At 37.7% G+C, this 57,671-nt stretch carries 47 protein-coding genes and 1 riboswitch (1 of these 48 running past the window's edge); of the genes, 38 read left to right on the top strand and 9 right to left on the bottom strand.

Annotation, left to right across the window (positions count from 1 at the left end; translation table 11 throughout):
• The 8 genes from ACB089_RS20425 to ACB089_RS20390 all read left to right on the top strand — a co-directional run.
• Positions 1 to 1,368 carry the 3' portion of an aldehyde dehydrogenase gene (locus tag ACB089_RS20425; RefSeq protein WP_374967604.1) on the top strand. The gene continues 21 nt to the left of window position 1, outside the view, so the window shows 1,368 of its 1,389 coding nt (coding positions 22-1,389); the start codon falls outside the window, past its left edge; its stop codon occupies positions 1,366 to 1,368.
• Between the two features lie 335 nt (positions 1,369 to 1,703).
• Positions 1,704 to 3,170: a UDP-N-acetylmuramoyl-L-alanyl-D-glutamate--2,6-diaminopimelate ligase gene (locus tag ACB089_RS20420; protein WP_374963678.1), complete on the top strand. Its 1,467-nt coding sequence runs from the start codon at positions 1,704 to 1,706 to the stop codon at positions 3,168 to 3,170.
• Positions 3,171 to 3,419: 249 nt separating this feature from the next.
• Positions 3,420 to 4,997 (top strand): peptide chain release factor 3, encoded by a 1,578-nt coding sequence (locus ACB089_RS20415; RefSeq protein ID WP_368636927.1) that lies wholly within the window; start codon positions 3,420 to 3,422, stop codon positions 4,995 to 4,997.
• A gap of 493 nt (positions 4,998 to 5,490) precedes the next feature.
• Positions 5,491 to 5,859, top strand: coding sequence for a hypothetical protein (locus ACB089_RS20410; protein ID WP_374963677.1), 369 nt, complete (start codon positions 5,491 to 5,493; stop codon positions 5,857 to 5,859).
• A 58-nt stretch (positions 5,860 to 5,917) separates the two neighbouring features.
• Positions 5,918 to 8,971, top strand: a complete 3,054-nt coding sequence (locus ACB089_RS20405) for an efflux RND transporter permease subunit (protein WP_374963676.1) — start codon at positions 5,918 to 5,920, stop codon at positions 8,969 to 8,971.
• Between the two features lie 18 nt (positions 8,972 to 8,989).
• On the top strand, positions 8,990 to 10,075 hold the full coding sequence (locus tag ACB089_RS20400) for an SDR family oxidoreductase (protein WP_374963675.1): 1,086 nt from the start codon (positions 8,990 to 8,992) through the stop codon (positions 10,073 to 10,075).
• 464 nt (positions 10,076 to 10,539) lie between these two features.
• Positions 10,540 to 11,304 (top strand): TerC family protein, encoded by a 765-nt coding sequence (locus tag ACB089_RS20395; RefSeq protein ID WP_374963674.1) that lies wholly within the window; start codon positions 10,540 to 10,542, stop codon positions 11,302 to 11,304.
• A 231-nt stretch (positions 11,305 to 11,535) separates the two neighbouring features.
• On the top strand, positions 11,536 to 12,891 hold the full coding sequence (locus ACB089_RS20390) for a TrkH family potassium uptake protein (RefSeq protein ID WP_374963673.1): 1,356 nt from the start codon (positions 11,536 to 11,538) through the stop codon (positions 12,889 to 12,891).
• A 587-nt stretch (positions 12,892 to 13,478) separates the two neighbouring features.
• Here the strand turns inward: ACB089_RS20390 and ACB089_RS20385 are convergent.
• Complete coding sequence (locus ACB089_RS20385; RefSeq protein ID WP_374963672.1) at positions 13,479 to 15,218, bottom strand: B12-binding domain-containing radical SAM protein; 1,740 nt, start codon at positions 15,216 to 15,218, stop codon at positions 13,479 to 13,481.
• 316 nt (positions 15,219 to 15,534) lie between these two features.
• Between ACB089_RS20385 and ACB089_RS20380 the strand changes: the two genes are divergently transcribed.
• The gene (locus ACB089_RS20380; protein WP_374967603.1) at positions 15,535 to 16,896 is read left to right on the top strand and encodes an ATP-binding protein; all 1,362 of its coding nucleotides are present in this window, start codon (positions 15,535 to 15,537) and stop codon (positions 16,894 to 16,896) included.
• 120 nt (positions 16,897 to 17,016) lie between these two features.
• A complete protein-coding gene (locus ACB089_RS20375) occupies positions 17,017 to 17,463 on the top strand; it encodes a MarR family winged helix-turn-helix transcriptional regulator (RefSeq protein WP_368636921.1) in 447 nt (148 codons plus the stop codon).
• A 159-nt stretch (positions 17,464 to 17,622) separates the two neighbouring features.
• Here ACB089_RS20375 and ACB089_RS20370 read toward each other — a convergent pair whose 3' ends face one another.
• The 3 genes from ACB089_RS20370 to ACB089_RS20360 all read right to left on the bottom strand — a co-directional run bounded on the left by ACB089_RS20370 (position 17,623) and on the right by ACB089_RS20360 (position 19,266).
• A complete protein-coding gene (locus tag ACB089_RS20370; RefSeq protein ID WP_374963671.1) occupies positions 17,623 to 18,318 on the bottom strand; it encodes a hypothetical protein in 696 nt (231 codons plus the stop codon).
• 64 nt (positions 18,319 to 18,382) lie between these two features.
• Positions 18,383 to 18,997 carry a lysostaphin resistance A-like protein gene (locus ACB089_RS20365; protein ID WP_374963670.1) on the bottom strand — a complete coding sequence of 205 codons (615 nt, stop codon included), beginning with the start codon at positions 18,995 to 18,997 and terminating at the stop codon, positions 18,383 to 18,385.
• An 80-nt stretch (positions 18,998 to 19,077) separates the two neighbouring features.
• Positions 19,078 to 19,266: a DUF2187 family protein gene (locus tag ACB089_RS20360; protein WP_053483503.1), complete on the bottom strand. Its 189-nt coding sequence runs from the start codon at positions 19,264 to 19,266 to the stop codon at positions 19,078 to 19,080.
• A 123-nt stretch (positions 19,267 to 19,389) separates the two neighbouring features.
• Here ACB089_RS20360 and ACB089_RS20355 point away from each other — a divergent pair, with 123 nt between their 5' ends.
• The 3 genes from ACB089_RS20355 (at position 19,390) to ACB089_RS20345 (ending at position 21,207) form a co-directional block, all read left to right on the top strand.
• Complete coding sequence (locus ACB089_RS20355; RefSeq protein ID WP_374963669.1) at positions 19,390 to 19,578, top strand: hypothetical protein; 189 nt, start codon at positions 19,390 to 19,392, stop codon at positions 19,576 to 19,578.
• Between the two features lie 92 nt (positions 19,579 to 19,670).
• On the top strand, positions 19,671 to 19,847 hold the full coding sequence (locus ACB089_RS20350) for a Spo0E family sporulation regulatory protein-aspartic acid phosphatase (protein ID WP_374963668.1): 177 nt from the start codon (positions 19,671 to 19,673) through the stop codon (positions 19,845 to 19,847).
• 493 nt (positions 19,848 to 20,340) lie between these two features.
• Positions 20,341 to 21,207 carry an NAD(P)-dependent oxidoreductase gene (locus ACB089_RS20345; protein ID WP_374963667.1) on the top strand — a complete coding sequence of 289 codons (867 nt, stop codon included), beginning with the start codon at positions 20,341 to 20,343 and terminating at the stop codon, positions 21,205 to 21,207.
• Positions 21,208 to 21,512: 305 nt separating this feature from the next.
• Here ACB089_RS20345 and ACB089_RS20340 read toward each other — a convergent pair whose 3' ends face one another.
• On the bottom strand, positions 21,513 to 21,905 hold the full coding sequence (locus tag ACB089_RS20340; protein ID WP_374963666.1) for a DoxX family protein: 393 nt from the start codon (positions 21,903 to 21,905) through the stop codon (positions 21,513 to 21,515).
• Positions 21,906 to 22,062: 157 nt separating this feature from the next.
• Between ACB089_RS20340 and ACB089_RS20335 the strand changes: the two genes are divergently transcribed.
• The 6 genes from ACB089_RS20335 to ACB089_RS20310 all read left to right on the top strand — a co-directional run bounded on the left by ACB089_RS20335 (position 22,063) and on the right by ACB089_RS20310 (position 31,054).
• On the top strand, positions 22,063 to 22,380 hold the full coding sequence (locus ACB089_RS20335; RefSeq protein WP_374963665.1) for a winged helix-turn-helix transcriptional regulator: 318 nt from the start codon (positions 22,063 to 22,065) through the stop codon (positions 22,378 to 22,380).
• A gap of 260 nt (positions 22,381 to 22,640) precedes the next feature.
• Positions 22,641 to 23,963, top strand: a complete 1,323-nt coding sequence (locus ACB089_RS20330) for an MFS transporter (RefSeq protein WP_374963664.1) — start codon at positions 22,641 to 22,643, stop codon at positions 23,961 to 23,963.
• Between the two features lie 68 nt (positions 23,964 to 24,031).
• Entirely contained in the window at positions 24,032 to 24,934 is a 903-nt protein-coding gene (locus ACB089_RS20325) for a chemotaxis protein (RefSeq protein WP_068983357.1), read from the top strand.
• Positions 24,935 to 25,319: 385 nt separating this feature from the next.
• Positions 25,320 to 26,873, top strand: coding sequence for a Ppx/GppA family phosphatase (locus ACB089_RS20320; RefSeq protein ID WP_374963663.1), 1,554 nt, complete (start codon positions 25,320 to 25,322; stop codon positions 26,871 to 26,873).
• Positions 26,863 to 29,019, top strand: a complete 2,157-nt coding sequence (locus ACB089_RS20315) for an RNA degradosome polyphosphate kinase (RefSeq protein ID WP_374963662.1) — start codon at positions 26,863 to 26,865, stop codon at positions 29,017 to 29,019. Before ACB089_RS20320 ends, ACB089_RS20315 begins: the two co-directional genes overlap by 11 nt.
• 28 nt (positions 29,020 to 29,047) lie before the next feature.
• A complete protein-coding gene (locus tag ACB089_RS20310; RefSeq protein ID WP_374963661.1) occupies positions 29,048 to 31,054 on the top strand; it encodes an EAL domain-containing protein in 2,007 nt (668 codons plus the stop codon).
• A gap of 540 nt (positions 31,055 to 31,594) precedes the next feature.
• Here the strand turns inward: ACB089_RS20310 and ACB089_RS20305 are convergent.
• Entirely contained in the window at positions 31,595 to 32,203 is a 609-nt protein-coding gene (locus ACB089_RS20305) for a TetR/AcrR family transcriptional regulator (protein ID WP_374963660.1), read from the bottom strand.
• 534 nt (positions 32,204 to 32,737) lie between these two features.
• On the opposite strand from ACB089_RS20305, the gene ACB089_RS20300 reads away from it, so the two are divergent.
• From ACB089_RS20300 to ACB089_RS20210, 19 genes are all read left to right on the top strand, one after another.
• Complete coding sequence (locus ACB089_RS20300) at positions 32,738 to 33,631, top strand: NAD(P)-dependent oxidoreductase (RefSeq protein WP_374963659.1); 894 nt, start codon at positions 32,738 to 32,740, stop codon at positions 33,629 to 33,631.
• A 15-nt stretch (positions 33,632 to 33,646) separates the two neighbouring features.
• Complete coding sequence (locus ACB089_RS20295) at positions 33,647 to 35,167, top strand: CoA-acylating methylmalonate-semialdehyde dehydrogenase (protein WP_374963658.1); 1,521 nt, start codon at positions 33,647 to 33,649, stop codon at positions 35,165 to 35,167.
• A gap of 62 nt (positions 35,168 to 35,229) precedes the next feature.
• Positions 35,230 to 36,546, top strand: coding sequence for a GntP family permease (locus ACB089_RS20290; RefSeq protein ID WP_374963657.1), 1,317 nt, complete (start codon positions 35,230 to 35,232; stop codon positions 36,544 to 36,546).
• A gap of 12 nt (positions 36,547 to 36,558) precedes the next feature.
• Positions 36,559 to 37,320: a 3-hydroxybutyrate dehydrogenase gene (locus ACB089_RS20285; RefSeq protein ID WP_374963656.1), complete on the top strand. Its 762-nt coding sequence runs from the start codon at positions 36,559 to 36,561 to the stop codon at positions 37,318 to 37,320.
• Between the two features lie 16 nt (positions 37,321 to 37,336).
• On the top strand, positions 37,337 to 38,521 hold the full coding sequence (locus ACB089_RS20280) for an iron-containing alcohol dehydrogenase (protein WP_374963655.1): 1,185 nt from the start codon (positions 37,337 to 37,339) through the stop codon (positions 38,519 to 38,521).
• Between the two features lie 366 nt (positions 38,522 to 38,887).
• A complete protein-coding gene (gene fadH / locus ACB089_RS20275) occupies positions 38,888 to 39,655 on the top strand; it encodes a 2,4-dienoyl-CoA reductase (protein WP_068983347.1) in 768 nt (255 codons plus the stop codon).
• Positions 39,656 to 39,924: 269 nt separating this feature from the next.
• On the top strand, positions 39,925 to 40,164 hold the full coding sequence (locus ACB089_RS20270; protein WP_374963654.1) for a short-chain dehydrogenase: 240 nt from the start codon (positions 39,925 to 39,927) through the stop codon (positions 40,162 to 40,164).
• 246 nt (positions 40,165 to 40,410) lie between these two features.
• Positions 40,411 to 40,851: a cyclic-di-AMP-binding protein CbpB gene (gene cbpB, locus ACB089_RS20265; protein ID WP_068983345.1), complete on the top strand. Its 441-nt coding sequence runs from the start codon at positions 40,411 to 40,413 to the stop codon at positions 40,849 to 40,851.
• 68 nt (positions 40,852 to 40,919) lie between these two features.
• On the top strand, positions 40,920 to 41,807 hold the full coding sequence (locus tag ACB089_RS20260; protein WP_374967602.1) for a LysR family transcriptional regulator: 888 nt from the start codon (positions 40,920 to 40,922) through the stop codon (positions 41,805 to 41,807).
• A 237-nt stretch (positions 41,808 to 42,044) separates the two neighbouring features.
• The gene (locus tag ACB089_RS20255; RefSeq protein ID WP_374963653.1) at positions 42,045 to 44,438 is read left to right on the top strand and encodes a hypothetical protein; all 2,394 of its coding nucleotides are present in this window, start codon (positions 42,045 to 42,047) and stop codon (positions 44,436 to 44,438) included.
• A complete protein-coding gene (locus ACB089_RS20250; protein ID WP_068983342.1) occupies positions 44,438 to 45,373 on the top strand; it encodes an ABC transporter ATP-binding protein in 936 nt (311 codons plus the stop codon). Before ACB089_RS20255 ends, ACB089_RS20250 begins: the two co-directional genes overlap by 1 nt.
• Positions 45,370 to 46,212: an ABC transporter permease gene (locus ACB089_RS20245; RefSeq protein ID WP_374963652.1), complete on the top strand. Its 843-nt coding sequence runs from the start codon at positions 45,370 to 45,372 to the stop codon at positions 46,210 to 46,212. Before ACB089_RS20250 ends, ACB089_RS20245 begins: the two co-directional genes overlap by 4 nt.
• 12 nt (positions 46,213 to 46,224) lie before the next feature.
• Positions 46,225 to 47,634: a hypothetical protein gene (locus tag ACB089_RS20240; RefSeq protein ID WP_374963651.1), complete on the top strand. Its 1,410-nt coding sequence runs from the start codon at positions 46,225 to 46,227 to the stop codon at positions 47,632 to 47,634.
• Positions 47,635 to 47,645: 11 nt separating this feature from the next.
• Positions 47,646 to 48,641 (top strand): AAA family ATPase, encoded by a 996-nt coding sequence (locus ACB089_RS20235; RefSeq protein WP_368636900.1) that lies wholly within the window; start codon positions 47,646 to 47,648, stop codon positions 48,639 to 48,641.
• Positions 48,638 to 49,513, top strand: a complete 876-nt coding sequence (locus ACB089_RS20230) for a DUF58 domain-containing protein (protein WP_374963650.1) — start codon at positions 48,638 to 48,640, stop codon at positions 49,511 to 49,513. The genes ACB089_RS20235 and ACB089_RS20230 overlap by 4 nt, the downstream gene beginning before the upstream one ends.
• An 11-nt stretch (positions 49,514 to 49,524) precedes the next feature.
• Positions 49,525 to 51,270: a BatA and WFA domain-containing protein gene (locus ACB089_RS20225; protein WP_374963649.1), complete on the top strand. Its 1,746-nt coding sequence runs from the start codon at positions 49,525 to 49,527 to the stop codon at positions 51,268 to 51,270.
• Positions 51,254 to 53,851: a VWA domain-containing protein gene (locus tag ACB089_RS20220; protein WP_374963648.1), complete on the top strand. Its 2,598-nt coding sequence runs from the start codon at positions 51,254 to 51,256 to the stop codon at positions 53,849 to 53,851. Before ACB089_RS20225 ends, ACB089_RS20220 begins: the two co-directional genes overlap by 17 nt.
• A gap of 177 nt (positions 53,852 to 54,028) precedes the next feature.
• A complete protein-coding gene (locus ACB089_RS20215) occupies positions 54,029 to 54,457 on the top strand; it encodes a MarR family winged helix-turn-helix transcriptional regulator (protein WP_374963647.1) in 429 nt (142 codons plus the stop codon).
• A 15-nt stretch (positions 54,458 to 54,472) separates the two neighbouring features.
• On the top strand, positions 54,473 to 54,934 hold the full coding sequence (locus ACB089_RS20210; RefSeq protein WP_368636895.1) for an EVE domain-containing protein: 462 nt from the start codon (positions 54,473 to 54,475) through the stop codon (positions 54,932 to 54,934).
• A gap of 75 nt (positions 54,935 to 55,009) precedes the next feature.
• Here the strand turns inward: ACB089_RS20210 and thiW are convergent, their stop codons facing one another.
• The 3 genes from thiW to ACB089_RS20195 form a co-directional block, all read right to left on the bottom strand.
• Positions 55,010 to 55,510, bottom strand: coding sequence for an energy coupling factor transporter S component ThiW (gene thiW / locus ACB089_RS20205; protein WP_374963646.1), 501 nt, complete (start codon positions 55,508 to 55,510; stop codon positions 55,010 to 55,012).
• 108 nt (positions 55,511 to 55,618) lie between these two features.
• Positions 55,619 to 56,008, bottom strand: coding sequence for a hypothetical protein (locus tag ACB089_RS20200; RefSeq protein ID WP_374963645.1), 390 nt, complete (start codon positions 56,006 to 56,008; stop codon positions 55,619 to 55,621).
• A gap of 262 nt (positions 56,009 to 56,270) precedes the next feature.
• Positions 56,271 to 56,378: riboswitch (TPP riboswitch) on the bottom strand.
• 70 nt (positions 56,379 to 56,448) lie between these two features.
• Positions 56,449 to 57,645, bottom strand: coding sequence for an MFS transporter (locus ACB089_RS20195; RefSeq protein ID WP_374963644.1), 1,197 nt, complete (start codon positions 57,643 to 57,645; stop codon positions 56,449 to 56,451).
• Between the last annotated feature and the right edge of the window lie 26 nt (positions 57,646 to 57,671).

Raw genomic sequence — 57,671 nt, 5'->3', positions numbered from 1 at the left:
GTAGAGAATATGATTACAGAACAGCGTCAATTTTATTTTTCACGAGCGACTAAGAGTACAAAATTTCGAAAAGAGCAATTAATAAATCTGAAGAAATCAATTTTAAAATATGAAAAAGAAATTTTGAATGCTTTACATTTAGATTTACGAAAGAGTGAGTTTGAGGCATATGCAACAGAAGTTGGTATTGTTTTAGATAGTATTTCTTATATGGTAAAGCATGTTGAAGAATGGATGAAACCAGAAGTTGTAAAAACACCAATTCAATTTCAGATGGGGAAAAGCTTTATTGTTCGAGAGCCATATGGAGTGACATTAATTATTGGCCCATTCAATTATCCATTCCAGCTCGTAATGGAGCCATTAATCGGTGCAATTATTGGTGGCAATACGGCTATTGTAAAACCATCCGAAACATCTGTGCATACAGCAGTAATTGTTAAAAAAATAATTGAAGAAACGTTTAGTCCTTCCTATGTGCGTGTTGTAGAAGGAGAAAAAGAAGAAGTGACGGCACTTATTCATGCATCCTTTGACTATATATTTTTCACAGGAAGTGTGGCAGTTGGGAAGGTTGTTGCAAAGGCAGCTGCAGAACGATTAACACCGATTGCCTTAGAACTTGGTGGGAAAAGTCCGGCAATTGTCGATCAAACAGCCAATTTAGAAGTAGCAGCGAAAAGAATTGCTTGGGGTAAATTCTCAAATACCGGACAAACTTGTGTGGCACCAGATTATGTCCTTGTCCATAAAGATGTCTATGACCGATTTATGAAATTATTGAAAGAAACGCTTCGTGCCTTCTATGGTAAAAATGCATTAAAAAGCCCTGACTATGGTCGTATTGTGAATTTAAGACAATTTGATCGATTACAGCAAATAATAACGGAAGAACGTGATGCAATTACGTTTGGTGGTAGAACAGATCGAGATGATTTATATATTGAGCCTACAATTGTTGAATATGTGAAATGGTCAAATCCTTCAATGCAGGATGAACTATTTGGTCCGATTTTACCTGTGATGTTGTATGATGATTTGCCGCTTGCTATTCACCAAGTTCGTCAGTTACCAAAGCCTTTAGCGGCATATTTTTTCTCAGAGCATGAGAAAGCTATTCAGTACTTTTTAGAGGAATTACCATTCGGTGGCGGATGTATTAATGACACGATTACACATGTTGGAAATTTACATTTACCATTTGGCGGTGTTGGTTCATCAGGGGTAAAAGCGTATCACGGGAAGGCAAGTTTTGATAACTTTACTCACCCAAAATCTATATTAAAAAAATCTTCAAAGGTAGAGACGAATATTCTATTTCCTCCGTATAAACAAAAAGTTAAGCTTGTACGAACTATTATGAAATAGTCAAGAATGAGGTGTCGGGACATAAAAGGTCTTCGACACCTCACTTTTAGTAGTGACATTTAAACAAGCTCTCCAGATATATAGCTTCGAATTAAAAAATACAGTTGTCGATAAATGCCGATTTTTGATAAATTAGGTACATTTCAGTGAAATATTTAAGATATATCAAAATGATAGCGTTTTCATCGAAAAAACGTCCTAAGAGGCATTTTATTTATGGATGAATAAGTAGTAAAATAAATTCAATAGAATGTGGGGGTATTCATATTGTCATTTTTTGTCGAAAAAACAACAAATGACGAAATGAGTGTAGAGATTGATTGGAGGACTATGAAATGTATGCAGAGGAATTGTTAAGTGCATTACCTTTGAAAAAAATAATTGGAGTATTACCTGACCAAGTAAGTGATATTGTCATTGATTCACGAAGTGTGCAACCAAATAGTATGTTTGTTTGTATAAAAGGTTATACAGTGGATGGTCATGACTATGCACAGAAAGCTGTTGAAGGTGGCGCAACAATCGTTGTGACTGAACGAAAATTACCATTAGGAGAAACTATTGCACAGGTGATTGTGAAAGATACGGACCGAGCAGTTGGCCTGCTAGCTGCAAAGTTTTTTGATTATCCATCTAAGGATATGACAATGATTGGTGTAACAGGGACAAATGGAAAAACATCAGTAACTGGTATTATTCAAAACATCATGCATGGGATGGGCGAGAAATCAGCACTAACAGGAACAATCGGCTTTAATTTAAATGGTATTTTATATGAATCTGCAAATACTACGAGTGATGCATTGTCGACGCAACAAATGATTTTCCGTGCAAAAATGGAAGGCTGCCGATTAATGACTATGGAAGTATCTTCGCACGGTTTATCACTTGGACGTCTGGCTGGTGTAGATTATGATGTAGCTATTTTTACAAATCTTTCACATGATCATCTTGATTTCCATGGTACGATGGAGGAATATGGTCATGCGAAGGGCTTATTATTCTCTCAACTTGGACAAGACTTAGAAAAGAATAAATTTGTTGTGTTAAATGCTGATGATGCTTGGTCAGAGCGTTATGCGGCGATGACACCATTTCCAGTATGGACATATGGTTTAAATAATGAAACAGCTGATTTCCGTGCTATTAACTGTGAGTATCATGATTACAAGACATCTTTTGACGTTGAAATGTCAGAGGGAATATATCATGTACAAATGAATTTACTCGGGGAATTTAATATATACAATGTACTTGCTGCTATGGTTGCTTTTTATGGCCGTGGTTATTCAATGGAAACAATCATTGAACAAATTGAGCAATTACCATCAGTAAAGGGACGTATGGAAAAAGTTTGCTCAGATTTACCAGTGCAGATTTTTGTTGATTATGCACATACACCTGACGCAATTGAAAAAGCGATTTCTTCAGCTCAACCATATAAAAAAGGCAAGCTTATTTTCCTAGTTGGTACAGGTGGCAATCGTGATAAATCGAAACGTCCAGCAATGGCAGAAAAGGCATCAGCTGCTGAATACGTTATTTTGACGACAGATGACCCACGTTATGAAAACTACGATAGTATAACAGGTGATCTTGCCAAAGGGATGTTACATGAAAATTTTGCATGTATAGGAGATCGTGCTGAGGCAGTACGTCATGCGATAGAAGTTGCTGAACCAGGAGATTTGATTATTTTTGCTGGTAAAGGTCATGAAGATTATCAAATTATTGAGAATACAAAATATCCTCATAGTGATGCGGAAATTGCAATAGAAGCGGGCCGTTTAAAATTCGTATAATAGCTATTATCTGCAATTAAGCTGCTCTTAGTGCCATATGTAGAGCCTACTTGAATGTGAGACCGCCATACATGCAACAATGTGATAAATTCAAGACATTCAGAGAACCCTTTTAGTCATAACTAAAGGGTTTTCTTTTGGGTTCTATTTTAAGAAGAACCTCTTTTTTGGAGATTTCATGTAAAAAGGTTGTGCGAAAGGCGAGTCTTCTTTTATTATTATTAAGTATGAAAAAAGGAGAATGACGAGATGAATTCAAATTTAGAACAAGATATATTATCACGTCGAACTTTTGCCATTATCAGTCACCCTGATGCTGGGAAAACGACGATTACAGAAAAGCTTTTACTATTTGGTGGCGCGATTCGTGATGCCGGTACAGTAAAAGGGAAAAAAACAGGTAAGTTTGCAACTTCTGACTGGATGGAAATTGAAAAGCAACGTGGGATTTCTGTAACTTCTTCAGTTATGCAATTCGATTATAACGGATCACGTGTCAATATTTTGGACACACCTGGTCACCAAGATTTCTCGGAGGATACGTATCGTACATTAATGGCTGTAGATAGTGCTGTCATGGTTGTCGATGCCGCTAAAGGTATTGAAGCACAAACTTTAAAACTGTTCAAAGTTTGTAAAATGCGTGGTATTCCGATTTTTACTTTTATCAATAAACTAGACCGTCAAGGGAAAGAGCCACTTGAGCTGATTGAAGAGCTTGAGGAAGTACTTGGCATTAACGCATACCCAATGAACTGGCCAATTGGTATGGGTAAAGAGTTTTTAGGTATTTATGATCGTTACAATAAACGTATCGAGCAATTCCGTACGGAAGAAGAAGAACGCTTCTTGCCAATTGATGATAATGGGGAACTTGCAATCGAGCACCCAATGAAAGTGACTTCTTATTATTCACAAGCGATGGACGACATAATGTTACTCGACGAAGCAGGTAATGCGTATTCTGAAGAAAAAATTCGTCGTGGTGAATTAACACCTGTTTTCTTCGGTTCAGCTTTAACAAACTTTGGTGTGCAAACATTCCTTGAAACATATTTACAATTTGCACCAACACCACAGCCTCGTATTACTGAGGATGAACAATTTATTGATCCAGTTGAGCATGGGGAGTTTTCAGGTTTCATCTTTAAAATTCAGGCGAATATGAATCCTGCTCACCGTGACCGTATTGCCTTTGTACGTATCGTATCTGGTAAATTTGAGCGTGGCATGAACATGACTTTATCTCGTACAGGTAAATCATTCAAAGTGACACAATCTACACAATTCCTTGCTGATGACCGTGAAACTGTAGATGAAGCTGTTGCTGGTGATATTATCGGTTTATATGACACAGGTACTTATCAAATTGGTGACACAGTTGTAGGTGGTAAAAAGACATTCCAATTTGAAAAATTGCCACAGTTTACGCCAGAGCTATTCGTTCGTGTAACTGCGAAAAATGTTATGAAATCTAAGCAATTCCATAAAGGGATTTTACAATTAGTGCAAGAAGGCGCTATTCAATATTATAAAACATTGCATACAGAAGAAGTTATTCTTGGAGCAGTTGGTCAATTACAATTTGAAGTTTTTGAGCATCGTATGAAAAATGAATATAATGTTGAAGTGAGGATGGAACCAATTGGTTCAAAAATTGCACGCTGGATTGAAAATGAAGAGGATGTTAAAGAATCAATGTCTTCAGGGCGTTCAATGCTTGTTAAAGACCGTTTTGATAATCTTGTTTTCTTATTTGAAAACGAATTTGCCATGCGTTGGTTTGCTGATAAAAACGAAAACATTAAACTATATAGCCTTTTATAAGAAAAAACACGAATCGACATGTTGCGATTCGTGTTTTTTTACAAGGAAAATTGGCGCTATATGTAGAATATATATAGTATTGGGAAATTCAAATCTGATTGTTTACAAATATATAGACTCATCACTAAACGTTGGGATAGCATTTGTTAAAGCGGTTGCTACGTATATAAGTTGATTGGAGTGGAGACTGGGCGACTCCTTGGGGATTAGTGATAGAGGAACGAAGACTAAGAGCATCACATCCTGTGATAACGCCTTCGTGACCAACATCGGTGCTGTTGCTGACGCTGCGCTTTCGCACAAACAAAACCCTCTGCTGCCGCTACGTTAGCACTACGCTTTCGCGCAAAAAACATCTGTTGGCCCGAGACCCTGGAGCGAAGCGGTATGGGGAACGAAGGCTAAAAACATCACGTCCTGTGATAACGCCTTCGTGACCAACTTCCTGTCGCTGCCGCTACGTTGCACTGCGCTTTCGCACAAAAAACATCTGTTGCCCCGACGCCCCCAGGAAGCTCTGCTCTGCGCGAAAGCGAAGCGTCAGCGGCAATGTTTTATCTGTGCGAAAGCGAAGCGGCAGCAACAAATGTTTTATCTGCGCGAAAGCGAAGCGTCAGCGGCAATGTTTTATCTGTGCGAAAGCGAAGCGGCAGCAACAAATGTTTTATCTGCGCGAAAGCGAAGCGTCAGCGGCAAATGTTTTATCTGTGCGAAAGCGAAGCGGCAGCAACAAATGTTTTATCTGCGCGAAAGCGAAGCGTCAGCGGCAATGTTTTATCTGCGCGAAAGCGAAGCGTCAGCGGCAAAGCGCCCAGTCGGAACGGAAATCAACCATACGTTATGGTATTTACCAAATTTATAAAATATTATCCTTTTCGGCTATCATAGAAAGGACGAGAAAGAAAAGGAGCATGTAAAAAGTGAACATTAGTAATTTTTCTATTAAAAAGCCTGTTTTTACAATCGTTACGATGTTATTGGTCATTATTTTAGGTGGCGTGTCATTATTAAAAATACCGATTACGCTTATTCCAGAGTTAAGTCCACCAATAGGTGTCGTCGTTACCTCTTATCCTGGTGCAAGCCCTACAGAGGTTAATGAGAAAATAACGAAGCCATTAGAAACATCACTTTCAACCTTGCCAGGGATAAAAAAATTACAGTCTACCTCGCAAGAAGGATCCAATTTAATTATTCTCGAGTTTGATTGGGCAACCAATATTGAAGATGTTCAGCTCGATATATTACAACGAATCGATATGACTCCTTTACCAAATGATGCTGAGAAACCTAGTTTTTTAAAATTTGATCCATCACAATTTCCTATAATACAGCTTTCCCTACGTGCGGAAAATGACAATGTAGACGTGCGATTACTCGCAGAAGCCTTAGAAAAAGAACTTCGTCGAACAGCTGGTGTCGCAAGTGTAAATGTTTCCGGTAAGCTTATAGAAGAAGTTCAAATAACTTTAGATGAGTCGAAGCTAGTTGAGAAAGGAATAACCCAAGCGGATATTATTCAAATTATTCAATCGAATAATGTTTCTCTTCCTGGTGAACCAGTGTTAACAGCTGATGGGAAAATGTTAACTACTCGTATTGTTAGTACATTAAATTCGCCAGAAAGCATTGCTGATTTAATTATTTCAGTAAATCCAATAGATGGTAAAGCTTTAACGGTTGGAGAAGTAGCGACTGTTGAGCGTGTGGAGCAGAAATCCATAACTACAACAAGAGCAAATGAGCATCCTGCAGTTTTAATGTCTGTATTACAGGAATCGGGTGCAAATACGGCAGAAGTATCAAAAGCTTTTAAAGAAGCATTAAATGACCTATTAACGAAGAAGGAATATGAAGGAATCGTTGCGGATGTGCTAGTGGATCAAGGTAATTATGTGGATTTAGCGATTAGCAATATTGGATCTTCTTTACTTTTAGGTGGGTTATTCGCAATGTTCGTGCTATTCGTCTTTCTGCGTAGTGTGAAAAGCCCTATTATCATTGGAATTGCGATTCCATATTCAGTTATTGTTACATTTGTTTTAATGTTTTTTGCAAATTTCTCGCTCAATATTATGACATTAGGAGCGTTAGCACTTGGCATCGGTATGCTTGTTGATAATGCGATCGTTGTTATTGAAAATATTGAACGACATTTAGGTCTTGGTAAGGATCCGATAGTAGCAGCTACGGAAGGGACAAAGGAAGTGGCACTTGCGATTACTGCTTCCACTCTCACAACTATTGCAGTATTCATTCCTGTCATGTTTATTGAAGGTTTAATAGGACAAATCTTTACAGAGTTTGCATTAACTATTTCATTTAGCCTAATTGCTTCTTTAGTCGTTGCGTTAACAGTTGTCCCAATGCTGGCAAGTCGTTTTTTGAAAATGACATCTACAAATATTTACGAAAAACATAATGAGTCACTTTTCTACAAGAGCTACAAATCATCGGTTATTTGGGTACTGCGTCACCGTATGCTTGTCCTTATCTCAGCCGTTGTTTGTTTTGGACTTGCGTTGTTTGGACTTACGAAAATTGGCACAGAGTTTTTACCGCCAACCGATGAAGGATTTACATCCATTAGTGTGAATCTTGAAAAAGGTGTAGCACAATCAGAAACAGAAAAAGTTGTGGCGAAAATTGAAGAACGCTTAAAACAGGAGAAAGATGTTGACGTATATGTTAGCTTTATCGGTGGTACACAGCAGACACAAGCGCGAGGACAGACAAGTGCAAACCAAGCAGAGCTATATGTAAAGCTTGTCCCTTTAGCAGATAGGGACCGTTCAATTTTCGAGTTTGTAGAAGAGGTTGAGCGAGATTTGCGTGCGGAGCTTGGCGAACAAGCTGAAATCGCCTTCAGTGTCTCAACGTCAACTGGCTCTTCACCGAATACATTAACGTTTAGGTTAACTGACTCTGATGAGCAACGACTTCATAGCTCTGTTGATAAAGTGCAGCAGGAGCTATTAAAAGTAAATGCCGTCACAAAAGTAACTACGGATTTAGATAACGTTGTAAAAGAAATTCAAGTAGAAGTAGACCGAGAAAAGGCGAAGGACTACGGATTTGTACCCGCACAAATTGCTCAAACGGTCAATCAAATGACAAAGGGACAACTAACTGCGCAAATAATTGCAGAGGATGGTGCAGTATTACCTGTCTATACAGGCTTTGGACAAGTGTTTAATGATAGTATCGAATCCTTAAAATCGATGCAGCTTCGTTCACCTGCTGGTTTATTTGTAAAACTAGAGGATATTGCGACTGTTTCTGTAAAGGAAGGGCCTGTATCGATTAGACGTTCTGATCAGGCTGCAGCTGTTGCATTTTTTGTCGATTATGAAACGGAGGAATCCTTAGGAGGTATTTCAGCTAAAGTGGATCGAGCATTGGAAAAAGCTGATTTACCATCCGAAACTCAAGTTGTCTTTAGTGGAGATCGTGAGCTTTATGATAGTGCGATTAAAGATATGCTTTTAGCAGTCGTACTAGCAATAGTGCTTGTGTATATCGTGATGGCTGCACAATTCGAATCATTCAAATATCCATTCGTTATCATGTTTACGGTACCGTTAATGGTTATAGGCGTCGTAATTGCGATGTTTATTACGAACACGCTAATTGGTGTGACATCTATTATAGGGATTTTAATATTAGTTGGAATTGTCGTGAATAATGGGATTGTACTTGTAGATTACATTAATCAACAAAAGGCCAGTGGAATGGCAACGTACGATGCGATTTTACTTGCTACACAGGATCGAATTCGACCAATTTTAATGACTGCATTAACAACAATTTTAGGATTATTGCCACTTGCTCTTGGCATTGGAGAAGGAACAGAGATGAATCGACCTATGGGGATTGCAGTAATCGGAGGACTTGTGACATCAACTTTGCTGACATTATATATTGTACCAATTGTTTACAGCTTAATGGATAAAGAAACTAGGAAGATGCGGTAAGTTCAGGGGGAATGAGAGATGGGAGTTCATTTTTTTACAGGTTTTCCAGGGTTTATTTCGGGTCAGTTAATACGCGAATTATTTCGAAAAAATCAATCTCAGGAAGTAATTGCAATTGCTTTAGCTGGTGAATTAATAAAGGCAAATATAGAAAAAGATAATATATTAGCGGAGTTTCCTAACGGTTCTATTCGTATTGTAGAGGGAGATATTACATTACCGAATCTTGGTCTAGAAAATCAAGTTGGACAGGAAATTGTATCTCAAATTGAGGTGCTTTGGCATTTAGCTGCAATTTATGATTTAGCAGTACCACGCGATATAGCGTGGAAGGTAAATGTGCATGGTACGAATATGGTCAATGAATTTGTTCGAACGCTTCCAAACTTAAGACGCTATATGTATTTTAGTACAGCGTATGTGGCAGGTGCACGTGAAGGCGTTTTACGTGAAGACGAACTAATTCGCCCTTCTGCATTTAAAAACTATTATGAGGAAACAAAATATGAAGCTGAGCAACTAGTAGAGGATTTAAAAGCAGAATTACCACTGACAATTATTCGACCTGGCATAGTCCGAGGCCATTCTGAAACAGGAGAGACAGTTAAATTCGATGGACCTTATTTCTTTTTAAATATGGTAGATAAATTAAAGTGTCTTCCATTTATTCCGTATATTGGTCAATCGCAATCAATGATCAATGTAGTTCCAGTAGATTATATTGTAAACGCCTCGACTTATTTAGTAGATGAAAAATGTGCTGAAGGGAAAACTTTGCATCTAACGGATCCAAATCCACATCCTATGCAGGAAGTATACCGGACGATGGTAAAATTATTAACTAACCGCTATCCTAAGGGACGATTACCGTTAACACTGGCAAGAGTATCTTTACAAGTGCCACTTATTCGGAAAAATCTAGGTGTTGAGCAAGAATCTTTAGATTATTTAACTTGGAATGCGAAGTTCGATACATCAGAAGCTGTTGCGATTTTGAAAAAGGGAGGTATTATATGTCCCGATTTTATACAGACTATGCCTAGGATGATTGATTTCTATTTAGCGCATAAAGAAGATAAAATTTATCAAATTGAGATAAAGTGAAACTTCACTCAATGAAACATTGATTCATAGTTGAACCTATAGGCATTTATGGCATCCTCATTTTCATATAAAGTGGGCGTTAAACTGTCCGTTAATGGGGATACAGTGAAACTAACGAATTAATGGAGAGATAACTTTGCCAGCCTTAAATGATAGTGCTATAATAAGTTTACAGAAGAAAATCCTTCGACGTTTTGTCAAAGGGGAGTAGCTAACTGATACGAGCGATGTATCTGGATTCACATTCGTCATGACATGGTTTTTACCATCGGGTGTGATAGGCGAATAACTCTATGCTAGGGTATTTAGTTACTAGTAATAGAGAGAAGTACTGATCATGAAGTGTCAGGTATTTATTTGCTTAGCGAGACCTTTGCCTTTTTAAAAGGGCAGAGGTCTTTTCTTTTGTACTCGAATAGTAAAAACTATTATGGGTATACAGAGCTTTAGAGGGAGGCACTTGAATGGAATCAATTTTTTTACAATACGGTTGGGTGCTTATTGTACTTGTAGTATTAGAAGGGCTATTAGCAGCAGATAATGCGGTTGTAATGGCTGTGATGGTGAAGCATTTACCACAAGAGCAACAAAAAAAGGCGTTATTTTATGGATTATTCGGAGCGTTAATATTCCGATTCGCAGCACTCTTTGTTATCACAATATTAGTGAATTATTGGCAAATCCAAGCGTTGGGAGCAGCTTATTTATTATTTATGTCTGCCAAAAATATATATGATTTGCATTATAAAAAGGATTCAACAGAGGAGTCTAATGAAAAGGTTAAGAAAAAGGGCTCTGGTTTTTGGATGACAGTTCTTAAGGTGGAAGCTGCGGATATTGCATTTGCTATCGATTCTATGCTTGCTGCAGTTGCCATTGCTGTAACTTTACCTGAGGTAGGTCACTTTGAGGTTGGTGGCATCAACGGTGGTCAATTTATTGTCATGTTACTTGGTGGATTTATTGGAGTCATTATGATGCGATTTGCGGCACAATGGTTTGTAAAAATATTAAATGACTACCCATCACTTGAAACCGCTGCGTTTTTAATTGTAGGTTGGGTAGGTGTTAAGCTTGTTGTGCTAACTTTGTCACATGAGAAAGTGGGCATTTTACCTGTAGATTTCCCACATTCTACTGCATGGGAGTTAACTTTCTGGATTGTGTTATTAGCCATCGCACTAGGAGGTTATCTTGTAGGTATACGTCATAAAAATCAAGATAAATAATTAACTTATTTCAGCAAACAACATCCGCTGAAATAAAGGAACTCAGGCTAAGAACCTCACATCCTGTGAAAACGCCTGAGTGACCAACATCGTTTTGGCCTAAAGCCTCCGGCGGATGTCACGGAATAGTCGTAAGAGGGATAGTCGTATCTATTCCTCTTTATTTTTTTATGTATTTTTCCTATACTAATATCTATCGGGTTTAGCATTATGTGAGAAGGAGTTGTTAAAGTGCCCTGGGAAAAACCATCAAATAGACTTGTAACGCCTTTTCAGGTACTTGTTTCTTATTATTTTATAGCTATAGCGATTTCCTTTCTGTTACTACGGCTACCAGGCGTACATCAAGAAGGTGTGGAAGTTTCATTATTAGATAGCTTGTTTACTGCAGTAAGTGCAGTTAGTGTAACAGGTTTAACAACAATCAATATTTCTGAGAGTTATACAACATTTGGGCTAGTGATGGTCCTTGTTATTTTACAGCTTGGGGCAATTGGCATTATGTCACTTGGTACCTTTGTTTGGTTACTTGTTGGGAAAAAAATTGGTATGCGCGAGCGTCAATTAATAATGATTGACCATAACCAATACAATTTGTCAGGGGTTGTTCAATTAATTCGAGAAATATTGAAAATCTTAATTGGCATTGAAGTAGTGGGGGCGGTTATTTTAACTTTGCACTTTACCAATTATTTTGATACTTGGGAAGAAGCCTTGATTCATGGTGTCTTTGCCTCCATTTCAGCAACTACAAATGGTGGTTTTGATATTACAGGGATGAGTTTACTACCGTTTCATAACGATTACTTTGTTCAACTGGTAACGATGGTGCTCATTGTGCTTGGTGCTATAGGATTCCCTGTGCTGATAGAAGTGAAAACTTTTTTACTCCATCGCCATGAGAATTTTCGATTTAGTTTATTTACTAAAATAACAACCTCTACATATGCCATCCTATTTGTGGTAGGGGCTGTCGTTATTTTTTTGCTTGAATCATTCCATTCCTTTAAGGGAATGCCTTGGCATGAGGCGCTGTTTTCTGCGATGTTCCATTCTGTTTCAACGCGATCAGCTGGACTTACGACGTATGATGTAACAACTTTCAGTGAAGCGACAGATATTTTTATGAGCTTTTTAATGTTTATTGGTTCGTCTCCAAGTTCAGTTGGCGGTGGAATAAGAACAACAACGTTTGCGATGGCCATTCTATTCCTAATTACTTTTTCACGAGGAAAAGAGGATATTCAAGTATTCGGACGTGAAATACATTTAATTGATGTATTCCGCTCGTTTGTTGTCATTTTATTGGCATTCTTTATGGTATTAGTCGCAACAATTATTTTACTCATTACGGAGCCAAACGCGACTCTTATTCAAATAATTTTCGAAATTACGTCAGCATTCGGAACCTGTGGGATGTCTTTAGGAATCACTTCCGATTTATCAGTAATTGGTAAAATTATTATTATGATTTTAATGTTTGTTGGTCGTGTCGGTTTAATCTCCTTCCTGTACACTCTCGGTGGTGGCGGTAGAGGCAAAAAATCTAGCTATCACTATCCTAAAGAGCGTGTAATAATTGGTTAAGTACTGACACATCTCAAAAAGCCCAGGCTCAAAATTAATTGATTGAGTACCTGGGCTTCGTAATTTTTAGTTAGATGAATTTTTATAGAGTAATTCCTTTTTAATCTAACTCTTTGTGAGGCATTGTTATTCGGAATTGGTAAATCTCTTTATAGTTTGCAAGTTCGAAAGACGCTAAAGTTTATTGAAATACCATAAATGAAACTAAGGATTTTAAAGGTTATCTTAGTAGAAAATCTATTTATAAAAAGTGACTTAGATTGCTTAATTGAAAAAAAATAGCTATTGCCATACAATTGTCAAAAAATTTTAAATTGTTTTTTCCTGAGTGTAATGACTAAATAATGGGTATTATATACAAGGTTCCTACATTGGTGTACTGAGAATTTAGTTCTAAACTTTTTTAGGATAATTGTAATGCCTTCTTACACATCTGGTGACCATAAGAATGTATGGCTTTTCTTGAAAATGAGGGCATTAAAAAAGTAATTGTTAAGTTTCATTTTTAGGTTACTGAGAAATTTAAGAATTTTTTATGAATGCAAAAACGCTAGTCCAACTATTTATTAATGGACTAGCGTTTCTTATTATATAGAGTGGATTGACGCAAAGTATGGTGCTTGACCGTGACGGAAGTAAGTTAAGAGATAACCATTTTTTTGTACAATTTTGCCATTTGAGAAATTTTGGTAATCGACGTGATGAGGAATAATGAGCGTATGTTTAAACAACTCTTTTTCAGATAGATTGAAGCTGGCGAATTCCTCACCTGCAATTGCAGGGTTTTCACGTAAAGCATTATAAAGTGCTTTTTGTTGCTCCTCTGTAGGGCGTTCTTTCCACCATAATTTACGTGGTTGGAACTGCTGAGCCGTTAAATAGTCTAGTTGCATTAGGCTTTGAATGATAGTTAAATCGGCACCTTCTACAGTTTCTAAAAACATTAATAAACGACGGAATAAATCCTCGAGCTGATGACCGATACGCGACCAACCTTTTGTTTCCCAATAAGTACCGAAATTTTGGAAGAAATCAAATGGTGTTTCAAACACTTCAGTTACTAAGTATTCAATCGTATGATCCATACGGTGATCGTTCCAATATTTCTCAAGTACATCCTCTGCATGTTTAATGCGTACTATATCATCAAATGTTAAGACATTGTTTGAGAAAATCTCGTAAGGAGATTGGTCCACATACGTATAGCCGAATTTTTCAGCCTCTAGACGAAGGCCTGTACCACGCAGAAGTTTTAGGAATCCAAGCTGTAATTCCTCTGGTCGCATTGCGAAAACATCATTAAAGGTTTGACGGAAGCTTGCATAATCTTCCTCTGGTAAACCAGCGATTAAATCTAAATGCTGATCAATCTTTCCACCTTCTTTGACCATCGTCACTGTACGCGTTAATTTTTCAAAGTTTTGACGGCGCTGTACAAGAGTATTAGTTAAATCATTCGTTGACTGAACACCTATTTCAAAACGGAAAAGACCTTTTGGTGCGTTATCATTTAAAAACTGGATAACCTCAGGACGCATAATATCTGCGGTAATTTCAAATTGGAATACAACCCCTGGCTTATGTTCATCGATTAAAAACTGGAACATTTCCATGGCATAGCTACGGCTTATATTAAATGTACGGTCAACAAACTTAATAGTACGCGCACCATTGTCCATCAAGAATCGAATATCTTCTTTTATTTTTTCTCGGTTGAAATAACGAACGCCTACTTCAATAGAAGATAAACAAAATTGACAGCTAAATGGACAGCCCCGACTTGTTTCAATATATTGAATTCGTTTACTTAGATGAGGGAGATCCTCCTCAAAACGAAATGGACTTGGCAACTCACGCAAATCTATTTTTGGCGCCTGTGCGTGAATCCGTACTTTACCATCCTCTAAGTAGCAAATCCCTGGAACATCCTCCAATGGAATTTCTCCATGTAAATAGCGTAGTAATTGTTTAAAGGAAGTTTCTCCTTCGCCCATAACAATGAAATCAACCTCTTCAATTCTGCGTAACCAGTGGTGGGAATCGTAAGAAACTTCAGGACCCCCGAGCAAAATTTTAACATTTGGGCAGACAGTTTTTAACATTTTGATAACGTGAATGGTTTCTTCGATATTCCAAATGTAGCAACTAAATCCTACAATATCAGGTTTTTTTTGAAACAAATCTGATACAATATTAAAAGCAGGATCTTTAATTGTATATTCTGAAATGACTGGATTAAACTCTGGTAAAGCAGCACCTTTTAAATAACGCAAAGCTAAATTTGTGTGAATATACTTTGCGTTTAACGTAGTTAAAATAGTATTCATGCAATAATCTTCCCTTCAATTTCTTATTGTAACAGTCAAGTAGCCGTCATACAATATAATTCTTTTTACCTATTTATTTTGTGAACAGTTCGTGAAATAATTTTAAATACTTAAATTTACTAAATTTTGTAATAATAGAATCGTGCAGTCATAAAATATAGTAAAGGCTCAAAATTCGATTAAGAGGTTTTTTACTCTTTTGAAAGGTTCGGTGAGAAAGTTGAAGCAAAATGATATTAATCAATGTTTTGGAAATCTTATGAAAAGTACTTCGTCACCAACACTTATTCTTAATAAAGCAGGAAAAATTTTGAACATGAATGAGGCTGCTATTAAACTTTTTAACCTCAATTCAACATATATTGGCTACTTAGTTATGGACGAGCCATCAAATTTAAATTGGGCGAAGTTCATCAAACAATTACAAAGTGATTTGAGATCAGAAGAAATCTTCAATATTCAAACAGCTAGTAATGGATACGAAATGATGTCCTTCAAATGTTTTTATGATCCGAACACAGAAGAAATTGTTGCGCAAATTTCAACGTTTAATAATGACATAGCTCATGAATTGTATGTTAGTCAAGAGCAAGAAAGATCACAATTTTTCAATGCTTATGATTACTTACCATATGCTGTTATTGTAAGTGACGCTAGCGGTATAATTCTTGGGCTAAATAAGTATGCTGAAATGTATTTAAAAATAGAAAAATCACAGCTTCTTCATAAGGCACATCAACACATATTTGATGCATTTACGTTGAATAATGGTCAAATTACAACATACCTTTCTAAACTGATGGGTGAAAAACATGCAAGCATTCATGTAGTTGATGAAACTCAAGTTAGCAGAACTTGCTATTATGAAATATCGAGTATTTTTGATGAATATAACAATATTATTGTCACAGTCATTATTGATGAAACAGAAAAGAAACAACTTCAACATAAAGTTGAACATCAGCAGGCTTTAAATGTTGTCGGACAAATGGCCGCGAGTATTGCCCATGAGATTCGTAATCCATTAACTTCTTTAAAGGGCTTTACCGAATTATTAAAGCTAAAAGCTGATGAAGAGTCTCGCATGTATTTATCTGTTATCGATAGTGAACTCCAAAGGATGGAGCAAATTTTATCTGAGCTTTTAGTATTGTCCAAGCCTACCAGTATGAAGGTGGAATTATTAGAGATAGACAGCATTGTGAAGCAAGTGATTGAGTTTATGCTACCAGATGCGCTTATGAAAAATATTATGATTCAATATATCTCTCCTTCTAGCCAAGTGTATATTGGAGGCAATGAGAATCGCTTAAAGCAAGTATTCATGAATCTTATTAAAAATGCGATGGAGTCCATGAATAATGGTGGAACGATCACAGTAGAAATGAATGTGATTGACTGTGCGATTGTAGAACTAATGATTAAAGACGAAGGTGCCGGCATGGATAGCACTACCCTTCAAAACTTATTCCAACCTTTTTACACGACGAAATCAACAGGGACAGGACTAGGCCTTGCTTTCGTGAAAAAGGTGATTGAAGAGCATGAAGGTGTAATAGGTGTGAATAGCGAATTACAGAAGGGGACATGCTTCCACTTACAATTCCCAATTTACACATTCAACCAGATAGATAAAATGGATGTATCCACGAAAGATTCTGCTTATTTAGTAACATAAAAGGAGTCATACTGGTTGCATAAATCACCATGATTGGACAAAATTAAATATTGCTTTTGACAATGCTTTTCTAAAATCGCTATAATGGCTGTATAGAGAGCGAATTGAGAGGAAAAGGATATGACGTCAGAAGATTTAAAGCAATCTTTAAAACTATATATTGTATTGTCACGTGCGCATAAAGCAATTAATGAAACGACACATCAATTTTTTCAAGAGAATGGATTAAACCCAACTGAATTTGCTGTATTAGAGCTTCTTTATCATAAAGGAAGACAGCCATTACAGCAAATTGGCAATAAAATTTTGCTAGCTAGTGGGTCTATTACGTATGTCATTGACAAGCTTGAAAAAAGAGGATATTTATTACGTGTCTCCTGCCCATCAGATCGCCGTGTTACCTATGCGGAAATTACAGATAAAGGTGAAGACTTCATGGGAGAACTATTTCCTGAACATGAACGTCAATTACATGAATTGATGAGTGTGCTGTCGCTTGAAGAAAAAGACCAAGCTATTACTTTATTAAAAAAATTAGGGCTATCTATAAAGGATCTGTCTTATTAAAAAGAGTTGTCTCAATGCATTTGAGGCAACTTTTTTTAATGTAAGAACCTCCCATTTTGATGTTCTATCCGTCACCTTTGTTTCTATTAGCACAATGCAAGCTTTTAAAACATAAAAAGACTGTAGAGCAAACAAGTTTGTCTACAGTCTTTTTGAAAATTATTTTTTAGAAATAGTTGACGCCATTTTAAGCATAGCATCTGTTAAATCTAGTTCGTCGTTATCGTGAATCGTTAGTTTTGTAATTAAACCGTCTTTTTCAAAAACAACGCCGACTACTTTTTCGGTATCAAAATCTACAACATAACCCTCAACGCTTTTAGCATCTTTAAATGCAGCTAGTTCCTCAGAAGATAAGGCTACTGGTGCACCAACAGCATTCATATGATCTTGCATAGATGTCTTTGCATCATCATAACTTGATTGTGATGCATCAACTGTTTCGATACGCATAAATACTTCTGAATTTTCATTAGAAACTAACATGTCTTTACCTGGTTCTTCTGGAGAAAGTGTAAATCCAGGTAGCTGTTGCATTTTATAGCCTTGATCAACACTTTTAGATTCTGTTGCATTTTCAGTTTTGTCTTCGCCTTTTTGTTTGTATTTAACTTCTTGTTCTGTCTTAGCTGAAGTGTCTGTGTTGTCTTTATTTGTTTCGTTTGATGCAGGCGTTTCTTGCGATTCATCTACAGCCTTATCCTCAGTTGCTGGTTGTTGTTGTTGTTGTTCAGTCGGTGTATTTGATGGCTCATTTTTTTGAGTATCAGATTCCTCTGTTTTATCAGAAGTACATCCTGCGACTAAAACGGCTGTTAGTAGTAATGCAGATAGAGAAAAAAACATTTTTTGCATGAAAAGCCCTCCTTTTCTTAATTAAACGTTGGTAAAGATAAAATGTTTCCAAAATTTAATGTTATCATGGTAAAGGTAACACTAAAAATAATAATAGTACAAAAACTACATGGGTTACAATAATTAGTGGCATACTTTTACGCCATTCATATAAAAAGCCCCAAATAAGGCCAGTTATAAGTGCAGCGATTACACCAAGTATAAAACCACTTAGTGCAATAGAGATGGCGCATAAAACCGCTGTTACAATAACAGCGAAAGTAGGGCGCATAAAGCGTTTCAACTGTTGTTGAATATAGCCTCGCCAAAATAGCTCTTCACCGATAGCTATAATGAACACCAGTAAAATATAGTGCCAAATATTGTGTGGTCCATAGTTTCTTAAGAAATTTTGTACTGTTTGTACTAAAGAATCATTAATGAATGGTGCAAGCCAATAGCCAAAGCGTATAATACCGTATGTTATTGTACCGTATCCAATACCGAAGAGTAAAAATTGCCAGGTAGGTAACTGATCTTCGATTTCACCAGCCATAAGTGCAATTGCAATACATACAAGCAAAGTAAATGAATATAGGTACCAAAATACAGCTTGGTTAGCAAAGGTAAAAGCTAGCATGCCATAAACGAATAATAAAGAAAGGAGAAATATTATTGTTTGTTTCGAATTTGTAAGCATAATTAAACCTCCATACTTTAATTTTAACAAAAAAAAAGTCCCATATCATCTATAAAGACAAATAGGGACTATTCAGACTATTAAGCTTCGTTTGTATATAAAATTTTGTAACGTTTATGGTTGACGACCGTTTTCTCTTCAATTTCAAGGGAATCAAAATTCTCCATATATGTTAAATCAACGATCACCGAATTTTCATTTACTTTTTCGACTATACCTTGTAAGCCATCTTTAAACTCGATAATATTTCCAACCTCAGCTATTTTCACAGACAGTCAGCTCCTTCATCGACTAATAATATACAGTTTGCATGAAAAAAAGGGAAACGTAAAGCCTTTTTTGAATAATTCATAATTTATTACACAAAATGATAAATGAAAGGGATAGAAAACATGGAAAAATACGAAAATATGATTAAACAATTACAAAACGGGGAAATAAACAGTATAGAAATAGAAAAGGAACAATTTTATGAGTTTCGAGAAGTGCTTGTAAAACATCCTTTATTTAAACATGTTAGAGGTGAGGCCAAACAAAATGGACGAATCATTTACACGTATCAGGAAATTCCTAGAAGCTAATTTGTCGAACATTGTCGTAAGTTAATGCTGTAAGAAATGAAATATAAATGTATAATAATGGTATGATTATTTGTGTGTGGAGGGTTGTATGAATGGTCAATCTACTCTTGAAACAAATGGAACGAACTCGTGAGATGATGATTCGCTCAGGTGTAGAAAACGGGTTGCAAAATGCGAAAACCATTCAACTGAGTCGCAGATTAGATCAGTTAATGAATACTTATTATAGACAGACAACATTTGAAGAAGAAGAAAATCAAAAAGGTTGAAAGAATGTTCCGATATTCAGAGTATAAACTTTTAAATAAATGTTTAAAAAGTATTCTATGGGGGATACTTAATTTGAACACAGCAACATTCTCATTTCCCCCTTTAGAGCAGTGATACCCCATCATCTGCTCTTTTTTTTATCTTCATTCTATTGAAGGAAGATAAAGCCTCCGAAAGCAATTACGCCAAGGCGGAATTGCTTTACTCGTATATATGTAGCACATAAGGTTTTTAGTACAAGTTAATAAGAGAAGTTTGAATTATCGCACTTATTCAACTACACTAAAAGATAAAATAAGAGCTAATGATTGGTTATTAAACTATTTCAGCAGGTTTCAAATATCCGCTGAAAAGAGGGACTCAGGCTAAGAACTTCACATCCTGTGAAAACGCTTGAGTGACCAGCATCGTGCTGGCCTAAAGCCTCTGGCGGCTGTCAATGGTACAAAGAATCAATCAATAGCCTTTATAACACAAAGGAGTATTTTACATATGAAAAAAGAGCGAATTGCATTTATCGGCACAGGTGTTATGGGCGCTAGCATCATCAAGCATTTATTAGAAAATGGTCATGAGGTAAGCGTTTATACACGTACAAAGGAGAAAGCAGAGCCACTTATGGCACTAGGTGCAGCTTGGGCAAGTTCACCAGCAGAAGCATTTAAAAATAAGGAAATAGCCTTTACAATGGTTGGATACCCTGCAGATGTAGAGGAGGTTTATTTTGGAGATAACGGATTATTTCAAATGGCTGAATCTGGCAATACTGTTATTGATATGACTACTTCAGAGCCAACATTGGCAAAGAAAATTTCTGAACATGCCCAAAGACTTGGAGTAGAAGCGTTAGATGCACCTGTTTCTGGTGGAGATATTGGTGCTCAAAATGGTACATTATCAATTATGGTGGGAGGCAGTCGAGCTACATTCAATAAAGTCCTACCCGTCATGAATCATTTCGGTGAAAATATTGTTTATCAAGGTGAAGCTGGTGCAGGACAGCATGCTAAAATGTGTAATCAGATCGTTATTGCTTCAGGTATGATTGGTGTATGCGAGTCACTGGCTTACGGTTTAAAGGCAGGGCTCGATTTATCAACGGTATTGCAATCTATTTCTTCAGGTGCAGCAGGTTCTTGGTCTTTAAGTAATTTAGCACCCCGTATGATTAAAAATGATTATGCACCGGGTTTTTATATTAAGCATTTTGTGAAAGACATGAAAATTGCTTTAGATGAATCTACAAAAATGGGGATTACATTACCAGGTTTAGCACTTGCTTATGAAATGTATGAAAAGCTTATTGAAGAGGGCTATGGTGAAAATGGTACACAGGCACTTTTAAAGGCTTATAAATAAATAGTAAAAGTTGCTTCACATGACAGAAAACTGAAAAAGAATTTAAGGGAACCTGAAGTATCATCTGGAAGGATTGATACTTCGGGTTTTCATATATCTTCATTCAGTAGAGGACTCCCACCGCGCTTTAGCGCAAAAAACATCTACCGCTGACGCTTCGCTTTCGCGCAAAAAACATTTGTCGCTGACGCTTCGCTTTCGCGCAAAAAACATCTGTTTGCCTAAAGCTTTCGGACGCAATTACGCCAATGTGAAATTGATCTAGCTGCCCACTACCACACAGAAAATAGCAAGTTGCGGAAGCATTACTCTTTAGCAAAAAGTTTGGCATCTAAAGAAAAGCTAGATGCCCCTGCAAGTGCAAAGTATAGAGCCATTGCAGCTAAAGCCAAATCTAGTTCATATCCGGCTAATCCATTTGCGCCAATAAAGCCAACGCTAAGCTTCGCTGTAAAAATGGCAACAATCATTGTCACGGCCAATAAAGCCCCAAAAAGTCTTGTACCTAAGCCTAAAATAATTGCTATTCCTCCAACTAGTTCGATAATAGCAACAATATAAGCCATAAAGCCTGGAATACCAATAGCGTTAAAAAAATCAGCTGTATAGCTTATACCACCTTGAAACTTTTGAAAACCATGAACGGCAAAGGTAAAGCCAAGAACGACACGTAAAATAGTTGAACCAATATTTTGCATAATTAATAACTCCTTTTGTTTTTTAACTTACATTTCGTAACTTAGTTTATTTTTAAAAACAACTTTTGTCAAGTAACTAAATTTTATTTATAAAACTGTTTTTTCGAAAAAATGATATACTCTTAAATAAGAATGAAATACTATGGAGGCAGGTAAATTGGAGCAAAAAAATATTTGTCCACGATTTGAAAAGGCGTTAAAAATATTAAATCATCGTTGGAATACCTTGCTTATTTATCAGTTATTGGAAGGTCCTCAACGATACTCAACAATTAAAAATCAATTGGGGATTAGCAGTCGTGTGTTAACGGAAAGATTAAAAGAATTAGAGAGTGAGCACATTGTGGCACGTACAGTTATTCCATCAACGCCAGTCGTGATTGAGTACGAGCTGACAGAAAAAGGACATGCACTGACACCAGTCCTTAAAGCAATTGAACAATGGTCTTCCGTGTGGGTGAATACGGAAGAATAGCACAATGGATATCCAAGCGAGGGGGCTTGGATATTTTTTATGATGACTAAAGTCACTAAGTTCCATAGTCATCATTTAATGAGTATTCATATAAATCTTTTGTAGTTTACAAAAGGGGAGAAGAATCGTTCATTTTAAAGTGTTAGTCAAGTGGAATTGCGTGTATATTGTAAATAACATTAATTTTCTTTAAATATCGGGTCTTTTTTAATGCAGGAAGAAATTAATTTAATAGTATAGAGGATGGGGAGGAGGGTTTTATGAAAAAAAGTTCTGCAATAGATGTACAGCATCGTAGTCAGTTAGCTCTTTATTTATCACTGCCAATTATATCGTGGGCATTTTATGATTTTGCGAATACAATATTTTCTTCAAATATTAATACGATATTTTTCCCATTTTATATGGATGAGGTTTTAGGAAAGAATGAGGTCATGCAGCAGGTGGCGAGCACTTTTATCTCGTATGCAAATGCCATTGCAAGTTTTTTACTGGTCGTTTTTTCTCCACTTTTTGGTGTATGGATTGATAATACAGGCTATAAAAAGAAATTTATCGTTTGGTTTGCTTCTATATCAATAGTTTTTACCTTTCTTATGGGTATTTTTGCGAATCTACAGACGTCAACGAATTATTCAGGTGTCCCACTTAGTTTATTTTTAGTTGTCGCTAGTTTTGTCATTGCGAAATTTTTCTTTAATTCAAGTCTCGTATTCTATGATTCGATGATGGGAGATTTAGGGACAAAAGAGGAAATGCCACTTATTTCAGGCTATGGAGTAGCAATTGGTTATTTAGGCACACTCTTTGGGCTACTTGTTTATTTGTATGTAGGAAACAGTGATTTTCATCGAGCTTTTATTCCAACGGCTATTTTATATTTATTATTTTCATTGCCATTATTTTTTATTAATAAAGATCATCCGATTCCAAAGGCTCAACGTAAATCTACTAAGTTTCTAGATGGCTACAAAGAGATCGTTCAAACCTTTAAGGATATGAAGCAGCATAAAGCGATTTTCACCTTTATGATTGCTTATTTCTTTTTAAATGATGCTATTGCAACAACGATTGCAATGATGGCTGTATATGCTACAACGATTGTAGGCTTTACTTCAGGTCAGTTTATCGTTCTGTATTTAGTGTCTACTGTATCAACAATTATTGGCTCGATTGTGTTTGGCTATATTACAAAAACAGTTGGAGCTAAACGTGCGATTACGATGGTAGCACTTTTAATGATTATCGCATTGGTATTTGCTGTCTTTGCTACAGAGCAATGGATGTTTTGGATTGCTGGTAGTATATTTGGTATATCTTTAGGATCCATGTGGGTAACATCGAGAACATATATTATTGAGTTGTCTCCTGAAGAAAAACGTGGCCAATTTTTTGGTATGTTTGCATTTTCGGGTAAAGTATCATCCATTATTGGGCCAGCAGTTTATGGAACGGTTACATTATGGATGAAGGATTACGGAACGCTAGCAAGTCGTGTTGCGTTATCGACATTAATAGTGATGACGGTAATTGGTCTATTGATACATCTAAAAGTTCATGATAAAAATGGTAATAGCAAGTAGGAGAAATGTATTGCCTATGATACAATTGAATTATAAATAGAAGTTGAAAAGAAAGGAGCGGGGTTGCTTTGGAACATAAAGGTATATTATTAGAAAGTGGCACAAATGAGCTAGAAATTGTTGAATTTGAAGTAGCTAACAATAAATTCGGGATTAACGTTATTAAAGTGAAAGAAATTATTCAACCGATTCCAGTAACATTTATTCCACACGCGCACCCGCATGTAGAAGGGATTATTCAATTACGAGGTGAAGTTTTACCAGTAGTTGATATGCTACGAGTATTAGGCATACAAAGTACGGAGCGTAATCCTCAACAAAAATATATTGTAGCTGAGTTTAATAAACAGCGGGTAGTCTTCCATGTCGATAACGTTACACAGATTCATCGTATTTCATGGGATCAAATCGAGAAACCTTCTGATATGTATCAAGGAGGAACATCACAAGTAATTGGTGTTATTAAGCAAAATGAGCAAATGATTTTATTGCTAGATTTCGAAAGAATTATGGTAGACATTAATCCAGATTCAGGTATTAGTGTAGAAGCTGTTAAAAAGCTTGGGAAACGTGAGCGCTCTGAAAAACGAATTTTAATTGCTGAAGATTCACCATTATTACGTAAGCTATTATTCGATACTATGAATGAAGCAGGTTACGAGAATGTAGAATTCTTTGAAAACGGTCGTGATGCTTATGAGTACTTAGAATCGATCACTAAAGCTGGTAGCGATGTATCCGAGCATATTCAATTAGTCGTGACGGACATTGAAATGCCACAAATGGATGGGCATCATTTAACGCGAAAAATCAAGGAGCATCCAGATCTCCAAAAGCTTCCTGTCATTATTTTCTCAAGCTTAATTACAGATGATCTTCGCCATAAAGGCGACCAAGTAGGTGCAGAAGATCAAATTAGTAAGCCAGAAATTGCAGAGCTAATTTTACGAGTAGACCAGCTTATCCTATAAAAAGTCGGGCTCGTGAATAGATAAAGTTAGAAAAGGTACTTCACAATAATAATAATGGGTATCCTGAAAGTATATTAATAATTTTAAGAAAGTCGGATGCCTATTGTAGGTCCGACTTTTTTTTGTATAGATATTGGTGCTAAGCGTAAAATAAAGGGTATCTAAATAATTTAACATGGAATGAATACTCCGACTCTCCTGCAGAAAAACTGGCTAGCCAAGGATCTACATCATTTGTGTCCCAAACCGAGGAGGCTTAGCAGTCAGTCGGCGGAAGGGATGGATAGTCACCGGAATGTTTGGGGGATCTAAATATTGTACTTCGCCTCAACATTTGATGTAGAACCAATAATAATATGCATGTACATATTAAGGAAGTGATTATTTGAACGAATTAAAAACAGCTATCATTGATATTGGCTCAAATACCATTCGATTAGTATTGTATCAATACGATAAAGAAGAGGGACTTCGTGAGATTGGAAATATTAAAACAGTTGCACGTTTACGTACATATTTACAGCCCTCCGGTGAAATGTCTGAAGAAGGAATACAAGTATTAACAGAAACATTAATGACTTTTAAAGCAATGCTTGATGATTTTGAAGTAACTGATGTGAAAGCGGCTGCAACAGCTGCAATCCGTCAGGCAACAAATAGAGCAGAAATTATTACCTTAATGAAGGAACGGACAGGCATTCAAATAGAGCTTTTAACTGAAGAAGAAGAAGCATATTATGGCTTTGTTGCTGTGGCACATTCAAGCGGTACAAAGTCTGCTGTAACGATTGATATCGGTGGTGGTAGTACCGAAATAACGCTTTTTAACAATAAGGAACTACAGGAATCTCACAGTTTTCCTTTTGGTACAGTTTCTTTAAAGCAACGATTTGTAAAGGGCGATATTATCAATGGCAGTGAAAAAAAAGAACTCATTGCATTTATAAAAGAGCAGTTTAAATCACTTCCTTGGATTCAGGATATGGGCTTACCAATTATCGCTATTGGTGGTAGTGCCCGAAATGTTGCTCAAATTCATCAACAAAAGCTTGCATATCCAATCGCAAGTGTACATGGTTACGAAATGACTAAGGAAAATTTAGAGGAGCTCAGTGTATTTTTAGGTAATTTAAGCTTTAATGAATTGAAACAGTTAGATGGGCTTTCGGCGGATCGTGCCGATATCATTGTCCCTGCATTAGAGGTTTTCGGTGTATTAATGGAGGTTGTTGGCAGTGAGTCGTTCCAGATAACAAAGAACGGATTACGTGAGGGACTTATTATACAGCGAATTTTGCAAACAGATGAAAGTGCATTTGATAAGTACAATGTGTTTGAGGGAAACGCTAGAAGATTGGCTCGTCAGTATGGTAGAACTGAAGATGAAGTGGACTATTTGATGAATTTAACGGATCAATTGTACCGTGAATGTTGCCATCTTGGCTATTCACAATATAATCAAAAAGATTTGGAATTATTAACGAGAGCGTCGAAAGTTTTTAATATTGGAGAGTATATTGAGTTAAGTTCTGCAAGCCAGCATACCTTTTATTTAATTGCAAACCAATCTATTGATGGGCTAAATCATAAGGAGCGTGTGAAATTAGCACTGTTAGCCTCGTATAAAAATAAAGATTATTATCAACGATTTGCTGCTCCGTTTACAGAATGGATGAGTCGTGAGGAGTATCGTAAAATAAGAGACTTTGGCGCACTTTTAAAATTTGTCTATGCGTTAAATGTATCCAAAAGAAAGATTGTACATGCCATTGAGATACAGACAGAAGAGGATTATGTGCAGCTTAGCATTTACGTGAAAAATAACGCTGCTGCTGAAAAATATCAAGCAAACCGACATAAAAAACATCTAGAACGTGCACTAAAGATTCCTATAAAAATAAACTTTATTGAAGAAGGGTTGAATAATAATGACAACTGAAGTTACTAACAACCAGTTAAAAAAAGAGGAATTAATAGAAATACAAGGCCGATTACTAGAGGAAATTGCTAAGCCACAATACTATAATAATCGTGAATTAAGCTGGCTAGCCTTTAATGAACGGGTTTTAGAGGAAGCGGAGGATGTCAATAATCCTCTGTTAGAACGTCTGAAATTTTTAGCAATATTTAGTTCGAATTTAGATGAGTTTTTCATGGTGCGTGTTGCAGGTCTACAGGATCAAGTACGCGCAGGATTCCATAAACCTGAAAACAAGTCGGGCTTAACACCAAAAGAGCAATTAGCGAAAATTGCAGAGCGAACTCAGGCATTAGTACGCCGACAAACTGAAGTATACAGACATTTAATATATGATTTATTGCCACAACATAATGTACATATTGCTGACATCAAAGACTTAAATAGTAAACAAAAAGCATTTGTCAATGAAATGTTTGCAGAAACCATCTTCCCTGTTTTAACACCCGTAGCTGTAGATGCTTATCGTCCTTTCCCAACTTTGTTTGGTAAAACATTAAATTTACTTGTTTTATTAGAGCAAGATGAAACAGATTTAGAGAATCGTGAAAAGGTGGCCATTGTCCAAGTACCATCTGTTTTAGATCGTTACATTAAAGTACCATCAGCGGACGGAGAGACCGTGATCGTCTTATTAGAAGACGTGATTGTAGCGCATATAGAAAAGCTCTTTTATGGTTACAGTGTTAAGTCAGCACAGGCCTTCCGTTTAACACGTAATGCTGATTTAACAATTCACGAGGAAGGAGCAAGGGATTTACTTGTAGAAATCGAAAAAGAGCTGAAAAAACGTAAATGGGGAGTAGGCAGTCGTCTAGAAGTTCGTGAGGGTGAGATGAGCGAGGAAGTACTTAAATACTTACTAGATGAATTTGAAATTGAAGAAACGGATGTCTTTCATATAGATGGACCGTTAGATTTAACATTTATGTTCTCGTTTGTAAAAGGCATATCTGTTGGTCGAGAACATTTAGAATATGAAAGCTTTATTCCACAGCCACCTTTAGATTTGCAATCGGATGAAAATATTTTTGAAAAAGCTCTGCAACAAGATATATTTTTCCATCACCCATATGAGTCGTTTGTTCCAATCGTAGATTTTATCTCCGAAGCAGCCGTTAATCCGAACGTTTTAGCTATTAAACAAACATTATATCGAGTAAGTGGCAATTCACCAATTATACAAGCATTAAAGTTCGCAGCGGAAAATGGTAAACAGGTAACGGTTTTAGTTGAATTGAAAGCACGTTTTGATGAAGAAAATAATGTGCATTGGGCAAAGCAACTAGAGCAAGCTGGCTGCCTTGTTATTTACGGTATGAATAATTTAAAAACACACTCGAAAATAACGCTTGTTGTAAGTCGTCGAAATGGAAAAATTGAGCGTTTTGTACATCTTGGAACAGGAAATTATAATGATGCCACTGCGAAAATTTATACAGATATGGGGATCATAACGACAGATAAGGAATTTGGCATTGATGCCACTAACTTCTTTAACTATTTAAGCGGTTATACGGAGAAACCAACATTTAATCATTTAGTCGTAGCACCGTTTGATATTCGAGATGAATTTATCAAGTTAATGGATGAGGAAATTGCTTGCCATATGAAGTATGGAAATGGTTTTATTCGAGCTAAAATGAATTCACTAACAGACAAAGACTTAATGATGAAGCTGTATGAGGCGTCCATTGCAGGTGTGAAAGTAGAGCTGATCATTCGAGGTATTTGTTGTCTTAGACCAGGCGTCCCTGGAATTAGTGAAAACATAACAGTAACTAGTATTGTTGGTCGTTTCCTTGAGCATTCTCGTATTTATTGGTTCCATCATAATGGGGAAAATAAAGTATACTTATCTTCTGCAGATATGATGACTCGTAATATGATTAAACGTGTAGAAATTTTATTCCCTGTATATGCAAGCGAAGCAAAAGCTCGTATTATTGACATCATGAATAAACAACTTGAGGATACAGCAAAAGCTCGTATTCAAGACTCCAATGGAAAATATCATTATAAAGAGTTTGATCGTAGTGAAGATCCAATTAATAGTCAGGAAATTTTCCTAAAGGATTCACTAAAGCCTACGCTAGACGAAGAATAAAGGAACACGCTATTTAGTGAGGGATACAATGGAAAAATATAAAGAGAGCGTAGCGCAATTTGCAGACTATCATCAAGTCATGCAACTTAATCCATTCGATGCAGTTGTATGTTTGAGAAAAGTTGATACAAAAACGTTTGAAGTCATGAACTTTAACGATAAACTACCGTCATTTATTGAGCTACAGGATGTGAAAGCTACTAACGCCGAACAATTTTTTACGGAGCAAAGCTGGCTGCAATTATTGAATATATTGCAACAAGAATTGAAGATGGACCAAAGGCTAGAGATATGTACGGAGCACAAAGTAAAAACATTTGTTGTTCATGTGCAACACTTAGAAGAATCAGTTGTAGCAGTTATTCTGCGTGAGAAACAGAATGAAGTGGAGCCGTACTTGCAATTTGTAAAACAACATGTAAGGCCGGTATTAACAACTGATTTACAAGGTTGTATTATTCATCAAAACGCTGTTGCCACTTCTCTATTGTCAAATGAACATCAGTGCTTGATAGGACAAAATATTTTTTCATTATTAGACAGTAAATATTTCGATGAATTTAAATTACTATTTGCAAAAACTATTGAGGGTTCAGCATTTGGTATGCCAAAATGCTTGTTTAAGGGAAAACTGCTAAGTAAGGAACCATTTTATTTAAGAGCGCATCCAACCTACTTTAATGGTGAAATTATTGGTGTACATCTATTTGTGAAAGATGCGAGTTCATTTATGAATGATCATGAGGGCTTTTATTATCTAGCGTTAATGGATGAATTAACGGGTATTTGGAATCGTAAAGCTTTTAAGGAGCATTGGCTACATCATTTAAATGATAAAGAGCATGAAAATAAGCAAACAGCTCTTATTTTAGTGGATATTGATCGTTTTAAAAAGTTTAATGAATCCCTTGGTGAAAGTAAGGGAGATGAACTTATGCGGATGTTTAGTCATAGACTTCGTGAGCTCTGTTGCTCTACATGCTCGCTATATCGATATAATAGTGATGAGTTTATATTTGTTTTAAAAGATGCAACCATCAATAATATTGAGCATACTGCTAACGCTATTTTACACGCATTAAAACAGCCATTCATAATTGATGGGCAGGAATACTTTATTAGCGTGTCGATCGGTATTTCACTTAGTCCATCAGATGGCAAGGATCTAGAAACACTTGTACTCAAGGCAGATAAAGCATTATTTTCTGTAAAAGAGCATGGGCGTTCACATTACCGTTACTATCGTGAAGATATGACAACTATTTTTCCAAATGAGGCATTAATGGAAGCACATTTACGCCGTGCCATCGAATTTAATGAGCTAAGTATTCATTTACAGCCACAAATAGATTTAACGAATAACAGCATAAATAGCTTTGAGGCATTATTACGATGGAAAAATCGTATATTTGGCTTTGTCTCTCCTGCGCAGTTTATACCTATTGCAGAGGCATCAGGTTTAATAATTGAAATTGGTGATTGGATTATTGACGAGGTGTGTCGCTATCAAAAAGAGTGGCAGCGAAAGGGCTATCGACCAGTACGAATTGCCGTTAATATATCACCAAAACAATTTAGAAAAGAAAACTTTGCTCGAAAAATAAAAACTGCCTTGAAAAAGTATAATGTCCCACCTGAATTATTAGAGGTGGAAATTACCGAAAGCTCTATGACCAATGTTCATGAAACCTTTTCGATATTAACTGAATTAAAGCAGCTAGGTGTGTATGTATCGGTTGATGATTTTGGAACTGGCTATTCATCTTTAAGCTATTTAAAGCGTTATCCAATAGACATTATAAAAATTGATCAATCATTTATTGCTGATATTGCAAAAGATGATAAAAATGAAGCCATTATCAAGGCCATTATTTCTATGTCTCATAATTTAGGATTAGAGGTCGTTGCTGAAGGGGTTGAGGAAGCATCACAAGTTGATTTTCTAAAACGCCATCGATGTCAAAAAGGGCAAGGCTATTTATATAACAAACCACTACCCGTAGAAACCGTAGTTGAGAAATATTTTGTTAGCTAATGAAAACTGATTAAGTAGCACTTCATTCTGGATTGGATGAAGTGCTACTTTTTTGTAGCGCTTGGGGAAGGGGGGATACCTAAGCGAAACGAAGGTACAAATCGAGTAGAAAGGTAACCTTGCAAAGTGAAAAGTTAGAAGAAAGAAAACGGGCGAAAAAAAGTGCGACTTGAGCGAACGAAGATGCAATTTAAGTGGGAAAGAAACTCAACCAAAATAGTAGAAGGACTCGAGCAGAAGAGAGCCTAAAGTGCCCTATCCGATCGAAAAAGGGACTAAATCAGATCACATCTTTTGGCAACCTGATCAAAAAAGGACTAATCCGGATCACTACTTCTAGCAACCCGATTAAAAAGGGACTAAACCAGATCACATCTTCTGGCAACCCGATTAAAAAAGGACAAAACCTGATCACTTCTCCGGGTAACCTGATCAAAAAATGGCATAACCGGATCATATTTCCCGGCTACCCAATCGAATAATGGCTTTACCAGAGCGCATGCAGTTGCCACTTATGCAAACCCTTTTACCATGAGCTATTTATTTTACTTTCAATCCATCTAATACAATAGTTGTGAATTGCGCCATTTCAGTAGCTAAATCGAAGTCTTCATTATGAATTAACCAATCATAAACATTTGCACGCATACAACGTCGAATAATTGTTTGCATGTGAGTAACCTTCAAATCTTGACGGAATTCCCCTAGTTCAATACCTTCCTCGATATAACTATTCATGATTTGGAAAATTTTCCGCTGTGGACTAATTAAATAATGATCTTGTTCCACTTGATTTGTCATCGCAGCAGTATACATTGTTCTCAATAAATCTTTTCCTACGACATTGGTTAAGTACTTCATTTGTTCTTGATAAAGTAATAGAATTTTTTCACTTGCTGGTAAGGTACGATCAATCTTTTTTTCCACCGTGCTATAAAAATTATCAAGCTCTTTAAATTTTTCTAAAATAACATCGTATTTAGATGGGAAATGAGTGTAAAACGTTCCCTTCGATACATTACATGCTTTAGTAATTTGTTCAACAGACACATATTCAAATCCATGCTTATTAAATAGCTCTAATGATGTTTTTAGTAATTTTTCTCGTGTTTCTAATGCTTTTAATTGTCGACTAGTTAGTGAATTCATATTTCGATTATTCCTCCGTATTTAAGGCTCATCTCCATAACGTATGGTTGATTTCCGTTCCGACTGGGCGCTTTCCTGGGGGCGTCCGATGAGCCGCTTTTGTTGCTGCCGCTACGTTAGCACTACGCTTTCGCACAGAAAACATCCGCTTCGCTCCAGGGTCTCGGGGCAACAGGATGTTGGTCACGAAGGCGTTATCACAGGACGTGATGCTCTTAGCCTTCGTTCCTCTATCGCTGATCCCCAAGGAGTCGCCCAGTCTCCACTCCAATCAACTTTTAATAGGTACGTCTTAACAAATATCATCCACAACTTTTGATGATGAGCCAAATTTAAGTATTTTAAGATATCTTCCGCAAAATTATTCTGAAAATATAAAATATTTTAATTGACGAGATGGATTTAATTTTATTATGATTTAATTGACCGAGGTCAATGACTGCGGTCAATTAATAAATCTTGTTATTAATGTTACGACAAAAGACTAGAGTTGGCTAGTGTTCATCGAATTTTCATGAAACAGGGGAGGTCAAAATGATGGAGAAGCTGGGTTTTATTGGCTTAGGCAATATGGGGTTACCGATGTCGATCAATTTATTAAAAGCAGGCTATAAGGTTTATGGCTTTGACACTAATTCACAGGCAATGGAACAATTTATAGCCGAAGGTGGAGTCGGACTTGCAACAGCAAAGGAAGTTGCTGAACAAGGTGATATCATTATGACGAGTTTACCAACACCACAAATAGTGGAACAAGTATATCAATCTGAACAGGGGATCATTCACCATGCCAAGAAAGGAAGTTTATTAATAGACTTTAGTACTGTAAATCCTGAATTAAATGACTCCTTACATAAAGAAGCGCAATCATTGGGATTACGTTATTTAGGAGCACCTGTTAGTGGGGGCGTCATTGGAGCAATTCACGCGACTCTTACGATAATGGTCGGTGGTGAAGAAGCAGATTATCAAAGTGGGTCTAAAATATTCGGAATAGTTGGAAAAAACATTTATCACCTTGGCACGTCACCAAGTGTAGGTACACGTATTAAATTACTCAATAATTTAATGATTGGTTTTTATACAGAGGCAGTCGCTGAAACAATCGTGCTTGGGGAAAAGATGGGCATCCATGCAGATATGCTATATGAGGTTTTAAAAAATAGCTATGGTCAAAGTCGTATTTATGAACGTAATTACGTAGAATATATGAAAAATGAAAACTATCAGCCAGGTTTTTCAACAAATCTCTTATTAAAAGATTTGAAGCTAGCAAAAAATATGGCTGAGGAAGCAGGGGTACCACTTCGAATCGGGGAAAAATTAGTGGATCTTTATAGTGATATTTCTCAACAGGGTTATGGAGAAAATGATATGTCTGCCGCTTATTTAAGTTTAAAAGAAAAATGTAAAATAGAACAATTTTAAAGGAGGACAAGAAATATGACAACAGCACAAGAGGTTAAAACTTTAACGCATTTTATTGGTGGGGAATTAGTTGAAGGGAAAAGCAATCGTTTTGGTTCAGTATTCAACCCAACGACGGGCGAGGTTATTGCCAAAGTGCCACTTGCATCTGTAGAAGAAACTCGAGAGGCTATTAATCAGGCACAGGCAGCATTTCCGAAATGGCGCGATACATCAGTGGCTAAACGTTCAGAGATTGTATTAAAGTTCCGTAATCTTATTACTGAAAATATGGAGGAACTTTTACAAATTATTTGTACAGAAAGCGGTAAAACAATTGAGGATGCAAAAGGTGAAATTACACGTGGAATAGAATCTGTTGATCTAGCAATCGGTGCCCCTCACTTCATGAAAGGGGAATATTCAGTTAATGTTGGCGGTCAAATTAATGCGTATTCTGCAAAATATCCATTAGGTGTAGTAGCGGCTATTTCGCCATTTAACTTCCCAATTATGGTGCCGTTAGCGCAAACGAGTATGGCAATTGCTGTCGGCAATGCAGTTATTTTAAAAGCATCTGAACGTGTTCCTATGACAGCCTTATATGTTAGTGAGCTTTGGAAAAAGGCTGGATTGCCGGATGGTATTTGGACTGTGGTAAATGGTGATAAGGATGCTGTCAATGAACTTTTAGAAAACCCAATAGTAGAAGCGATTTCATTTGTAGGGTCGACACCAGTAGCTAAATACATTTATGAAACAGGTTCAAAATACGGCAAACGTGTTACTGCACTTGGTGGAGGAAAAAATAATATGGTTGTCATGCCTGACGCAGATTTAGAGCAGGTAGCCAATGCCTTTATTGGTGCAGCGTATGGTGCAGCCTCTCAACGTTGTATGGCCATTTCTACGATTATGCCTGTTGGTAAGGATACAGCAGATCGTCTAGTTGGAATTTTAAAGGAGAAAATCTCTAACTTAAAGGTAGGTTCATATACAAATCCAGAGACTGATTTTGGTCCTGTCATTTCACAGCAATCGAAGGAAGGGATTATTGCTGCTATCGATCGAGGTGAGTCTGAAGGGGCAACTGTTATTTGTGATGGTCGTGAACTGGATATTGTGAAAGAATCAAAAGGATTTTTTGTAGGGCCAACATTGCTAGATAACGTAAAACCAGGCATGGAAATTTATGAGCAAGAAATATTCGGTCCAGCTCGTAATGTTGTGCGTGTTGATTCATTGGATGAAGCAATCCAGCTTATTAATAAGCATGAACTTGGGAATGGTGTCACAATTTTTACGAATGATGGCCTAGCAGCACGTAAATTCACAACAGAAATAGATGTTGGTATGGTAGGTGTCAATGTGCCGATTCCAATTCCGGTTGGATACCATAATTTCGCTGGATTTAAAGGCTCTCGTTTTGGTGAAGGGCATATGTTTGGACCGGATCAGGCACGCTTCTTCACAAAAACAAAAACAATATCAGAGCGTTGGATGGAAGGAAATGCATCGACAGCATCTACATTTGCTTTCCCTAGTAATAACGACTAATACAAACGAAGAGCTGTTTTTCTTACAGCTCTTTTTTCTAAAAAAATAAAGGGGGCAAGTGAATGGTAGAATACATTGGACTTTTTGGTAGTTTAGCCTTACTTGTTTATTTGACGATGAGGGGTGTTAATTTACTTATTTCTGCGCCTTTGACTGCCTTGATCGCAGCCATAACAAATGGTCTAGCATTTTTCCCACAGACTGCTGATGAGAACCAAGCGAACTTCTTAACAAGTTATATGGATGGGTTCACTGGATTCGTTGGTTCATGGTATTTAATGTTCATGGCAGGTGCAATTTTTGGAAAAGTAATGGAGGATACTGGCGCGGCTGATAGCGTTTCTAAATGGATTGTAGAAAAAATAGGAGTCAAATATGCAGCTTATGCGATAGTAGCTGCAGCAGCAGTCCTAACGTATGGCGGGGTTTCGGTGTTTATCGTAGCTTTCTCGGTTTACCCAATGGCTATTAGTTTATTCAAGCAAGCGAATTTTCCTCGTCGCTTTATTCCTGCAGCACTTGGTTTAGGCTCTGTAACCTTTACGATGACCTCGGCAGGTTCACCTGAAATACAAAACTGGATTCCTATTTCGTTTCTTAATACATCGCCATATGCTGGGTGGGAAGTGAGTATAGTTGTTGCAATTTTTATGGCTATCGGTGGATCACTGTGGCTAAATTGGATGATTAAACGTGCAGTGAAAAATGGGGAGGTTTTTATTGAACGGTCTACTGATCCGGTTGTTGATGAATCTCGTAAGCTGCCAAGTCCAATTTTAAGTATTGTACCACTATTAGTAGTTTTAAGCATTTCCTTCGCGTTCCACGATTCTCTTGGAACTTCAGCTTTAATCGTGGCATTAACGAGTGGATGTATTACGGCATATTTGGTGAGCTATAAATATTCAAAATCTGTCGGTGCGACGCTAGCAGCTGGTGCTATGGGAGCCATTGTAGCAATTGCGAATACGGCAGCAGTGGTTGGCTTCGGGGGTGTGGTAAAAGCTACTCCGTCATTTGTGGCAACTGTTGACGTTATGACTAATATTCCTGGAAGTCCGTTAATTGGCGGTGCATTAGCTATCGCTGTCATAGCAGGCTTAACAGGCTCGGCTTCTGGTGGTCAAACAATTGCAATGCCTCTCCTTGCTCCACACTATATTGACATGGGAGTGGATACCGAGGCATTACACCGGACAATTGCTATTGCATCAGGGTCTCTAGATTCGTTACCACATGGAGGTTATGTCGTAACAACCATTAATTCTGTATGTAATGAAAAACATAAAGATGCTTATATGCCATTTGGTGCCTTAACCGTCATTATACCTATCATCGGTACGATAATTGCAATCATATTATTTTCACTAGGAATGTAGGAGGGATATTGCGTGAAAGGAAAAACAGTTTTCATTACGGGGGCAGCTCGAGGTATCGGGCTCTCTATGGCACAAGCATTTGCTGAGCAGGGTGCGAATGTAGTTATAACAGATATAAATGAACAGCTTTTAGCGGAGGCAATTCAAAACAATCCTCAATTAACTGCATTCACATGTGATGTTACGGATGAACAGGCAATTTGTGATGCAATTGACTTTACTATTGAAAAGTTTAAGACAATAGATATTTTAATCAATAACGCAGGGTTTCAGCATGTTTCTCTAATCGAGGATTTTGCGACAGAAATTTTCGAATCGATGCAAAAGGTTATGTTAGTTGCACCTTTTATCGCAATGAAATATGCGTTACCACATATGAAGAAAAATAAGTTTGGACGCATTATTAATATGGCATCTATTAACGGAGTTATTGGGTTTGCAGGGAAGGCCGGATATAATGCGGCCAAGCATGGTGTTATTGGTTTAACAAAAGTGGCGGCATTGGAGGTCGCGAATGAGGGGATCACTGTGAATGCAATTTGCCCGGGATATGTCGATACAGAATTAGTGCGTAATCAGTTTACGGATTTGGCAAAGACAAGAGGGATTCAAGTAGAGGAAGTACTGGAGCAAGTGCTTTATCCACTCGTTCCTCAAAAACGCTTACTAGATGTATCAGAAATTACAGGACTTGCGCTTTATTTAGCAAGTGATATGGCAAAGGGTTTAACAGGTCAAGCAGTTATTTTGGATGGCGGTTATACAGCACAATAGCTTAGGGGGTTGAAATATGATTCAAACTAAAACAATCTTCACAGTTCATTCACCAGGAACTATCGTTTATGGGCGAGATTCTTTTGTAGAAGTAGGTGTATATGCAAAGAAGTTAGGGACTAAGGCTCTTATCATTAGTGATCCGATAATGGATAGCTTAGGCTTTGTTCATCAATGTAGCACTTTATTAAAAACCTATGGATTGGAAGCGGTTTCATATTTAGGGGTAACGACAGAACCTGTGGATACGTATGTAGCAGAGGGGCTTCATGTTTTACAATCTGAGGGCTGTGATATCATCATTTCCGTTGGTGGTGGAAGCTGTATCGATACAGGAAAAGCAATCGCAGTAGTTGCAACAAATGGTGGCTACATTGGTGATTATATGAAAATGGCGAAAATTGCTGAGCACACACCAATTCCGCATATTGCGATACCTACGACAGCAGGCACTGGCTCAGAAGCAACGGATGCAACAGTTATTACAAACACGACAAATGAAGTGAAAATGATGATTAAGCAGCCTGCATTTATGCCAACTATCGCGATCGTCGACCCAATTTTAACGGTTACATCTCCTCCCGCCATTACTGCGGCAACTGGTATTGATGCATTGAGTCATGCTATTGAAAGCTATTTATCGCGCTTAGCACATCCATACTCGAATGTACTCGCCTTATCAGCAATGGATTTAATCGTTCATAATATTTTAAACGTTTATGAACAAGGTAATGATATTGATGCTCGAGAAGCGATGTCGCTTGGCTCAATGCAAGCAGGGCTTGCATTTTCAAACGCTTCTGTTGCTTTAGTGCATGGCATGTCTCGTCCAATTGGCGCGCTATTCCATGTGCCGCATGGTATTTCTAATGCCATGCTCTTGCCAGCGGTATTAGAATTTTCAAAGGATACTTGTATCGACCGGCTGGCAGATATAGGAGAATTTTTTAATAAGGATCGAGAGCTGTTATCTCAAGAAGAGCTTGCCGATTTAGCGATTGTTTCGATTAAGGAAATGTGCAAAAGAATGGATATTGGTAATTTAAAACAATGGGGAATTGATGAGGAAGCCTATTATGCAGCCATACCTAAAATGGCAACGGATGCAATTGCCAGCGGTAGCCCAGGAAATAACCCTAAGGTGCCAACACAGGAAGAACTAATGGAGCTTTATAAAATTGCTTATCATTATGAGTTTTAGGAATTCGAGAAGAAACTGTCTAAAATAGAGTTGCAAAGCATAATTGTTTTGTAACTCTATTTTTATTGATTAATTCAATTTATTTGGCTCACTACCAAAACGTGTGGTTGATTTCCGTTTCGACTGGACGCTTTCCTGGGGGCATCGGAGCGAGCAGGGATAATATCCGCGGAAGAGAGGGAAATACCCGCTGAAGAGCAAACACTCGAGCGGAGCAGGTGAATACCCTCGCAAAAAAACTTCACCTTTTTTAGTTATCTCGAAAAATAAATTCGATGATTTTTATAGAATCAATATGACATATACGAGAAAATATAGTACTATTTTATATGAATCATCATTCATTTTTACGGAGGGGGAAATCGTATGTTGAAGGGGAAAACAATTATTATTACTGGTGGATCGAATGGGATGGGGCTTTATATGGCAAAGCAATTTGTTGCTGAAGGGGCAAATGTAGTTATTACAGGTCGTAACGAAGAGCGATTGGCAGAAGCGAAAGCCTTTATTTTAGAGGCTGGACAAACGATTGAAACATTCCAAATGGATGTTCGAGTGCCCGAGCATGCAGAGGCGATGCTAGCATTTGCTGTTGAAAAGTTTGGACAGGTTGATGGGCTAGTGAATAATGCTGCTGGTAATTTTATTGTGCGTGCGGAGGATTTATCACCAAATGGTTGGAAGGCTGTTGTTGATATTGTTTTAAATGGGACATTCTACTGTTCTTCAGCAGTCGGTAAGTATTGGATTCAACAAAATATTAAAGGATCTATTCTTAATATGGTTGCGACATATGCATGGAATGCAGGTGCTGGTGTGATTCATTCTGCAGCAGCGAAAGCAGGTGTATTGTCAATGACTAGAACGTTAGCTGTTGAATGGGGAAAACAATATGGCATTCGAGTAAATGCAATTGCTCCTGGTCCTATTGAACGTACAGGTGGTGCAGAGAAGCTCTGGGAATCAGAGGCTGCTGCTGCTCGAACGTTAGACTCTGTCCCGTTAGGCCGTACAGGTACTCCTGAAGAAATAGCTGATTTAGCAACATTTATGATGTCTGATAAGGCAAAGTACATGAACGGTGAATGTGTGACACTTGATGGCGGGCAATGGTTAAATCAGTATCCATTCTAACTTATTTCAGTAGGTGTACAAACATCCTCTGAAATAGAAGAACTCAGGTTAAGACATTCACATCCTGTGAAAACACCTGAGTGACCAACATCGTGTTGTTGTTGCTGCCGCTACGTTGGCACTGCGCTTTCGCACAAAAAACATTTGCAGGCCTAAGCACAAAGTCGATTCTGGACGCAATTATGTCCGAGGCATAATTGATAACAAAATCTTTGCATAACAGGGGGCTGGGTTGACGCATACTAAGGGTAAAGAAAGGAGTTTTGCCTATGGGTATGTGGTTAATACCGGCTCTTATTGCCATTACAATTATTGCGGCCATTTCGCTTGTGTCAACGCTGAAAATTGCCAAAATGACGTCTGAACGGAAGTCAGAAAAAGATACGCCAATTTCAGAAACCGTTGAAGAAAATGCAACTATGCTAAACCCAATCTTTTGGGTATATGGAATTTTTTTGCTGTTTTTAGGTATAATGATTTTTTATTACTGGAGTAAAACTGGTTATTAAATAAATATTGTCTTCATTCAGTTCATATTTGCATAAATATGCTGAATGAGGACACTTCGATAAACCTCAATATGTCCCCTATTTATGCTGTTTCCGATACTTAGTTTTCTTCAAAATCCTAAAATAATTCGTTTCGTTTAAAAAACTCTTCTCGACCTTGTCGTGGTCATAAAAGGAATAGTTATGATATGATAAAAGGGAAGCATCCTGTTCTGCATAGCGAGGACAGAAAAGGAGAAGAAGTTCATGATTTCAACTAACAGCAAAGACTTATTAGCAATGCCAATTAGTGATTTTATTATTTCATCTGAAAAAGTTGCACATGTACAAAGTGGAAATAGTGCTGAACATGCACTCCTTGTACTTACTCGTACAGGGTATTCGTCGATCCCTGTTTTAGATTTAAAATATCGACTTCAAGGTTTACTAAGCATGAAAATGATTACCGAATCCATTCTTGGACTCGAACATATTGAATATGAAAAACTACCCGATATTAAAGTAGATACAATAATGGAGAAAGACATCGCTGTATTAAAGTTGACGGATACTTTTCAGCGGGCTCTCGACTTAGTGATTAACCACGCCTTTTTATGCGTTGTGGATGAAGATGGAACATTTGCTGGGATTTTAACGAGACGTGTTATTTTAAAGCAATTGAAAAAATATATTTATCAAAAAGAGTAGTAGTTTAAGAGGGGACTCAGATGAAAATCATGAGGTCCTCTTTGCTTGTAACGGAGGTTTACTGATTGATGGCAACAGAAGCAGAAATTTTAAAAGTACTTGCTGAGGAACGCAATATGAGAAAAGCAGCAGAACGTCTATTTTTATCTCAACCCGCGCTTTCTCAACGGTTGCAAACGATTGAAAAAGACTGGGGTGCACAGTTATTTATTCGTTCTCAAAAAGGACTGACAGCGACACCTGCTGGAGAGCAAGTTATTGCCTATGCAACTGAAATGCTGAGCAAAAAAGAAGAGATTTTTGAAACGATCCAATCATTAACGACGAAAGTTAATGGGACATTGAAAATTGCTTGTGCATCCATTGTTGGTCAAAATTGGCTTCCGAAAATTTTAAAGGATTTTGTATCAAAATACCCTGAGGCAAAAATTTCTCTAATGACCGGCTGGAGCTCTGAAATTGTAAAAGCACTGTATGAGGGAGAGGCTCATGTAGGAATTGTACGTGGGCAAGTTGACTGGAAAGGGGAAAAGATTCACCTGTTTCGTGACACCCTTTATTTAGTAGATAAAGAGCTAAAAACGATTGAAGATGTACTCACGACAGAACGACCTTTTATTCAATTTAAAAGTGATTCTAACTATTATCAGGAAATTCAACAATGGTGGCAGCAGCATTTCGCTTCAAATCCGAGTAAACAAATTTTAGTAGATCAGATTGAAATTTGTAAGCAAATGGCATTGAACGGTATCGGTTATGCTATTTTACCTTCAATCACTTTAAATGACCATGATGGTATTAATAAAATAGCGCTTACTAATAATGAAAAAGAATTTGGTTTGACTCGTGATACTTGGTTAATAGGCTATGAATCCTCATTTGAATTACGACAAGTAGAGGCTTTTGTAGAAGTTGTGCAAGACAATGCGCGATGTTTGTTTGATTATACGAAATAAGAATAACATGAAAGCAGTCCCAAGTGATTCACTAGGGACTGCTTTTTTTTACCGTCGGATTGGGACGCCCCTAGGAAAGCGGCCAATCTGAACGGAGATCAACCCCACACTTTAGTAATTTGCTAATTCTTAAGAGTTTATGAATATTCATGAAGATGTCATAAGAAATGGAACAAAATGCAATATTAATCGTATAATTAATTATACGATTAATTTACAAAAAAAGGGGTTGAGCTTTTGAAAAAAACGAATATAACGGCACTCATACTACTATGCATACTTGTTATATGCTTTATTCTACCAGTAGAGCAAGCAAGTGCAGCGGCTACTATAGAGGTACAAGCTAAGGTAGGGATTAATGGTAAAGCTAAATACCAATCCGTTGTGCCAGTGCAAGTAACAGTAAAAAATAATGGTGCAGATTTTTCTGGAGATATGGTCATTAATGCTTCAGGTTCCTATGAGGCTGCATCAGCACGAGTGCTTCCAATCGATATAGCGGCAGGAGAAGAAAAGACATTTGATTTTTATCTAGATGGTTTAGCCGACTATAATTATTCGAATTCAGATGTGTTTGCATTTTATGAAGGAAGCATTGAACAAGGGAAAAAGGTTGCTTATAAAGGAACAAAGCAGCTACAAGGTAATTTTTTAGATCCTTCATCCGTTTTTATCTATACATTAACGGATAAAAGTGATCGTTTATCAGCATTTTTGCGTTTATCTCAATCTGCTCCTCAAAGTAATGTTGAAGTTTTCAATTTAAATCAAATCAAGGATTATACATTACCAGAGGATGCTCAAGGATACGCAATGGCGAATGTTATTGCCATTGATGAAATTGCTATTGCTGATTTATCGCAAAAGCAACAAGAGTCTTTACTAAAATGGGTGCAGGATGGCGGAACATTATTGTTGGGAGCTGCTGATCAAGTAAACACAACAGCAGGTATTTTCAAAGATTATTTACCACTTGCATTATCTCAGCAAATGACATCAGTTTCTGCAGATAGTCTATCGAAATTAGCAGGCGGTGGAATTTTTACACAACCAATTTCAGCTTATACAGCAACTGAAAACCAAGGAAGTATTTCTGTATTAAGAGATGACAATACAATACTAGCGTCTAAGAAAAAAGTGGGCCGAGGGGAAATTATTCAAACAGCCTTTTCTTTAGGGGATCAACCACTTGCATCTATGGATGGCTACCCAGCATTAATCTCGAAAATACTGAATATTCAAAGCTTTTCACAACAGGGGATGATGGCAAATGGCCAGCCAATGATGGATCAAATTTCGTATGAACTTCGTAATGTAAATGAATTATTCCCTTCGTTTGAAGTATCTGTTAGTTATATGCTCATTGTTATCATTTTATATATTTTAATCATCGGGCCTATTTTGTATTTTATCTTAAAGAAAATAGACAAGCGTGAACATGCGTGGTGGATTATTCCTGCAATATCAGTTGTGCTATCTATTGTTCTATTTATTTTTGGTGCTAAAGATAGAATTGTACAACCGCAAATACAGCAATCGGCCTTTTATAAAATAAATGACGATAGTAGTTTAAATGGTTATTATGTAGAGTCTATTTTAACAAACCGTAGCGGTGATTTTGTTGTGAATACAGATAAGGATACTAGTGCAATTGCTTTGCGAAGTAACAATAACTTCTCCGGGACAATAGGAGATTTACATGAATCATCCTATATTAAAGAAAATGCAAATGGATCGACGTTAATGCTACGTGATTTAAGCTATTGGTCTGTGCAATCCTTTGCAGGGAAGACAGCGGCACAAAATATTGGCAAGATGGATATCGATATTACGTTAAAAAATGAAAGGCTAACTGGGACAATTAAGAACAATTTCCCGTTTGCCCTAAAGGATGTTACGTTAATCTCTGGCATTAAAGAAGTTCAACTTGGCGACATTGAAGCGAATGGAATACTTAAAGTCGACAAGGAGCTAATAGCAACCGTTCTTCAAAAGCCATCAACGTTTAATAATTACAATTATAATTATCCATCGAAGAAGGAAGAAGTGAACCCTCAACGTATCGAGCGTATGAAAACTTTGGCACTACCGCTTGTAGAAAATGAAAAGAAACCTGTTATTACTGCTTGGGCAGACCAAGCAATTGCTAAGGTTGAGCTAGATACAAGTGCCAATATGTCACCTATTTCATATTTTGTTCAGCCATTTGACGGCAAAGTAGAGCTAACAGGTCCGTTTACGATGAAACGTAACAATTTTACGTATTCAGTAAACCCACTATCTCCTAATTCGCATTACGAAATAATTGATGAGCAGTTAAACAATTGGTCCTTGTCTGACGGTTTATATGAAGTATCAATTGCATTGCCAGATAATTTTAAGCAGTCAGTTCAAACATTAAACGAACTGACAATTTCAAATAAGGATGTTAACCGTATGGAGCTATCGATTTGGAATAACGAAACGAAAAAATATGAGCCATTGGTAGATACAAAACAGGTGTTTACAGATAACATTACAAAATATTTCAATGAAAATGATGCGTTACTTATTGAAATTAAATTCGGACCAGATCAAACAGGTGAGCCAACAAAATTACCAGATGTAGAGCTGAAGGGAGTGGCGAAATAATGATTGAAATTCGTGATTTAACAAAAAGATATGGCTCCTTTACAGCGCTAGATCAATTAAATCTATCATTGGAGGAAGGGGTTGTATTTGGTTTTGTAGGTGCTAATGGGGCTGGTAAATCGACTACATTTTCAATATTAGCAACTCTACTGTCTCCAACCTCTGGTGATGCGCTTATTAATGGAAAAAGCGTTATTAAAGAACCAAAAGAAGTACGTAAGCAAATTGGTTATATGCCCGATTTCTTTGGTGTATATGATCAGTTAAAAGTAGATGAATATTTAGATTTTTATGGTGCAAGTTATGGCATTGGTGCGGCTGATCGTAAAGTCTTGATTCCTCAGTTACTAGAGCTGGTGAATTTAACGCATAAACGTTATGACTATGTAGATTTACTGTCACGTGGAATGAAGCAGCGCCTTTGTTTAGCTCGTGCACTTATCCATGATCCAAAGGTATTAATTTTAGATGAGCCTGCATCAGGTTTAGACCCACGTGCACGTGTAGAAATGCGTGATATTTTACGAAATTTAAAATCCATGGGTAAAACGATTTTAATCTCCTCGCACATTTTGCCTGAGCTTGCAGAAATGTGTGATGAAATCGGTGTGATTGATAATGGTAAACTAATCGCTCATGGCAACGTAGCTTCCATTCAAGCACAGCTACAGGGGGAAAAACGTATTGTGATAAAGGTAACAGATCAGTTAAACGAGGTGCGTGCATTCTTAGAGGAAGATCCACTAATATCTTCTATAGATTTGATGGATAATCGCTTAGAAATAGCCTTTAATTATCGTGGAACAAATGCTGATCAGGTGGCGCTGTTGAAGAAAGCGATACTTGCAAATTTACCTATTTATGCATTAAGTGAAGAGGAAAAAGATTTAGAGGATGTCTTTATGGCCATTACGAAGGGAGCGGACAATCAATGATGGAACGATTTTACAATCCGGTACTCGTAAAAGAATTGAAGTTACGCTTCCGTTCTTTTAAAAGCTTTTCAGGTTTAATGTTTTATTTAGCGGTTATTTGTCTATTCATCGCAGGGTTTTTACTATTAACAACTGAATTCACAGGCAAGGGATTCTTTAGACCAGATACAAGCTTCATGATGTTTGCGGTATTAACAATATTACAAATGGCTCTTGTCCTTTTTATCACACCAAGCTTAACGGCTGGTGCAATAAGTAGCGAAAGGGAAAAGCAAACATTAAATATTTTACTAACAACAACACAAAGCTCTACACAGATTATAATTGGAAAATTATTATCTTCGGTAGCATTTTTAGTATTAATGCTAATCGCTGGGCTGCCATTATATAGCTTAGTATTTTTATTTGGTGGTGTATCGCCGTCTCAATTAATTTCAATATTTTTATTTTACTTATTAACAGTTGTAGCAATTGGTAGTATTGGTGTGATGTTTTCAACTATTACAAAGCGCACAATTGTCGCAATGATTTCTACGTACGGCTCGATCATCTTTTTAGGTGGTATTACGGCATTTTTCTTCTTTTTAACGATGGCCTTCTACCAGATGGGCAATAACATTAGTGGCACTTCCTTTATGTCATATTTCTGGGCGTCTATTAACCCAGGTGCATTAATGCTTACGCTGATTTCGCCAGAATTGGGAGACGAATTAGTGAGATTATCGGGAGTAGAACTACCTGTATGGATTACGTATTTAATAGCTTATTCATTCATTATTGTTCTTTGTTTAACAATTGCCATTAAAAAATTACGTGCCAATATGAAAAGTAACCGATGAGGAGGAAATTTTATGGGGCGTCGTAAGCAATTACGAAAATATATTCAACGTGCAAAGACGAGTTTAACAATAGAAAGAAGCATTCCAATTGCACAGTACGGCTTGTTTTTTGCATTGCTTTCGAGTGCTTCACTTGTCCTCGTCTCTAGATTGTTTGTATGGCCTTATTATCGCCAAACAGCTCTTGTTGCCTTTATCGCTGTCATACTAGCAACGGTACTTTTTATGTGGTGGAAGCGTGTAAAAGAAAAGGAAGCGTTGCATACACTGGATGATTATTTTTCTCACAATGAACTGGTGACAGCCTTATCGTTTGAGGACGATAAGGATCCACTTGTTCAATCTTTGTTAAATAAAGCGATACAAAGCGTCGAATCTGCGTTTGCTAATTTTAAGGCTCGACAGAAACATTTGTTGCAGCCAAAGGCGTTGGCTGGTCTATTTGTAACAGCTGTTGTATTAGCAATACTTTATATGTTTCCAGCGGCTACACAAATTGAAGCTATTGAGGTGGAAAAAGAAAAAGCTGTTATCGAAGACGTAAAGAAGGAAGTTGCTAAATTAGAGAAAAAAGCAGAAACAAAAGAAGTGAAAGAGCAGTTAAAGGAATTGCAAAATACGTTAAAAGAGGCAGAAACAGCTGAAGAGGCATTACGCGAAGTTGTGAAAAAGCAAAAGGAGCTTGCCTTAAAGGAACAGCAATTAAAAGATAAGCAAACTGCTAGTAAGGATGGCGCTAGTGAAGAGACGGGCTTATCGAAGGAAGAAGCGGAACAGTTAAAGGAGCTTGCCCAAATGCAACAGGAGCTAACACAAAATGCAAATGCTACTCAAACAGCTATGAGCAAGCTTGGAAAACCCGCAAGTAATACACTACAAAATGCTATTGCCAGTGCAAATGGTGCAAAAAACAATCAGCAAAACAATACGAATACAAATTCAAATCAAAATTCATCGGGGAATTCATCGCAAAGCAATCAGCAAGCTCAAACAGGACAGCAAGGACAAAATAATTCCCAAAATGGTTCCCAACAGGCTAGTGGTAAAGGGCAGGGACAAGGATCGAATCAAAGCAATCAACAAGGACAAGGTCAGGGGCAAGGACAAGGACAAGGACAAGGAAATGGCAAAGGTACAGGTCAAGGTGCAGGCAAAGGTCAAGGCGGTCGCGATTTATTAACGACACCAAATAGAATTGGTGGTTCTAGTCAGACTTCAGTTGATGGAGGAGCATTAGGAGATGGCTCAAATATTTCGGAACAACAAGGAAATGGCCCCATTACTAAAGGTTCTATCCGCCCCTATGAGGAAGTTATAGGCTCCTATAAAGATAGCTATTTAGAAAGCTCAGAGCGTTTACAATTACCGAAGGATTTACAAAATGTCGTGCAATCTTATTTCACGTCAATTGAGTCGCAATAGGAGGAAAAGGAATGGCATTTACAGAACAACAGTATGTTGAAATGAGTACGAAATTACAACAAGTAAAGGAAGAAATTCATCGCTTTATCGTTGGGCAAGAGGAAGCAATTGATTATACATTGTACGCCGTCCTTGCTGATGGGCACGCATTATTAGAGGGCTTGCCGGGTTTAGGGAAAACGATGTTAATTCGTACAATTTCTGAAGTACTAGATTTATCATTTTCGCGCATTCAATTTACGCCAGACTTAATGCCGGCGGATATTACAGGGACAAGTATGATTGAGCGCACACCAGATGGCAAACAACAGTTTTCGTTCCAGCCAGGTCCGATTTTTAGCCAAATGGTATTAGCGGATGAGATTAACCGAGCAACGCCAAAAACACAAAGTGCACTGCTTGAAGCTATGGGCGAAAAAACGGTAACAATCTTGGGAGATACAAAGAAGATGGCAAGACCATTCTTCGTGTTAGCAACACAAAATCCGATTGAGATGGAAGGGACGTACCCATTACCAGAGGCACAAATGGACCGTTTTCTATGTAAAATTCTTGTACCATACCCGGAGAAAAGTGAGCTAATGGAGATTATGAAGCGTACAACAGGTGCTATGGAAATTGATTTACAAAAGATGATGAATACGGACACACTTATTGAAGCACAGCAAATGGTAAAGGAAATACTTGTTGCTGATGAAATGCTTGAATTTGCGACAGATCTAGTTGTGGCTACACATCCTGATAGAGACGATGCAATTGACGAGGTTAAACAGTATGCCATGTATGGTAGCGGTCCTCGAGGTTTACAAAGTTTAATCAAATTAGCGAAGGCAAGGGCGCTTATGAATGGTCGTTTCCACGTTTCAGTAGCAGATATTAAATCTGTTGCAAAGCCAGTATTACGCCATCGTATGCTGCTGAATTATGAAGGGGAGGCTTCAGGTAAAACAGCAGACGATGTGATTGACGTAATTTTAGATAAGGTACAACAAGGTGTTAGCAGGTGACGCAAAAATTATTATTGCCCGAGGATTGGTTAGCGAAAATCAGTCGCTTCCAAGTGGCGACGGCCTCCAAATTACGTGGGCAGCATAAGGGCTCGCACCGTTCGCAACGCTTCGGAGCATCGCTCGATTTCTCAGATTTCCGAGAATATCATTTAGGTGATGATGTGCGTCAGGTTGATTGGAACGTCTTTGCAAGAACGGATAAATACTTCATTAAACGTTTTTTAGATGAACAAGAGATGCGTGTACACATTCTGCTAGACACGACTAAATCTATGGGTGAACAAGCGAAATGGACTTTCGCCCGGCAAATTGTTGCCTCACTTGGCCTAATGGTGCTTGGTCGCGATGATCGTTTATCGTTTTCTTTTATACAGGATGACGTCAAGCCACCATTTCGCCGTAAAGGTGCTATGTATCGTCGTGCCTTTTTACAGGTGGTAACAGAGATTGAGGAAGCGACTTATACAAGTAGCTTCGCACAGGGAGCTTTAAAAGTATTGCCTAAGGATAGTACAGTGCTATTTATTATCACGGATGGGCTTGAGCCGATTGAGGAGTGGGAGCAACTCTTGAAAAGGCTACCACGATTTGCAGGCGATGTGCGCATTTTGCAAATTGCTACGCAGGAAGAAATATCACCCGAATATACCGGGGATGTACGCTTACTCGATCGTGAAACTGGCAGAGATGTGAATGTTACGATGTCTTCAAAGGTTCTGGACACATACCTGGCAAGACGTTTATTACATGAAGAGGAATTTGAGGCGATCTGTCGGCGCTTCGGTGTTCGAAAATTACAACTTAAAGTAGAAGATGGATTGCAGCATGCCATCTTTCAACAATTATTAAAAGCACATTGGATTAGGTGAGGTGAGCCGTATTGGGCTTTAGTCAAATACTTTTTAGCTGGACGGCCATCATCCCGGTCATTGTCCTACTATATTATTTCTTTCGAAAAAAATATACCGATCAAACTGTGTCCTCGACATTATTTTGGTCGGAAATTATGCAAGAAACACGTGTATCACCATACTTAAAGCATTTACAAAAAAATGCACTGCTTTATTTGCAACTGCTTGCACTGATTTTACTTGTACTTGCACTAATGAATCCTTATGTGAAAAAATCAACCATTGCTGGAGCACAAACGATTTTCATTGTGGACACGTCTGCCACGATGTTAGCGGGGAAAGAGCAGTCAACATTTGACACACATAAGAAGGAAATGCTCTCTTTGGTCAATCAGCTTGATGGAAGACCTGTAACGCTCATCACAACAGGGAATACACCGAAAGCTATTTTACAACAAGAAACGAATACCAAAGTTATTGAAAAAGCTATTCAAGAGTTGCAAGTAACCTATGAAACGGATCAGATGAATAAGGCTCTTGATGTGGCACAGGCTTTTGTTGGTGATACACCAACATCTATTTATGTTTTTACAGATGCACTTGATAAAAAGCATTTACCGATGGAAAAGGATACGGTGAAGTGGTTAGTAAAAGGGTCTGCTAAGGATTTAACAAATATCGCAATTACACGGTTTGCTGCTACTACAGATGGTCAATCTACGATGGCGCTTGTGCAGTTACAAAATGATACTGATCAAGAGCAAAAGGTGACACTTTCCCTACAAACTTTGAAGGGGAATGAGATAACTACAGAGAGTGTCACATTACCGCCGAATGAAGCTGTAACGAAAACATTTAAAGACTTACCGTTAGAAAATACTTTAACTGCCAAGATAACTGCTAACGATGATTACGTAGTCGATAATTCACAAACTGTATTGCTACAAACAGCCACTTCAAAAGTAGTTGTCGATCAAAGTATGCATCAACTCATTCAAAAAGGTTTTCAAACGATTAATAGCGGTGTGAAAATTGTTCCGTCTTTACAAGTAGCGGACAATCAAGATGCCACAGTTGTGACAAATCAAACGGCGCTACTCGAAAAGATGGATAAGCCGATTGTATTATTTGGACGTGATGATGTTAAAAAGGTTGAAGCAACTGGAGAAGTAACAATAACAAGTGATGCATTGTTTGCTTTTAGTGAGCTAAAAGATATTTATATTAGTGCTGTATATCCAGGATTCGATGGCTATAAAACGATTGCATCAGTTGGTGATCAGCCATTTATACAACGTTCACCAGAAGGAGATATTATTATTTTAGCGGATATTGCTGATACAGATTGGCCGCTACATCCCTCTTTCCCATTATTTTTATGGAGTGCTGAACAGCAGCTTTCAGAATCAATTGGTTCACTCGGTATTTTTGCACCAAATGAGCAACGAGCAGTTGCTTTAGCGCAAGGTGATTGGAGTGTTTATTCGCAGGATGATGAGTTTTTATCGTCTATTACAAATGGTTTATTAACAGCTCCAATAAAGCCAGGAATCTATACCGCACGCTCAAATAATGAAGAAAAGCGCTTCATCGTACAGCTTCAAGCTCAAGAACGTGTCATTGAAAAAGGGACAAGCTATACGCTTGGAGAGCTTCAGGACAATGGTAAGGAAGAAATATCGAAAACTTCGTTGGTGCCTTGGCTTATCCTTATTATTTTAGTATTACTTGTTTTAGAGTGGGAGGTGCAACGACGTCGTGGATTTACGAATTGATATGCCATTAGTATTGTTGCTTTTACTTCCATTGCTTATGTATTTTGGATGGACCTATTGGCGTGAGCGTCAGCGACTCATAAAGAGTCATATCGTCGTACTAGGTATTCGTATTGTGGCGATATTCTGCTTAGTTTTTGCGCTTGCTGGACCTTATATTTTGTTACCTGTAAAGGAAGAACAAATCGTATATTTAGTTGACCGTTCTGCTTCGATGAATGGTACAGAAGATGAGATGGTTCAGTTTATAGACGAAAGTTTGCAGTCGAAAAAAGATGAACAACTTGCAGGGGTTTATTCTTTTTCATCGACACTGCAAACAGAAGCCATTTTATCTAATTCTTTAAAGGAAGTGCCGAAGTTTACAGCTATAAAGGCGACCGACCAAACAAATATTGAACAAAGTCTGCAGCTCGCTTCGGGTATAGTAGATCCGAAAAAGGCAACACGACTTGTACTCTTAACTGATGGTAATGAAACAAAAGGAGATGCCCTAGAGTTTGCATCAAAGTTCAAAGGGTCAAATATAAGTGTCGATGTAGTGCCGTTTAACAAATCTGTTACGAACGATGTATCACTTAAAAGTTTTGTAACCCCACAAGTTTCTTATGTAGGTGAGCAGCAGCAGTTAGTCACTGAAATTAATGCAACTGCGGCGGGGCAAGGTGAGCTATTATTATACGAAAATGATGAGCTTATTCATCGTGAGGCAGTGGAGCTTGCGGAAGGTTCCAATGTGTTTACGTATAAACATGCGGCAACTGCAGAAGGACTTGTGAAATATGAGGCAATGGTTCAAATTGATCAAGATGCGATTTTTGAAAATAATAAATTAACAAGTGTCACGATGGTGCAAAGTGAACCACATTTATTAATTGTCAATGGTTATGACACAGCTTCACCAATCGCTGCAGCACTTGGCAACCAATCAATCGACTATGATGTTGTAGATGCTAAAAGTTTGCCAAATGAACTTTCTAGTTATTTACAATACAATGCCATCATTTTTGATAATGTGCCAGGGCATTTAGTAGGCGAGGCGAAAATGAATGTCATTGAACAAGCGGTAAAAAACTTTGGTGTTGGCTTTACAATGGTTGGTGGGGAAAATAGCTTTGGCTTGGGTGGCTATTTTAAAACGCCAATCGAAACTTTGCTACCTGTGGAAATGGAGATTAAAGGTAAGGAGCAATTACCGTCATTAGGACTTGTGATTGTGCTTGATCGCTCAGGAAGTATGTCTGGAGCGAAGTTAGAGCTGGCTAAGGAGGCGGCCGCTCGTTCAGTCGAAATGCTACGAGATGAGGATACGCTCGGGTTTATTGCTTTTGATGACCGACCTTGGGAAATTATTGAGACAGGACCACTTGGCAAAAAGGAAGAAGCTGTGGACACGATTTTATCTGTAACGCCAGGTGGTGGTACAGAAATATATGGATCACTTGCTAAAGCCTATGAAAACCTAGCTGATTTAAAGCTACAGCGTAAGCATATTATTCTCTTAACGGATGGTCAGTCACAGTCAGGGAATTATGAGGATTTAATTGCTGAAGGCAAAGACAGAGGCATTACACTATCGACGGTTGCAATTGGTCAGGATGCAGATGCTAATTTACTGGAAGCGCTTAGTGAAATGGGAAGTGGGCGTTTCTACGATGTTGTTGATGAGCAGACGATTCCATCTATTTTATCTCGTGAAACGGCAATGATTTCACGCACATATATTGAGGATAACCCATTCTATCCAACTATTTATAATGCATCTGAATGGAATACGCTGTTTGCGAATGGTGTACCTCAAATGAATGCTTATATTGGCACGACAGCAAAACAGGGAGCTACTGTTATTGCGGAAAGTGAGAAGGAAGATCCAGTGCTAGCACAGTGGCAATATGGTCTTGGCAAAACATTCGCCTTTACTTCTGATTCGACTGGAAAATGGACAGGAGATTGGGCGAGATGGCAGAATTGGGGCACATTTTGGCAAACGCTTATTTCACAAATGCTACCAAGCTATAACGATGTTGCCTATGATGTACGTCTAGAGTCAGACGGTTCATTTGTCATCACGGACCCAACAAATGAAGCGGCATTTTTAGATATTGTTGCTGTCAATGAAGCTGGTGAAGAACTTGAAACACAGCTTGAAACAATTTCAGCATCACAAGTTCGAGCAGTCGTACAAGCAGAACCAGGTCTGATCTTCTTCCGTATTGCAGATGAAGAAAAGGCTATTTACCAGGCGGGCTTAAGTGTCCCTTATAGTGCTGAATATGAATTACGTCCAGTGAATGATAAGCTAGTAGAAGAATTGACGAAGCAAACAGGCGGCTCCGTTTTGAAAGAGCCGAACGAAGTATTCCGTGAGTTTAGTAAAAAAGGTGCGGAACGTCAAAATATTGCAACATGGCTTCTATTAGCAGGTATGCTACTATTCTTCATCGATATTACCATTCGACGCTTTGGATGGAGATTCCTAACAAGGCCAAGTAAGAAAGAGCAGATTGTAGAGGAAAAAACAATACAGGCAGAAGACACAAACGTTGCCCAGCTATTAAAGGGCATGAAAAAACGACCTTAATAATTTAAAACGATGGTTCGTTGCTTTTTTAGCAATGAGCTGTCGTTTTTTTTGCTTGTAAAATCATGAAAAGCGAAATTAATCTTGTTATTAATGGGATTTAATGTAATAATTAATGATAGTAATAAAATATTACTATCATTTTTAAATACTATTATATATGTTGGAGGAGTTAACATGACCAATATTATGAATTCTTTTGGTTTTCTAAGTTTTAAGTTAGCGGAGGCTCTAGAGGAAAATCTCGAGACATATATTAGCGAAAAATATCAAATGAAATCCAGAGAAGTTGGAATAATGATTCTTGTAAAAGAAAAAAAACTTAGCCAAATTCAAATAGGGCAGATTTTAAAAATAGATAAAAACAGTGTCCGCTTTTTTATCGATGATCTAGAAGAAAGACAATATGTTTATAGAGAGAAAAATCAAGAAAATAGAAGAGAGAATCTAATATGCCTTACAGAACAGGGAGAAAATGTGGCAGAAGAATTATTGAAGATCCTTTCAATTTCTGAGAATGATGTTTTAGATGTACTTTCATTGGAAGAACAAGAGCAATTGAAAAGCATATTGAAAAAAGTATATGAAAATCGTTCGCCAAAATAAAAGGAGGTGGAAGCTATGTCACTATATCCTACGACTGAAAGAGACCCGAAATATTGGATTGGCGTGGTATCTCTTAATCATGTGCAAAAGGGGGTTGAGGGAGGATTCGGCCAGTTGTGTCATGGTAAAGAAAGACCTTTGAAACGAATGAAAAAAGGAGACTGGATTATATATTATTCTCCTAAAAACAGTTTAGATGGTAATGAACCTGTAAGAGCCTTTACCGCAATTGGAAGAATAAAGGATGAGCGAATATATGAGTTCCAAATGACAGAAAATTTTATTCCTTTTAGAAGAGATATAGACTTTTATAAAGATGCAAAGTCTGTACCGATAAAAAGGATCTTAGATTATTTAGAATTTGTAGAAGATAAATCGAAATATGGTTATAAATTCAGATTTGGTCATTTTGAAATAAGCAAAAAAGACTTTCTATTAATTGCTCATGAAATGGGATTGCCGTTAAAGTATGGGTGAATTTAGTTGGATTAAAACGTTACTTTCTTAATTAATTGCCATTAAGGAAGTAACGTTTTTAAATTGCCATAAATATTATTTAAGCAGAGTGTTAAGGTTAGTTACAAATATAGTCTTACGCAAATTGCTAGCTACGACAAGGCCTAAGATAGCACCAATCGTACTTGATGTTAGAAAGGCTGGCATAAAAAATAATGCTGCCACAGATGTCCCCATTAATAAATGAGCGTAGGGCACTGCAATGAGTGAGGCAATAATTCCTGTCCCGAATATTTCACCGACACCAGCTAGCCACATCTTGCCGCTGTATTTATAGGCAAGAGCTGCACACAAAGCACCAATGACGCTGCCAGGTATGGCTAATAATGAACCTGTGCCTGCTAGAATACGAATAATGGCTGTGACAAAGGCGACCATAACGGTTGGCACTGGTCCAAGAATGATAGCGCCAATGACATTAATGGCATGCTGTACAGGATAGGCACGCGCAATTCCAGTTGGTATTGAAACGAAGGTAGAACCTGCTACGGCAATTGCTACTAATAAGGCCATGATTGTTAATTTTCGGATTGACATAATTTCTACTCCTTTGAAATATGAATTTAATTGTTAATACCGGTAAATTTGAAGTTCCGCCGGTAAAACCGAGAACATCGCCGCTAAAACCGCGAGTTGCGCCGGTAATCAAGAGAACATCGCCGCTAAAACGGTGAGTTCCGCCGGTAAAACCGAGAACATCGCCGCTAAAACCGCGAGTTGAGCCGGTAACCAAGAGAACATCGCCGCTAAAACGGTGAGTTCCGCCGGTAACCAAGAGAACATCGCCGCTAAAACTGTGAATTCCGCCGGTAAAACCGAGAACATCGCCGCTAAAACCGCGAGATGCGCCGGTAACCAAGAGAACATCGCCGCTAAAACCGCGAGATGCGCCGGTAACCAAGAGAACATCGCCGCTAAAACCGCGAGATGCGCCGGTAACCAAGAGAACATCGCCGCTAAAACCGCGAGTTGAGCCGGTAACCAAGAGAACATCGCTGCTAAAACTGTGAATTCCGCCGGTAACCAAGAGAACATCGCCGCTAAAACCGCGAGTTGCGCCGGTAATCAAGAGAATGGCGCCGTTAAAACCGCGAGTTGCGCCGGTAACCAAGAGAACATCGCCGCTAAAACTGTGAATTCCGCCGGTAACCAAGAGAACATCGCCGCTAAAACCGCGAGTTGCGCCGGTAACCTTGGAAATAATGTTGCTAGATTGGCGAGCATTCTTAAGGTAAACTTACAAAAAAAAGCCGCTTCCTAAAAACAATAGGAAGCGGCCTTGCATTTACATATTAAAAAGCAAGTGTCGCCACTTCCCTCCGCTAGTGTGAACTAGATCAGGTTCAAAGGGTCCGTATATGATCATATACGTCTCAGCCTTTTAAAGACTCCCCTAGTGGTAATAAAAAAATTTAATTCTATCTTTTCACATAATAATGTAGCATACTACCAAAAATAGTCAATAGCTTTTCTGCCTATTTTGTATCAGGATGCAACAGGTGTGGTGCTTTTTTCATCGTCCAAATAAGGGCAAGGAAGAAGCAGGCCATTAAAATAATAGCTCCGAAAATATAAGGACTGTTCATATTCCAATCGAATAATATACCTGCTAATGCAGGACCAATCATATTACCAAGGCTCATATATGCATTGTTCAGACCAGCCGCAAAGCCTTGTTCCGTCTCAGCAAGCTTCGAAATCAATGTGTTGACAGCTGGACGAATCAATGTCGTAGCTGTAGAGAAGATTGTCGTTACAACTAAAATAAGCGCAAAGCCAGACACAAATAAAATTAAGAAAATTGATACGGCTGCAATAAATAAATTAACTAACACTACTTTCATTTCGCCGAAGCGATTAAACAGTGGTGTAATAACAAACATTTGTACAACAACACCAAAAGCACCACCTACAACTAAGATAATAGCGATATCTGTAGGTGTGTAATTGAACTTTTCTGTAACAAATAACGATAATGTTGTTTGGAAGTTAGCAATTCCGAATGAGAATACAAGCATGATAACGAGCATTACAAAGTAAGGCATTTGAACTGAACGAACCATTTGCTTTGCAAGGTTGTCTTGCTTCTGCATTTTTTGCGCTGTATTTGGTTTCTTGGAAGGTAATAAAAACAACGATAAAATAGCTGCTAAGATCGCTGCAACTCCAGCAGTATAGAATGGGAAATGTAAACTAACTTTTGATAGGAATCCACCGATACCTGGTCCAATCATAAAGCCTAGAGACATTGATGCACCTAGCATGCCCATTCCTTTACCACGTTCTTCATACGTTGTAACATCTGCCACAAAAGCCATGATAGGTGGGGCAACAAATGCAGAGCCAACGCCACCTAAAAAGCGTGCCAAGAAGAGCATCCACACATCTGTAGAAAGCCCGAAACCAATTTGGGCAAGTCCTGTAACTATAAGACCGAAAATAATGAGATTTTTCCGTCCATATTGATCCGAAAGATTCCCAGCAATTGGAGAAAATACGAATTGAGCCAAGGCGAACGTTGCAATCAACATGCCAAGAATTTGTCCGGCGGCACCAAATAGTTTTAAATACTCAGGCATAACAGGAATAATAATTCCAATACTCCCCATTGCGATAAACATATTAAACATTAAAATATACAAAGCCGCCTTATTGGACTTCTGCTGGGTCATCGAATACCCCCTTCTTTAATCAAATA

It is taken from the genome of Lysinibacillus sp. RS10 (genome assembly GCF_041956855.1).
Lineage (GTDB): Bacteria > Bacillota > Bacilli > Bacillales_A > Planococcaceae > Lysinibacillus > Lysinibacillus xylanilyticus_A.
This window is presented reverse-complemented; position numbering and strand designations above follow the sequence as displayed.

What these genes read in the sequence shown, in the direction of transcription:
- ACB089_RS20420 (WP_374963678.1), top strand. Translation starts at nt 1,704, where the DNA reads ATGTATGCAGAGGAATTGTTAAGTGCATTACCTTTGAAAAAAATAATT.
- ACB089_RS20415 (WP_368636927.1), top strand. Translation starts at nt 3,420, where the DNA reads ATGAATTCAAATTTAGAACAAGATATATTATCACGTCGAACTTTTGCC.
- ACB089_RS20400 (WP_374963675.1), top strand. Translation starts at nt 8,990, where the DNA reads ATGGGAGTTCATTTTTTTACAGGTTTTCCAGGGTTTATTTCGGGTCAG.
- ACB089_RS20395 (WP_374963674.1), top strand. Translation starts at nt 10,540, where the DNA reads ATGGAATCAATTTTTTTACAATACGGTTGGGTGCTTATTGTACTTGTA.
- ACB089_RS20385 (WP_374963672.1), bottom strand. Translation starts at nt 15,218, where the DNA reads ATGAATACTATTTTAACTACGTTAAACGCAAAGTATATTCACACAAAT.
- ACB089_RS20380 (WP_374967603.1), top strand. Translation starts at nt 15,535, where the DNA reads ATGAATGAGGCTGCTATTAAACTTTTTAACCTCAATTCAACATATATT.
- ACB089_RS20375 (WP_368636921.1), top strand. Translation starts at nt 17,017, where the DNA reads ATGACGTCAGAAGATTTAAAGCAATCTTTAAAACTATATATTGTATTG.
- ACB089_RS20370 (WP_374963671.1), bottom strand. Translation starts at nt 18,318, where the DNA reads ATGCAAAAAATGTTTTTTTCTCTATCTGCATTACTACTAACAGCCGTT.
- ACB089_RS20365 (WP_374963670.1), bottom strand. Translation starts at nt 18,997, where the DNA reads ATGCTTACAAATTCGAAACAAACAATAATATTTCTCCTTTCTTTATTA.
- ACB089_RS20355 (WP_374963669.1), top strand. Translation starts at nt 19,390, where the DNA reads ATGGAAAAATACGAAAATATGATTAAACAATTACAAAACGGGGAAATA.
- ACB089_RS20350 (WP_374963668.1), top strand. Translation starts at nt 19,671, where the DNA reads ATGGTCAATCTACTCTTGAAACAAATGGAACGAACTCGTGAGATGATG.
- ACB089_RS20345 (WP_374963667.1), top strand. Translation starts at nt 20,341, where the DNA reads ATGAAAAAAGAGCGAATTGCATTTATCGGCACAGGTGTTATGGGCGCT.
- ACB089_RS20340 (WP_374963666.1), bottom strand. Translation starts at nt 21,905, where the DNA reads ATGCAAAATATTGGTTCAACTATTTTACGTGTCGTTCTTGGCTTTACC.
- ACB089_RS20330 (WP_374963664.1), top strand. Translation starts at nt 22,641, where the DNA reads ATGAAAAAAAGTTCTGCAATAGATGTACAGCATCGTAGTCAGTTAGCT.
- ACB089_RS20315 (WP_374963662.1), top strand. Translation starts at nt 26,863, where the DNA reads ATGACAACTGAAGTTACTAACAACCAGTTAAAAAAAGAGGAATTAATA.
- ACB089_RS20310 (WP_374963661.1), top strand. Translation starts at nt 29,048, where the DNA reads ATGGAAAAATATAAAGAGAGCGTAGCGCAATTTGCAGACTATCATCAA.
- ACB089_RS20305 (WP_374963660.1), bottom strand. Translation starts at nt 32,203, where the DNA reads ATGAATTCACTAACTAGTCGACAATTAAAAGCATTAGAAACACGAGAA.
- ACB089_RS20300 (WP_374963659.1), top strand. Translation starts at nt 32,738, where the DNA reads ATGATGGAGAAGCTGGGTTTTATTGGCTTAGGCAATATGGGGTTACCG.
- ACB089_RS20295 (WP_374963658.1), top strand. Translation starts at nt 33,647, where the DNA reads ATGACAACAGCACAAGAGGTTAAAACTTTAACGCATTTTATTGGTGGG.
- ACB089_RS20290 (WP_374963657.1), top strand. Translation starts at nt 35,230, where the DNA reads ATGGTAGAATACATTGGACTTTTTGGTAGTTTAGCCTTACTTGTTTAT.
- ACB089_RS20280 (WP_374963655.1), top strand. Translation starts at nt 37,337, where the DNA reads ATGATTCAAACTAAAACAATCTTCACAGTTCATTCACCAGGAACTATC.
- fadH (WP_068983347.1), top strand. Translation starts at nt 38,888, where the DNA reads ATGTTGAAGGGGAAAACAATTATTATTACTGGTGGATCGAATGGGATG.
- ACB089_RS20270 (WP_374963654.1), top strand. Translation starts at nt 39,925, where the DNA reads ATGGGTATGTGGTTAATACCGGCTCTTATTGCCATTACAATTATTGCG.
- cbpB (WP_068983345.1), top strand. Translation starts at nt 40,411, where the DNA reads ATGATTTCAACTAACAGCAAAGACTTATTAGCAATGCCAATTAGTGAT.
- ACB089_RS20260 (WP_374967602.1), top strand. Translation starts at nt 40,920, where the DNA reads ATGGCAACAGAAGCAGAAATTTTAAAAGTACTTGCTGAGGAACGCAAT.
- ACB089_RS20250 (WP_068983342.1), top strand. Translation starts at nt 44,438, where the DNA reads ATGATTGAAATTCGTGATTTAACAAAAAGATATGGCTCCTTTACAGCG.
- ACB089_RS20245 (WP_374963652.1), top strand. Translation starts at nt 45,370, where the DNA reads ATGATGGAACGATTTTACAATCCGGTACTCGTAAAAGAATTGAAGTTA.
- ACB089_RS20240 (WP_374963651.1), top strand. Translation starts at nt 46,225, where the DNA reads ATGGGGCGTCGTAAGCAATTACGAAAATATATTCAACGTGCAAAGACG.
- ACB089_RS20235 (WP_368636900.1), top strand. Translation starts at nt 47,646, where the DNA reads ATGGCATTTACAGAACAACAGTATGTTGAAATGAGTACGAAATTACAA.
- ACB089_RS20215 (WP_374963647.1), top strand. Translation starts at nt 54,029, where the DNA reads ATGACCAATATTATGAATTCTTTTGGTTTTCTAAGTTTTAAGTTAGCG.
- ACB089_RS20210 (WP_368636895.1), top strand. Translation starts at nt 54,473, where the DNA reads ATGTCACTATATCCTACGACTGAAAGAGACCCGAAATATTGGATTGGC.
- thiW (WP_374963646.1), bottom strand. Translation starts at nt 55,510, where the DNA reads ATGTCAATCCGAAAATTAACAATCATGGCCTTATTAGTAGCAATTGCC.
- ACB089_RS20200 (WP_374963645.1), bottom strand. Translation starts at nt 56,008, where the DNA reads ATGTTCTCTTGGTTACCGGCGGAATTCACAGTTTTAGCAGCGATGTTC.
- ACB089_RS20195 (WP_374963644.1), bottom strand. Translation starts at nt 57,645, where the DNA reads ATGACCCAGCAGAAGTCCAATAAGGCGGCTTTGTATATTTTAATGTTT.